The sequence below is a fragment of the Flavobacterium sp. AK-345 genome (assembly GCF_058310175.1).
In genome coordinates, this window is the sequence record NZ_JBZEER010000010.1 from 1 (window position 1) to 57,671 (window position 57,671).

Annotated in this window: 50 protein-coding genes (1 of these 50 running past the window's edge); 24 read left to right on the plus strand and 26 right to left on the minus strand. The window is 32.6% G+C overall.

Annotated elements, in window-relative coordinates; translation table 11 throughout:
- Both AC4FQ3_RS16970 and AC4FQ3_RS16975 read left to right on the plus strand, forming a co-directional pair.
- Window positions 1-699 (plus strand): site-specific integrase (locus tag AC4FQ3_RS16970; protein WP_491182618.1); only part of this gene is annotated, 699 nt, incomplete at its 5' end.
- Window positions 700-1,330: 631 nt separating this feature from the next.
- Window positions 1,331-2,524 carry a hypothetical protein gene (locus AC4FQ3_RS16975; RefSeq protein WP_491182619.1) on the plus strand — a complete coding sequence of 398 codons (1,194 nt, stop codon included), beginning with the start codon at window positions 1,331-1,333 and terminating at the stop codon, window positions 2,522-2,524.
- A 496-nt stretch (window positions 2,525-3,020) separates the two neighbouring features.
- Here the strand turns inward: AC4FQ3_RS16975 and AC4FQ3_RS16980 are convergent, their stop codons facing one another.
- The 4 genes from AC4FQ3_RS16980 to AC4FQ3_RS16995 form a co-directional block, all read right to left on the minus strand.
- Window positions 3,021-3,713, minus strand: coding sequence for a hypothetical protein (locus AC4FQ3_RS16980; protein ID WP_491182620.1), 693 nt, complete (start codon window positions 3,711-3,713; stop codon window positions 3,021-3,023).
- Entirely contained in the window at window positions 3,667-10,140 is a 6,474-nt protein-coding gene (locus AC4FQ3_RS16985; RefSeq protein ID WP_491182621.1) for an ATP-binding protein, read from the minus strand. The genes AC4FQ3_RS16980 and AC4FQ3_RS16985 overlap by 47 nt, the downstream gene beginning before the upstream one ends.
- Window positions 10,141-10,286: 146 nt before the next feature.
- Window positions 10,287-11,537, minus strand: coding sequence for a type II toxin-antitoxin system HipA family toxin (locus tag AC4FQ3_RS16990; RefSeq protein ID WP_491182622.1), 1,251 nt, complete (start codon window positions 11,535-11,537; stop codon window positions 10,287-10,289).
- Between the two features lie 58 nt (window positions 11,538-11,595).
- Complete coding sequence (locus tag AC4FQ3_RS16995) at window positions 11,596-11,832, minus strand: helix-turn-helix domain-containing protein (RefSeq protein ID WP_491182623.1); 237 nt, start codon at window positions 11,830-11,832, stop codon at window positions 11,596-11,598.
- 490 nt (window positions 11,833-12,322) lie between these two features.
- Here AC4FQ3_RS16995 and AC4FQ3_RS17000 point away from each other — a divergent pair, with 490 nt between their 5' ends.
- The 10 genes from AC4FQ3_RS17000 (at window position 12,323) to AC4FQ3_RS17045 (ending at window position 23,801) form a co-directional block, all read left to right on the plus strand.
- Complete coding sequence (locus AC4FQ3_RS17000; RefSeq protein ID WP_491182624.1) at window positions 12,323-12,559, plus strand: hypothetical protein; 237 nt, start codon at window positions 12,323-12,325, stop codon at window positions 12,557-12,559.
- Window positions 12,560-12,568: 9 nt separating this feature from the next.
- Window positions 12,569-13,042 carry a tyrosine-type recombinase/integrase gene (locus tag AC4FQ3_RS17005; protein WP_491182625.1) on the plus strand — a complete coding sequence of 158 codons (474 nt, stop codon included), beginning with the start codon at window positions 12,569-12,571 and terminating at the stop codon, window positions 13,040-13,042.
- On the plus strand, window positions 13,039-13,326 hold the full coding sequence (locus tag AC4FQ3_RS17010; protein ID WP_491182626.1) for a hypothetical protein: 288 nt from the start codon (window positions 13,039-13,041) through the stop codon (window positions 13,324-13,326). The genes AC4FQ3_RS17005 and AC4FQ3_RS17010 overlap by 4 nt, the downstream gene beginning before the upstream one ends.
- Window positions 13,327-13,752: 426 nt before the next feature.
- Window positions 13,753-15,462 (plus strand): hypothetical protein, encoded by a 1,710-nt coding sequence (locus tag AC4FQ3_RS17015; RefSeq protein ID WP_491182627.1) that lies wholly within the window; start codon window positions 13,753-13,755, stop codon window positions 15,460-15,462.
- Window positions 15,463-15,488: 26 nt separating this feature from the next.
- On the plus strand, window positions 15,489-16,328 hold the full coding sequence (locus AC4FQ3_RS17020) for a hypothetical protein (RefSeq protein WP_491182628.1): 840 nt from the start codon (window positions 15,489-15,491) through the stop codon (window positions 16,326-16,328).
- A gap of 189 nt (window positions 16,329-16,517) precedes the next feature.
- Window positions 16,518-18,275: a DUF4209 domain-containing protein gene (locus AC4FQ3_RS17025; protein ID WP_491182629.1), complete on the plus strand. Its 1,758-nt coding sequence runs from the start codon at window positions 16,518-16,520 to the stop codon at window positions 18,273-18,275.
- A gap of 333 nt (window positions 18,276-18,608) precedes the next feature.
- Window positions 18,609-19,370, plus strand: a complete 762-nt coding sequence (locus AC4FQ3_RS17030) for a hypothetical protein (protein WP_491182630.1) — start codon at window positions 18,609-18,611, stop codon at window positions 19,368-19,370.
- Window positions 19,371-19,581: 211 nt separating this feature from the next.
- Window positions 19,582-20,181, plus strand: a complete 600-nt coding sequence (locus tag AC4FQ3_RS17035) for an AbiU2 domain-containing protein (RefSeq protein ID WP_491182631.1) — start codon at window positions 19,582-19,584, stop codon at window positions 20,179-20,181.
- A gap of 166 nt (window positions 20,182-20,347) precedes the next feature.
- Window positions 20,348-21,028 (plus strand): aspartate/glutamate racemase family protein, encoded by a 681-nt coding sequence (locus tag AC4FQ3_RS17040; RefSeq protein ID WP_491182632.1) that lies wholly within the window; start codon window positions 20,348-20,350, stop codon window positions 21,026-21,028.
- Window positions 21,029-21,248: 220 nt separating this feature from the next.
- The gene (locus AC4FQ3_RS17045) at window positions 21,249-23,801 is read left to right on the plus strand and encodes a hypothetical protein (RefSeq protein WP_491182633.1); all 2,553 of its coding nucleotides are present in this window, start codon (window positions 21,249-21,251) and stop codon (window positions 23,799-23,801) included.
- An 868-nt stretch (window positions 23,802-24,669) separates the two neighbouring features.
- Here AC4FQ3_RS17045 and AC4FQ3_RS17050 read toward each other — a convergent pair.
- The 3 genes from AC4FQ3_RS17050 to AC4FQ3_RS17060 form a co-directional block, all read right to left on the minus strand.
- Window positions 24,670-25,566 (minus strand): helix-turn-helix domain-containing protein, encoded by an 897-nt coding sequence (locus tag AC4FQ3_RS17050; protein ID WP_491182634.1) that lies wholly within the window; start codon window positions 25,564-25,566, stop codon window positions 24,670-24,672.
- 50 nt (window positions 25,567-25,616) lie between these two features.
- Window positions 25,617-25,910 (minus strand): putative quinol monooxygenase, encoded by a 294-nt coding sequence (locus tag AC4FQ3_RS17055; protein WP_491182635.1) that lies wholly within the window; start codon window positions 25,908-25,910, stop codon window positions 25,617-25,619.
- A gap of 89 nt (window positions 25,911-25,999) precedes the next feature.
- Window positions 26,000-26,788: an SDR family oxidoreductase gene (locus AC4FQ3_RS17060; protein WP_491182636.1), complete on the minus strand. Its 789-nt coding sequence runs from the start codon at window positions 26,786-26,788 to the stop codon at window positions 26,000-26,002.
- Window positions 26,789-26,977: 189 nt separating this feature from the next.
- Here AC4FQ3_RS17060 and AC4FQ3_RS17065 point away from each other — a divergent pair, with 189 nt between their 5' ends.
- The 3 genes from AC4FQ3_RS17065 to AC4FQ3_RS17075 all read left to right on the plus strand — a co-directional run bounded on the left by AC4FQ3_RS17065 (window position 26,978) and on the right by AC4FQ3_RS17075 (window position 30,087).
- Window positions 26,978-27,961 (plus strand): helix-turn-helix domain-containing protein, encoded by a 984-nt coding sequence (locus AC4FQ3_RS17065; protein ID WP_491182637.1) that lies wholly within the window; start codon window positions 26,978-26,980, stop codon window positions 27,959-27,961.
- A gap of 123 nt (window positions 27,962-28,084) precedes the next feature.
- Window positions 28,085-29,158 (plus strand): alkene reductase, encoded by a 1,074-nt coding sequence (locus AC4FQ3_RS17070; protein ID WP_491182638.1) that lies wholly within the window; start codon window positions 28,085-28,087, stop codon window positions 29,156-29,158.
- Window positions 29,158-30,087, plus strand: a complete 930-nt coding sequence (locus AC4FQ3_RS17075; protein ID WP_491182639.1) for an NADP-dependent oxidoreductase — start codon at window positions 29,158-29,160, stop codon at window positions 30,085-30,087. The genes AC4FQ3_RS17070 and AC4FQ3_RS17075 overlap by 1 nt, the downstream gene beginning before the upstream one ends.
- A 91-nt stretch (window positions 30,088-30,178) precedes the next feature.
- Here AC4FQ3_RS17075 and AC4FQ3_RS17080 read toward each other — a convergent pair whose 3' ends face one another.
- The 3 genes from AC4FQ3_RS17080 to AC4FQ3_RS17090 form a co-directional block, all read right to left on the minus strand.
- Window positions 30,179-30,940, minus strand: a complete 762-nt coding sequence (locus tag AC4FQ3_RS17080) for a LytR/AlgR family response regulator transcription factor (protein WP_491182640.1) — start codon at window positions 30,938-30,940, stop codon at window positions 30,179-30,181.
- A gap of 8 nt (window positions 30,941-30,948) precedes the next feature.
- The gene (locus AC4FQ3_RS17085; protein ID WP_491182641.1) at window positions 30,949-31,743 is read right to left on the minus strand and encodes a sensor histidine kinase; all 795 of its coding nucleotides are present in this window, start codon (window positions 31,741-31,743) and stop codon (window positions 30,949-30,951) included.
- A 512-nt stretch (window positions 31,744-32,255) separates the two neighbouring features.
- Window positions 32,256-32,891 (minus strand): outer membrane beta-barrel protein, encoded by a 636-nt coding sequence (locus tag AC4FQ3_RS17090; protein WP_491182642.1) that lies wholly within the window; start codon window positions 32,889-32,891, stop codon window positions 32,256-32,258.
- A gap of 177 nt (window positions 32,892-33,068) precedes the next feature.
- Between AC4FQ3_RS17090 and AC4FQ3_RS17095 the strand changes: the two genes are divergently transcribed.
- The 3 genes from AC4FQ3_RS17095 (at window position 33,069) to AC4FQ3_RS17105 (ending at window position 35,080) form a co-directional block, all read left to right on the plus strand.
- Window positions 33,069-33,650 carry a Crp/Fnr family transcriptional regulator gene (locus tag AC4FQ3_RS17095; protein WP_073395143.1) on the plus strand — a complete coding sequence of 194 codons (582 nt, stop codon included), beginning with the start codon at window positions 33,069-33,071 and terminating at the stop codon, window positions 33,648-33,650.
- An 84-nt stretch (window positions 33,651-33,734) separates the two neighbouring features.
- Window positions 33,735-34,625 carry an MBL fold metallo-hydrolase gene (locus tag AC4FQ3_RS17100; RefSeq protein WP_491182643.1) on the plus strand — a complete coding sequence of 297 codons (891 nt, stop codon included), beginning with the start codon at window positions 33,735-33,737 and terminating at the stop codon, window positions 34,623-34,625.
- Window positions 34,619-35,080, plus strand: a complete 462-nt coding sequence (locus tag AC4FQ3_RS17105; protein WP_491182644.1) for a nuclear transport factor 2 family protein — start codon at window positions 34,619-34,621, stop codon at window positions 35,078-35,080. The genes AC4FQ3_RS17100 and AC4FQ3_RS17105 overlap by 7 nt, the downstream gene beginning before the upstream one ends.
- Window positions 35,081-35,134: 54 nt before the next feature.
- On the opposite strand, the gene AC4FQ3_RS17110 is transcribed toward AC4FQ3_RS17105, so the two are convergent.
- The 5 genes from AC4FQ3_RS17110 to AC4FQ3_RS17130 all read right to left on the minus strand — a co-directional run bounded on the left by AC4FQ3_RS17110 (window position 35,135) and on the right by AC4FQ3_RS17130 (window position 39,008).
- On the minus strand, window positions 35,135-35,824 hold the full coding sequence (locus AC4FQ3_RS17110) for a DUF4397 domain-containing protein (RefSeq protein ID WP_491182645.1): 690 nt from the start codon (window positions 35,822-35,824) through the stop codon (window positions 35,135-35,137).
- A gap of 36 nt (window positions 35,825-35,860) precedes the next feature.
- Complete coding sequence (locus tag AC4FQ3_RS17115) at window positions 35,861-36,304, minus strand: DUF2141 domain-containing protein (protein ID WP_491182646.1); 444 nt, start codon at window positions 36,302-36,304, stop codon at window positions 35,861-35,863.
- A 160-nt stretch (window positions 36,305-36,464) separates the two neighbouring features.
- Window positions 36,465-37,226 carry a LytR/AlgR family response regulator transcription factor gene (locus AC4FQ3_RS17120; RefSeq protein WP_491182647.1) on the minus strand — a complete coding sequence of 254 codons (762 nt, stop codon included), beginning with the start codon at window positions 37,224-37,226 and terminating at the stop codon, window positions 36,465-36,467.
- Window positions 37,207-38,265, minus strand: coding sequence for a sensor histidine kinase (locus AC4FQ3_RS17125; RefSeq protein ID WP_491182648.1), 1,059 nt, complete (start codon window positions 38,263-38,265; stop codon window positions 37,207-37,209). The genes AC4FQ3_RS17120 and AC4FQ3_RS17125 overlap by 20 nt, the downstream gene beginning before the upstream one ends.
- 167 nt (window positions 38,266-38,432) lie before the next feature.
- Window positions 38,433-39,008, minus strand: coding sequence for a porin family protein (locus tag AC4FQ3_RS17130; RefSeq protein WP_491182649.1), 576 nt, complete (start codon window positions 39,006-39,008; stop codon window positions 38,433-38,435).
- Between the two features lie 268 nt (window positions 39,009-39,276).
- Between AC4FQ3_RS17130 and AC4FQ3_RS17135 the strand changes: the two genes are divergently transcribed.
- The 3 genes from AC4FQ3_RS17135 to AC4FQ3_RS17145 all read left to right on the plus strand — a co-directional run bounded on the left by AC4FQ3_RS17135 (window position 39,277) and on the right by AC4FQ3_RS17145 (window position 41,814).
- Window positions 39,277-39,867, plus strand: a complete 591-nt coding sequence (locus AC4FQ3_RS17135; RefSeq protein WP_456314529.1) for a TetR/AcrR family transcriptional regulator — start codon at window positions 39,277-39,279, stop codon at window positions 39,865-39,867.
- Between the two features lie 155 nt (window positions 39,868-40,022).
- A complete protein-coding gene (locus AC4FQ3_RS17140; protein ID WP_491182650.1) occupies window positions 40,023-40,790 on the plus strand; it encodes an SDR family oxidoreductase in 768 nt (255 codons plus the stop codon).
- A gap of 22 nt (window positions 40,791-40,812) precedes the next feature.
- Complete coding sequence (locus AC4FQ3_RS17145; protein ID WP_491182651.1) at window positions 40,813-41,814, plus strand: NADP-dependent oxidoreductase; 1,002 nt, start codon at window positions 40,813-40,815, stop codon at window positions 41,812-41,814.
- Window positions 41,815-42,120: 306 nt separating this feature from the next.
- Here AC4FQ3_RS17145 and AC4FQ3_RS17150 read toward each other — a convergent pair whose 3' ends face one another.
- The 10 genes from AC4FQ3_RS17150 to AC4FQ3_RS17195 form a co-directional block, all read right to left on the minus strand.
- The gene (locus AC4FQ3_RS17150; RefSeq protein WP_491182652.1) at window positions 42,121-43,422 is read right to left on the minus strand and encodes a beta/gamma crystallin family protein; all 1,302 of its coding nucleotides are present in this window, start codon (window positions 43,420-43,422) and stop codon (window positions 42,121-42,123) included.
- A 514-nt stretch (window positions 43,423-43,936) separates the two neighbouring features.
- Window positions 43,937-44,338, minus strand: coding sequence for a hypothetical protein (locus tag AC4FQ3_RS17155; protein WP_491182653.1), 402 nt, complete (start codon window positions 44,336-44,338; stop codon window positions 43,937-43,939).
- A 132-nt stretch (window positions 44,339-44,470) separates the two neighbouring features.
- Window positions 44,471-45,016 carry a YceI family protein gene (locus tag AC4FQ3_RS17160; RefSeq protein ID WP_491182654.1) on the minus strand — a complete coding sequence of 182 codons (546 nt, stop codon included), beginning with the start codon at window positions 45,014-45,016 and terminating at the stop codon, window positions 44,471-44,473.
- Between the two features lie 11 nt (window positions 45,017-45,027).
- On the minus strand, window positions 45,028-45,378 hold the full coding sequence (locus tag AC4FQ3_RS17165) for a cytochrome c (RefSeq protein WP_463460378.1): 351 nt from the start codon (window positions 45,376-45,378) through the stop codon (window positions 45,028-45,030).
- Window positions 45,379-45,388: 10 nt separating this feature from the next.
- Window positions 45,389-46,231, minus strand: a complete 843-nt coding sequence (locus AC4FQ3_RS17170) for a DUF5777 family beta-barrel protein (protein WP_491182655.1) — start codon at window positions 46,229-46,231, stop codon at window positions 45,389-45,391.
- Window positions 46,232-46,233: 2 nt separating this feature from the next.
- Window positions 46,234-46,629, minus strand: coding sequence for an OB-fold protein (locus AC4FQ3_RS17175; protein ID WP_491182656.1), 396 nt, complete (start codon window positions 46,627-46,629; stop codon window positions 46,234-46,236).
- A gap of 80 nt (window positions 46,630-46,709) precedes the next feature.
- Window positions 46,710-47,591 (minus strand): COG4315 family predicted lipoprotein, encoded by an 882-nt coding sequence (locus AC4FQ3_RS17180; protein WP_491182657.1) that lies wholly within the window; start codon window positions 47,589-47,591, stop codon window positions 46,710-46,712.
- 295 nt (window positions 47,592-47,886) lie between these two features.
- Window positions 47,887-50,394: a TonB-dependent receptor gene (locus AC4FQ3_RS17185; protein WP_491182658.1), complete on the minus strand. Its 2,508-nt coding sequence runs from the start codon at window positions 50,392-50,394 to the stop codon at window positions 47,887-47,889.
- 27 nt (window positions 50,395-50,421) lie between these two features.
- Window positions 50,422-51,321 (minus strand): FecR family protein, encoded by a 900-nt coding sequence (locus tag AC4FQ3_RS17190; protein WP_491182659.1) that lies wholly within the window; start codon window positions 51,319-51,321, stop codon window positions 50,422-50,424.
- A 48-nt stretch (window positions 51,322-51,369) separates the two neighbouring features.
- Window positions 51,370-51,885 (minus strand): RNA polymerase sigma factor, encoded by a 516-nt coding sequence (locus AC4FQ3_RS17195; RefSeq protein WP_042565074.1) that lies wholly within the window; start codon window positions 51,883-51,885, stop codon window positions 51,370-51,372.
- Between the two features lie 200 nt (window positions 51,886-52,085).
- On the opposite strand from AC4FQ3_RS17195, the gene AC4FQ3_RS17200 reads away from it, so the two are divergent.
- The 3 genes from AC4FQ3_RS17200 to AC4FQ3_RS17210 all read left to right on the plus strand — a co-directional run bounded on the left by AC4FQ3_RS17200 (window position 52,086) and on the right by AC4FQ3_RS17210 (window position 57,267).
- Window positions 52,086-53,105, plus strand: coding sequence for a hypothetical protein (locus AC4FQ3_RS17200; protein WP_491182660.1), 1,020 nt, complete (start codon window positions 52,086-52,088; stop codon window positions 53,103-53,105).
- Between the two features lie 144 nt (window positions 53,106-53,249).
- Window positions 53,250-54,071, plus strand: a complete 822-nt coding sequence (locus AC4FQ3_RS17205) for a phospholipase A (protein WP_491182661.1) — start codon at window positions 53,250-53,252, stop codon at window positions 54,069-54,071.
- A gap of 922 nt (window positions 54,072-54,993) precedes the next feature.
- A complete protein-coding gene (locus AC4FQ3_RS17210) occupies window positions 54,994-57,267 on the plus strand; it encodes a lipocalin-like domain-containing protein (protein WP_491182662.1) in 2,274 nt (757 codons plus the stop codon).
- Window positions 57,268-57,437: 170 nt separating this feature from the next.
- Here AC4FQ3_RS17210 and AC4FQ3_RS17215 read toward each other — a convergent pair whose 3' ends face one another.
- A protein-coding gene (locus tag AC4FQ3_RS17215; protein ID WP_491182663.1) for a TonB-dependent receptor crosses the window boundary here: on the minus strand, window positions 57,438-57,671 show its end. Its footprint extends 2,139 nt past the window's final position; the window shows 234 of its 2,373 coding nt (coding positions 2,140-2,373); the start codon falls outside the window, past its right edge — the gene reads right to left on this strand; its stop codon occupies window positions 57,438-57,440.

The following is a 57,671-nucleotide window of genomic DNA, read 5'->3' on the forward strand; positions in this document are numbered from 1 at the left end:
GTCACAGATCCTTTTAAGCGTTTTAAATGCAGAAAGATAAAGGTACCGAAAAAACCTTTGGCAGGCTTTGAACTGGCACTGCTGGAAAAACATAAGTTTTCTACTGCGCGTCTCGGCGTAGTCAGAGATGTTTTTGTTTTTCAATGTTATACTGGTCTTGCGTATATTGATGTTTTTAATCTTAAACGTTCAGATATTAAAGAAGGTATTGACGGGGAACAATGGATTTTAACAGAGAGGCAAAAAACAGGAAGTCCAATTAATATTCCACTATTACCCAAGGCGGCTGAAATTCTAGAGCGATATAAAAATCATCCTATCTGCATTGAAAGAGATTCAGTACTTCCAGTGAATTCGAATCAAAAAATGAATGAGTATCTTAAAGAAATTGCTGATTTGTGCGGTATTACCAGTACTTTAAATACTCATAAAGCAAGAAGAACCTTCGGAAGTACGGTTACTTTAAATAATAATGTACCAATACACATTGTAAAAGAAATGCTGGGACATCAGTCGGTAAGCCAGACAGAAGAGTATGCTATAACGGAACAGATTTCTATAGGTCGTGAAATGAAGGGATTAAAACAAAGGCTAGCAGATAAGGAAGATGTTTCAGGTAAAGTGACTTTACAGACAATTGAGAGAATGGAAAAAGAGCTACGTGATATGAAGGAAAAGCTAGCATTATTAAAGTCATGATTATCTAAAAGAAAGGGTATTGTAAAAAAGTCGCTCTTTTAATTAATGGGCTTTTTATTATTGGCTGAACTGTGATACAATTAATATTAATTAATACATACAAAAAATAAAAGGTCTGTTATCTTTTTTTTGGCCCTGCATTCCAATCAACAAGTTTATATGTTTTAATTCTATATGTGGAGATTGTTATTTACGTATGTACCATGACTCTGTTGTGCAATTCTCGTATCGTATATAAGCGGAGCATTGAGAATTTTTATTATATTCGCATTATGAACATGTTAGAAAAAACAGGAGCTATATCTTCCGTTTTAGGAATTTTGTCGTTTTTTATAATCGGTGTAAATCTGGATAGATTTTTTAAAAATTATCTATCTTTTTGCAGACTACAAAAAAAATAATACGAGTAACATTTGTAACATTAGTAATACTTCCTTTTTCCAGTGCTTTAATATCTTTATAATTTCCTTGTTAAGATGGTGTTGTGGATTTGATGCTTGAAAAATTAATTAGTTAAAGGGGAATCCGTAAGTATAAAGCAGATCACGAAATCAGGCATGTTGAATCGCCGCTACTCTTTAACGGTGATGACAGAATATCAAGTGTGGAGCCATTAGAAAATTAAATCAATATGACAACCGCTGAGAGAATTTACAAAGAACTTCTGCATGAACCTGCATCGGTATGGTTTATAAACGATCAATTCGGAGCAAAAGTAATGGTCAAGCTTACCTCACCGATCATTAAAGCAATGGTTAAGGGCTGTAAAATTGAGTTCCTGTTTGGCAGGGACAGCTCAACGGAACCTGCGATATTTCATACTGGTCTTCGGGTTTATGACGATCCTGTACATTACGCTGCGGTTATCGGTACTGACTGTTTTGCAGACCAGCATACTTCTCTTGCTGCAATAATGCACAGAAGTTATACCTACATTCATTTTCATAATGAGCTTGGCATGTCTACGGCAACAGCCAAGCTCAGTTTTAAGATTGCTGACCAGATGAAGGTGTTGAATCTGCTGGGCAACACTGATAAACTGTACTGTGGGAAATTTGACCAAAGTGTTTCGCATTCTCTGGATTGTTTTGAGAAGATCATTAACAGGGAAAGCGGAGGTGCCGTTAATTTAAAATTTGAAACAATTATAGCCGAGGTAGCATTGGGGGAGTGGAATATCATGAAAAATTCCGTTATCGGTTTTAATGAAACCAGCCATCTTATGGTTTCGGATCAGGATGAAGGGGATATTCTTGAAAAGGAAGTGAATGTTGTACTTGATGCTCTTTTTAAAAGGAATCTATATCTAAACCCTCAAATTCCGAGGACTAAAGGCTATCGGGAATTAACAGATGTTTTTGCCTTTTACAGTCATGGCGTGTTTTTAATTGAGAGTAAGGCTTTAGGAGTTATAGACAGAGCGGCTGATAAATCGATGGAAAAAAAAGTCAAAGGACTGCAGAAACAGATATCGACCGGAATAGCACAGCTCGTAGGGGCAGTTAAAAAGATTAATTCAGGCGTACAAGTGTATGACAAAAATCTGAAAGAAATTAAATTTGAACGCAGGGAGTTTCCGCACTGTATTGTCCTAGTTTCGGAACTGCTGCCTTTCGGGGACTGGAAGCAGACTGAACTGGAGATGCTAAGCGCAATGTGTGAAACCAGAATTTATCTAAATGTAATGGATCTGCGCGAATTCATGCAGTACGTCGGCTACGCCAGGGGAAGTGCAGACAGCTTGAATCTAATGTTGATTGAAAGGGTAGAGGCTTTTGTGAAAAATGAGACGATCCATTTGAGGCTAAATGCAATAGAAAAATAGAAAAAAACTGCCGGATTTTCTTTTGTTAAATTTGAAGGCTGATTTTTTACCTTTGCTGTTTCAATTCAACAGGATTTCCATGAAAGAGTTCTGATTAATTCTTCATTGCTTATTTCAAAAAAGAAATGCACTGGGGAGCTTGAATGATTTTCATAAAAACGGATGAATAAAGACTGCTTCTCTGCCGGCAGAACCAAAGGACAAAATGTCGAATGAAGAAATACATGGTGAATTACACCTATACAAATCCTAGTTTTGTCATAAAGAACCTAGTAACAAATCAGCATAATTAGAAGGTGATGGGCTGTTTCAATTGAAATTTTTGACAGCTCATTTTTGACGACTCATTTTTAATAGCTAAATGAAAATAAGCCTTTCTTTCACAAGAAAAGTCCAGTTTCTTTTTTTAAGTTTGCAAAAAATTCTTTATAATAATTATAGTAGTGACTTATCGTAGACTTTACTGGATGTAAACTCATTGGGATTATTAATTGTTTCATCGAATCAAGATAGTATTTTTTAGCTTTTTAAGTTCTTGTTTTTGTTGCTCAATCAATTCCTCCATCTCATCAAAAATTAATTTATATTTTTCATCTACTGATAATTTTTCAATTTTAGATTCGTAGTTATTAAAGTCATACACTCCTGAATTATCATTTGACCAAGTTATCATTTCAAAATGTTGCAAAAAATCTTTTTCTTCATCACTAAGAAAATCTTTATTTTCTATAAACCAATCACTCGTTTTTGATAATAAATCTTTATTTAAATTTGTGCTAATTACGGTTAAGAATAGCTGTTCAGTATTGTTTTTTACCAAATCAATAAAAGTAGCCCATTCATTATTACTAGGTAAATGTCTATATTCAAGCCAATTTGGAAGAAATGAAAGTTCATCCTTTTTAAATACTTTTAATAATTCAATTATTGGTTTTAAATCCTCCAGTGGTTGTCGCATAGGTAGATTCTCTTTTTTTGACCATACTTTTAAAATTATATCACAACATTCTTTTTGTAATTTTTTCTTTTGTTGTTCAGATTTACATTTTTCTACGTTCTGAATTAATTCAGCCAGATAATGAACCATCCATCTAGCCAAAGTATTTACAGTATACTCAAGTTTTAATTCTTCTATTAGGCGTTTACCCAATTTTATAATTTCTTCCTCTGATTGTTTTAACTGTGCCATCTGGTGCTATTAAATATATTTTAGTATTTGTGTTTTTATCAAACAAAGATTCCTCTTCATCGACAGTATGTTGATTTCTATTTCGATATTTTTTTTCTTCGAGTTGTCTATTTATATGACATTCAATTATGAGGGAACTGTTAATGACAGACAAGTATTTGAGAAGAAAACTTATTTTTACTTGCAATGTTCCAGCATAAGTTTCTAGATGAGTATCATATCGGCGATATCTTTCTTCAGTTACATCGTACCAATTTTTATAAATGGAAACTTTTTGATTTTGATAATATCCTTCTTTGTTATTTTCTGAAAATGTAATATCAAATATTTTGCAAATCTCCTTGCCTAAAATTACATAATCTTTGCCAAATGCCGCTGTTTCAGGATCATGAGAATCTAAACCTTCAAAATGCGAACTTATTTGACGCAGCCATCCTTTATATTTAAAATCACCATAGTTTATTTGAGAGCGTCCATCATTTTCGAATGGTACATCATAATCGTATCTGTTTTTAGCAGTTTGAAATGCTAATAATAGTGCTTGGGCACCTTTTTGTGAAACTAATGCTGATTTTATTGATACAGTCTCACGGTTTTCACCCATGTACTTAGAAACATAAGAATATGGAGTAAGGTAACCTGTTTCTTGGAAATTAGTTAAGCCGACTTCAGTATCAAAATCTTCTTCGTTTATATTATCTCTCCATTTAGAATCAAATTCATCATACTTGTATAGCCAATATTTTTTTTCTAAAGGCAAAGAATCCCTCAAGTCAGATTGCCAGACATTACTCCAGATATTTCCTTCTGAATTTAACCATTCTTTCCATGATTCGTACATGTTTTTTTTAAGCAATGGCTTGGTTTCTAGCAAATCGTTTGCTGCACAAAACATAGCGTGGTATTCATAATATGTTTCGTGATCTTCTATTACACATTGACTGCCTTTTCTATTATCAAACAAGCCATAATCATTGTCATTTTTAAATTTTTCAAGGTGATTTTCATATAGATTATCAATAACTCCCCATTTCTCTACTATATATTTTTCAGCAATTATAGCTACCTCTTCGCCAGAAATATTAAAATGACTACCTACACCGCTGTACCAGTATGGTATTGTATCCATTCTATCGAAAGAGAAACGCCATTTGTAATTTTCAAGTTCAGATATCTTTTCATATTTAGGAAAGTATTTCTTTTGTTCGCCTTTCTTTTTTAATTTTGATTTAAGACTTTTTTTAATGGCTAAGTTTTCATCATCTGTATAAATTTTATTATCAAAAGAATAAAGATTAAGACATGTTCTTCTTATAAAATATTTGATTAGCAAGTGAGGTAAGTCTTTATTAAATAACTCGGTATAAAGTTGATCTTTAAAAATGATTAATTGTTGTGGTGCTTCTGAACTTAATCTTTCAATAGCTATCCACAAATATAATTTTGCCGACATCCAATAATGTGGGTAATTTTTATCTTGAAAAGGAATACAATCTTTATTGTTTTGATTTTGAAGTAAAATTTGCAAAATTTCTACGTTTCCAAAATTCACTAGTCTTCTTATACTGTGAATTGCTCGCCATCGCATTCGTTTGTCAGGATTGGCCAAAACAAACATTAAAACTCCTGCAATAATTTCATTATTGTTTATGGGAGGTAATAAATTATTGTTCCATGGGCCGTCTGCTATTTCAGGCTTAATTTTAGCATTCCATCTTTTCAGTATCCATGAAAGAACATTTTCATTTTCTTCGATAGTCAGTCTGTTTTTGATTAATTCAATAGTACCGTAAATCGATTCGTATGTCATTAAATCGATTTTCTCAGGTAATATACTTACTATATGTTCTGCAAGTGTAATGTCATCTACGGAAAACATATTAGCAAACTGTTGTACTTTCCAAAGGCTCAAACGATAACCATCGTCAAAATGTTCAAACCAGTTGAGCAATACGTATTTAAAATTAGCTTTTTTCCATTTTTTGACGCCAGGATGTATGTCCCATTCTTCGAGCCTTTCTTTTAATATATTCTCAAAGTAATCGGATTCTAAAAGTTGAGAACTAATATCAACCAAGGCATCTAAATGTGCGACATACTGAGATGGTGAACATTTGGCTTTTATGTCTTTAAATAAGTTTTCAATTTTCCATCTATTATGGTAGTCGTTTGAATTGATTAAAACTTGCTGTAAGGCAGATTCCAACTCGTTAGTTGATGTAAAGTCAAGATTGTCAATGCTTATATTATGTGGATAATCAGTAATTGAAAAGTTACTTATAGAATTTGATTCTTGCTTTTTCTCAGTGATGCTTTCTTGAAAATCCAGATATTCTTTAATTCTATTGATTATTTCAGGTTTTATAAATTTACCTGTTTTAATTTCATCATATATTACTTGAATTGCGCTATCACTTTTTGATAGTTCGTTATCCCTAAAAATTCTTTGCACAAATTGTGACTTGTTTTCAATATCTCGATTTTCATCAAACTTTGAAAGTACTAACTTATAGAGTTTTACCTGATTGTCATTGTAGTGGTAATAATTATCAAGAGGAATTAATGATCCGGCAACAATGTGATTGATAAAACCTTTTTCTAATGCATTTGTTATTATTTCTGGGATGAAGTCTTCAAGTTTTATAATACCTCGATCATGCCATCTACAAATAGTTGCAAAAGCCGATGGTATATCAATTTCTAAGATAGATTTTAAACCTTCTTTATATGGAAAATGATCAGTATCATAATAAGAAAGTTTAATGTGACAGAATTCAATAAACCGCGCCAAATAATAGGCTAATTCAGGATTATGATGTGTAATTCCGATTTCTGTAAAGCTGCTAATAGCCCTTATTTGTGACATAGCTTCATAATCTATATCAGAAACAGATTCTATTGCTTTGTTAAAATAATAAGTGCCCGTTTCAATATCTATTTTATTACCATATATACTGCATTTTATATAGCCATCTGTAATTTCTTTTGCACCACTATTACTATCAATAATTATAGAATCTATTTCGGATAATATTTTTAAAGAAAATTCATTGTAGCCATCTAATATTGTAATTATTCTAAGTGCATTAAATCGCTGAGTTAGATTTGAAGTAATGTTTTGAGTGTTTATAAATATCTTTTCAATTAATGAAATAGAATTAGGAAAATGAATAGCAATCCCAAGTAGTAAATCAGAGAAGTATTGGATTCTTTCAAAACTCCAGTGCCTATTATATCTTTTAAAATCATAATCATTTCCCAGATTTTTACAAATTTGAAAGAATTTTGCGAGACATTCCTCATCGGTTTTAAACTTGCCTAATTTATCAATTTTTAAATGGTGGATTTGTAATGCATACTTAAAAAAGCTCTCAAATTCATTCTTATCGTTTTCAACTGAATTTCGTTCTTTATAATCTTTAATTTTAGCTAAGTCAATAAATTTTTCAGGTAAAATTTCTTTTACGTTTTTAACTTTTCCATTTAAAGCAGCTGTCAGTGTTTCTATTCTTATAGCAAGCTCTACCGCTGATGAGCCTTCACCATCATAGTATTTACTAGTAAAATGAGGAACACGGTCAGGGAGTTTATACTTAATTAATGAGAGGATATTTAATATCTCTGCAATATCAAGGCTTTTATGATGGAGAAGTATGACACAATAGTCAACAACTAAGAGATTAAAATCTAGAGGGAGTTTAATATTTCTCTGTAAAATTCTTAACAAAATACAAGCTAATTCTGTTAAATCAAAGTCAATTTTCTTTTTAGAACTGAATAACCTACAAATAATGAAAATTTTTACATCGATTCGTAAGTTGCAATTTAGCCATTTTTCTAACTGTGTGTCAGTGCTCATGGATAGAATGTTATCTGCTAAATATCTACCTGCAGATAATAGTGTACTTTTTGGATTCCACCTATTAATCGAGTTAAAAGCTTTTTCAGCTCCATATATTCTTAATATAGCTTCTGTCTCATACGCAATATCTATATTTGAAATTCTGTAGTTTCCGTAATCTTCTTTTGCTACAGAGTTGTGCTTCCAATTCAACCATTTTTTTGCAGTATTTAAGTGCTTTATAGCAATTTTTCTTTGATCAGGTTGTCTTGAATATATACCGGCAAGCTTTAGATGAAATGATCCTGCCCATGTTTTCTCTTCTGATTTGAAGTTTAGTCTAGCTAATGATGATTCATTTCCAAACTGTGTAACCAAATCGGGATATTGGATTAAAAGTTCAGTTAATGCTTTGTCAGTATTAGATTCTTCAGCTGCAATCATAAGCAGTTTAAAATAAGTCAGATTATCATCATCTGAAGAACTAACTTTCATTGCTAGTTTAGTTCTATTTATATAAACCTCTTTGTTCCGGATAGGATCTAATGGTACAGATAAAAAACTTCTTTCTAAAACAATATTTTTTAATTTTTCTTTTTCTTCTGCAATGAATAAAATATTGCCTAATCCAATTGATGCGTAATCATCTTTTTCAGCTTTTTTGATAAATAATTGAGCAATAACTTTTAATTCATCTATACTTGCTGAATATTTATTACGAATATGGTTTTCAAAATCTTCATCTCGAAAATTAAAATGATTATTTTCACAAATCAGTCCATGCCAAATATCAGTAGCTAAATCACCTAAAAAACCTTCTGACATCGCAGATACCTCTTGTAAATAATTTATTGGAACTGGTCTAGGTAGGGTTATTAAATATTTAAAAAAATTATCAATTTTTTTCTTTCCATTTTTACCGATCCTTTTTGTTGCTTCAATTATTTTTTCTTCAATAATATCTTCTACTTTTTTTCCATTGGGTTTTAAATAATTGATTACTTCATTAATTCCTTTACTTTTTAAATCTATTGAATAGAATTGAACACGTGGAATACCACCAGTTAAGTTGTGAAAATCATTAATTTCAGTTTCAGTACTACTAGGATAATTATATTTTAAAAATTGTTCGGATTCTGATAAGATGAATGGTTGTAATTCTATATCTACATATTTATCCGGAAGTCCTAAAGTTTCTTTTCTATATGATCGTGTAGTTACAATTATATTGCAAGAACCCGGTATGTTTATATTTAGCAAATCCGAAACGAAACTTTTTTCATCATTTTTTTGAGCAGCTGTAATACTATTATCAGCTGCATCAATTATAATTGTTAGGAATGCTTTCTCATTTCTAGATTTTAAAATTCCGATTGCAGAAATTATTCTTTTTTTTAATTCTTTAATATAAACTTCATCGGATTCGTTATGAACGATTAAGAACTCTGTCCCTAATCTTTTAGCAATTTCATTTGATATATGTTGTAATGCATATTTATGTAAGTGTCTTTTATCATCGGCGTCTAGATATGCACCAGCACCATAACAATCGAAAACAACACACTCTGAATAATTAGGTAAAGTATTTTCTATTTGTTTCGTGATTGTAGACTTTCCGATTCCGGCTGCACCATGAATACATATCGGTATGGTAAGTTCATTTTGTTCTATTTTTTCTATTATTTCATTGAGCTGTACTCTTCTAATATTGTTTTTTAACTTTTCAAAATTTTGAGAAACTGGAAATAAATTTTCTACACTGCCATTGTTGAATCCCAGATTTGCAATGATATCTACATAGGTGATTTTAGTATTACCTTTTGAATCTGGCATCATTTTATTCCAAATCAATTTATACAAACTATTAAATTGATCTTTAGATGTAACACTTGTATTGCTTATCGCTATAATAAGCCCTTGTTCTAGCTCATTTCTAGAATCGACACCACATTCACTAAAATCAAGAAGCTTCAGGAAACCGAGAAACTCTTTCTTTGATAGGTGGGAAGATTTAAATATAGCATTAAAAGAGTTTCTATAACTTTTTAATGTTTTATTTAAGCTTTCAAAAGTTATCGACTTGTTTTTAGTTATTAATTTCTGAGAAGCTGTGATTAATTGTAGTTGTGATTTATTGAAAGACCTATTACTAATAAGTTTTATTTGTACTTTTTCCAAAACCAATTCTTCTCCAAATTCATCAATTAACGTTTTATAAATTGTTGAGAATCTATGAATTATTGATCCGTCCGTATTTCCACTTTTTTTGCCTTTATATAATTCAGAAAAATTAATATTTTGTTCTATTCTCCTTGTACTGTATTTTAGTTGAGAGATAATTATTTTTTCTGCCTCTATAAAGTTTTCCCCTCCATAGTATTCTAATAAATCTACTCCTAGTAATTTTTCACCTGTTGAATCAATTTTTGTAGCTAAATTTTGCTCAACTCCTTCAATATAAATAGCCTTTAGACCATTATCATCAAAATTTAATAAATTTAAAGATTTTTTTAAAGTCCATAACACATGGAAATCATCACCAGCATTAGATTCTGGTGCTTCTGAAATAGTCTTAACGTCTTTCATTAAATCGTTTTTTAAGTTCTTCTAAATGATTTAATAACTTCTCAAACTTCAATGGCTCTAAATATATCCTAAATTCTTTCATAGCTCGATAGTCTTTTTAGATTTTTTTAATATTTTCTTGAATCATAATTAGACTTGTTAAACTTCTAAATGTTGAACGCTTTTGCCATTAGTTCCTGTTCGGCTCTTGAAATCCCTATTTTTTTAGCAATAGTTTTCCAATTGCTTGTTGTCTTCAGTATGTCTTCTATAATGACTTCCATTTGTTGTTTGTTTAAACGAAAATATTCGCCAACGCTTTTTGCCAATTGAAAATCAAGAGCATTGTTATCAGTATCTATGTTTAAAGCTAAACCGTCTTTGTCAATAGATGGATTAAGGTCATATGCTGGTGATAGTATCCAACCTTCTTTTGTTAATATAAAACCGTGATTCCTTAAATGGTCGTCTGTATTGGAAATAGCAATATTGAAGATTATTCTACGCCATAGCTGGTGTAAATTTGCTTCTATGTTTACACCATAATTACTAATAAATTCAGCAATGTCCAAGTAACTTGCATGATTGTCACGAATTGTATCTTCATTATTAGCCGTCATTGTCATTGCAGAAGCAAAATGTATCCTTTCTCCGTTTTCCCGGTCAAAACGTTTTGTGAAAAATGTGTGGTAGTTACCCATTATTTTTTCTATTCGGCATGGTGCCATTTCTATTCCGGCATTTATTGCCAGTTGATAGGCCAGAAATTCCCACGCGGCTTTATCTGTTGTATCAGTTTTGGATGGGAATTTGGCAATCCAAAGACTTTTATCTGAATCTAAGACATTGGCTTTTGGTCTTGCTCCACCTAATGAGGAACCGGGTGCAATGAGTACTGACAGATATCTGTTTACATCTTCATTCTCAGTATCATTCTCAAAAATAGATGCTGCATTTTGTAGTTCACGAATGGATGCCCATGGCGGAGTAGAGGCAGTTTTATTATTATCTAAAAAGTCTCCATAAGGGTCCGTTTTGAAACGTAATGCTCCCATACGACTTTCATCGTATACTCCTAAAAGAAAATCAATATCGTAGAGTGTTTTTGGTTTTTCATTATTTTCTCTTGCTGACTGTGCTTCTCTACGTTTCATTAGTGTTCGTCCCCAAGTGTCGGGCATACTATCCAGGAATATGCCAAAGTTTTCTTTTTGATTTGGGTATTGTGGACCACCGTATAATTGAATATCTGGGTCGAGTATGAATTTTTGTTCTGATTTAAGCCACTCCTTATCATATTCAAAGCTGAATGCTTTTTTACCTTTGGCTTGTTGTGCCGATAGAATGCCAATGATTTTTGGCTCGAACATTTCTTTCCAGTGTGCGTAAACGTATATGTCAGTTTTGTTGGTGGACATTATAAATGGTTATCTTTTTTAATTATTTAGAGTTTGTTATGTTGATTATGTGGCACTATTATTTTAACAGTTCAAGATCCTGAAGTTTTCTTCCAAGTTCATCATCTGAAGCGAGTTTAAGAAAATCATCCTGAAGCCCTAATACTCTTAGTACATTAAAATAAGCACCAATAGCAACACTAGGATTACCTTTTTCTATTTGATATAAAGTAGTCCTAACAATATCTGCTCTTTCTGCTACCTGAACAGCAGTTAGCTTTCTTCTTTTTCTGGCTAGCTTTATGTTTTCACCCATTTGCTCTAATGTAATCTGGTGCTTAGGAAAAACGGATTGTTTTTTTCTGTTCATCTTGTTAAATGTTCATTATTATGAACAAAAATAACGTTTATGTTCATAATAACAAACATTATTATGTATTTTTATTTTTTAGAAGTTAAAGCTATATGATCTTTTAGTACTATTTATAGTAATTGTTTTCTTTAAGAATTATTGTTTTTACTATCTCCTAAATCCTCATTTTCTCTTATCATTAATTCCTTTTTCATATGCAATCAAATTAAATATTTCCCGTATTCTACTTCTACCATGATTTCCATAAACATTCTCAATCCACTTGCTGAGAGATTGTCGTTGTATGCATTTTAATTTTTTTACTTGTGAATATATCGTAACGACTTAATTAGAATTTCTGCGATTACATTGCACTCATTTTCGTAGTATTTTAGGTTATTGCAGTTCAATAAAGACTTTATTAACAAATTGAAATTTATAAAAAAGATTCGAAATGGATAAAGAATTTTTAACTGTAGATCCTTTTAAGCGTTTTAAAGGTAAAAAGACAAGAGTGCCGAAAAAGCCGCTGACAGGTCTTGAATTATCGCTTTTAGAGAAACGCAAATTTTCTACCGACCGCCTTAGAGTAGTAAGAGATGTTTTTGTCTTTCAGTGTTATACTGGTTTAGCCTATATTGATGTATTCAATTTGAAACAATCAGATATAAAAGAAGGGATTGACGGCTAACAATGGATTTTGACAGAAAGACAAAAAACAGGAAGTCCAATTAATATTCCTCTGCTTCCAAAGGCAGCGGAAATTGTAAATAGATATAAAAATCATTCTCTCTGCATTGAAAGAAATTCAGTGCTTCCTGTGAGTTCAAATCAAAAAAGGAATGAGTATCTTAAAGAAATAGCTGACTTATGCGGTATTTCAAGTTCTTTAAACACTCACAAGGCAAGAAGAACATTTGGAAGTACTATAACGTTAAATAATAATGTACCGATCCACGTAGTTAAAGAAATGCTGGGACATCAATCAGTCAGTCAGACAGAGGAGTATGCAATAACGGAACAGATTTCTATCGGCCGTGAAATGAAGGGGCTAAAACAAAGATTGGCAGATAAGGAAGATATTTCTGATAAAGTTACTTTACAGACAATTAAAAGGATGGAGATGGAATTAAGCGAAATGAAAAAGAAACTTATATTAATAAATAAGAAGTGAATGAATTAATTAATGAAAAGTATAGAATTATAACAATTCAATTATACAAGCCATTTTTTCCTGATTTAAAAAAAAACGCTTTAGCTTTTTATTGCAGATTTATCGCTACTCAAAAAGTGTATGATAAAGGTGTCAATTGTCTCCAATTGGCACCTTTAAACGTGTTGACCTCTGTAAAGGTTACTTTCGGTAACGGATTTATCATTTCGATTGGCTTACTACAAGTAGCTGCTGTCTTTCATTGGCTTTGTAAATTTGTTTTAGATGTACCGCTGGGGATCTAAAGAGACAGTTCTCGAACCATTTAAAAAAATATCTCTTAAAAAACATGTAGTTTTAATCTCTTGATTTGACAAATTTCTATATTTTTTTTAAACATTAAAAGATCTTAATTTGAGGTAGTGGTTGTCTTAGATTTGCCATATAAACTTGGTTTATATCTAAGGTAGATTAAATAAAAAATTTAAGATTTTTTTATTTATAGCACATTATTGTATTTTAATTGCATTCACTCTTGACTAGTTGAGTGCTACAAAATAAATATAAACAGGTGTTATTACGCATAAGTATTTAACTCTTTGTTTTTATTTTTGGTAATCAAACCATAAATTTTTGCTTTATTGCTATAGTGTTCAAAAATTTAAAAAATTTAGGAAACTAAAAATGGAAACTATTTTAGAAACATTAAAATTTTATTACTTAAATAAAATATGAGTTTAAAAGAGAAATCTGAAAAATTAAAAAACCTAGTATCAACTTATGATGCACAATGGTTTTTGGGAGATTTATCATCATTAATACATAGTGGAAGAGATAGGGCGAGAGATCAGCTAGGAAACCTTTCATCTCCAATGAGACAGCTTTACTACTTAGCAGGACTTTGTGTGTCAACTGATAAGGCTGATGGTAAAATTCAGCATTACAATAGAGAGAAATGGAATGAAATTGTAATTCTTTTAAATGAAATAGAAAACGAATATATAGAATCCTTAATAGAATTTGACGAAAATGAAGATGCTACTGAATGGAAGAAAGTTAGAGATGTAGCTATTCCCTCTTTTTTGTCCTATTTTAATCAAGGTCCTTTAAATTTTGAAGAACAAATAATTAATTGGGTAATTGATTTGTTTTCTAGTTTTGATAATATTTTAGTTGAAAAATTTGCATTACAGACTAATGACTTTATCTTATTCTATGAAAGTTTAGATAATGTTGTTCAAAACAACTTCCAAGGATTTAGTACTAATCCTGAACTGCTTAGAGAAAATTGGAATAAGTATACTAAAATAGAATCAGGAATGGATAATAGTCTGCCAGACTTTTTTAAAGAAAGTATACCAGTTCATTATCTAGTAATGTCAAAGTATATGATTGATCACGGTATGAAGGATCGTTTTTATCCTGAAGAACTTGTCACCAATGATTTATCATTGGACAAAGTCAATAAACTCCTTGAGCTCTTTTCATTAAAAAGAGAAGAGAGATCTTTTTTATTTTATACAGAAACAAACCCAGGAAATCCACTTTATGATTTTCCGATACTTAACCTTGAGGATGGAATGTATCAGGTTTTTGAGGTTAAACAGGTAATTCATTCATTTAATAATTGGATTGAAAAAAATGTTACTGACACACCTGAAACGTTAGATAAATATCTAAAGATTAAAGGGAAGTTATTAGAAAAAAATATAATAGAATTATTTAAAAAATTTCTCGGAGATGATATTAAAATTATAGATAATTATTATGTTAATGGATGCGAACAGGATATTTTGATTGTGTGGAAGGACAATGCATTTATAATTGAAGCAAAGGGATACAATATTAGAGAACCTTTTAGAAATCCAGAGAAGGCTTTTACAAGAATAAAAGATGATTTTAAAAAGAGTATTGGCTATGGTTATGAACAAACATTTCGTGTAGAATCGATTATACTAGAAGAAAAAGAATTGGTTATCCAAGATAAACAAGGTACAACTATAGAGACTATTGATAATTCAACTATAAAAAATTGTTTCTCTATTATAGTGAATTTAAACTCATTTGGATTAGTACAAAATGATTTATCGTATCTCTTAAATATCAAGGAGGATGATATATATCCTTGGGCGGTTAAGTATGATGATTTAGAAATTTTTATCCTAACGATGATAGCGCAGGGAACAAACCCTCAAAAATTTATAGATTTCCTTTTATTTAGGGAAGAAGTGCATGGCATGATAACCTGTTCAGATGAATTGGAAATCTGTGGTGGTTTTTTAACAAACCAATTCAATCGTAAAAAAATAAAGTATTCCAGTACATTAAAAAGTACTCCAGAATTTGGAGATATTTTTGACCAGCAGTATCAAAAGACGATGGGTTTCAAAAATGAGAAAAACCTTTATGAAAAGCAAAGTGGTAAATATATGTTTTACTGATAATTTTAAAATTTAATATTGGCAAAATGTCGAAAAAGAAAAACAAAGAGAAAAAGAAAAACAAAGAAAAAGAAAAAACGGACCTAAGAACAGATATTGCAAAGATTAAGCCTGGACAAATTGATGATGCTGGAAACAAAGTTGTTCATATTCTAGCTAAAGGAAATGAATACTGTATATATGAAATTGAACACAGTGATATTAATTATAGATTACGCGTTCTCATTGATGGCTACACTGACGAATCTGAGAAAGATTTAGTGAACCGATTTAATATAGTAAAGAATGGCTATATCATTGCAAAGGGATTACTATATCGTTCACAAAATTATGGTATGATGAAGAATAGAGTTTCTCACATTTTATCCGCTTGCTTACAGAATTCAGAAATTCCTACAGGAAGTGAATTTCAAGAACTAATTGATGAGATAAATAAAGAAATTGAACAAATTTCAAAAAATAGATTGTTTTATATTGGACCTTCCACAATTTTAACTGTAATCTGTGCGCTTGTTTGTGCATTTTCGTTACCGTTAAGAATTGAATCATATCAGACATGGCATATATTAGTAGTAGTTTTTTCTTCATTATTGGGAAATTCGATTTCTGTTCTTTCGGGGATATCAAAGATGAATTTTGAGGAGAGAACAAATTGGCATTATATACTTTTAGGATTAGAACGTGTTTTTCTTAGCTGTGTTGCAGGAGTGATTGCTTACTGCCTGATTAGATCCAAATTTATTTTTCCCCAAATTGGAGTTAAAGATTATTGGAAAGTTATGGTGATTGTTGTTGTGTCCGCATTTTCCGAAAAGTTAATACCAAATCTACTTGGCAAGGTTGAGGATAAGATGGTTGTAAAGTGATTAATTCTGTTTGCAAAGTCTAAGAAAAGCTATTTATTTTTAAATGTTTTCAGACAGATTAATAGGGTAAGTGTGTCAGCGTATTTGTAAGAATTCCAGAGATAATAGCCAAATAAAATTGTTCGGATATTGCTAAGAATTATGGCAGGATGTTTTTTTTAGATAAATTTATAATTTAATTTTTAAATAATGTTTCAAAGTTTAGATGAGTACTATATCTTTTTAGAATCGCAGTCGGATCTATTATGGGATCAGAACGTGTCAACAGGACTTAAAAAGCTGTTGGAGCAGAGTCAAGACGAAATTTTAAAAAAGGAAACTTCCTATGAATTGTATATTCAAGATTTTAATATCGTGAAAAATGAACTCAAAAAAAGGATGTCGTACCCCGATAACAATGGTATTTTTCAGGAGTATCCAAGTTTTAATCTTTTCAATGATGATCTTGAATATTTGAAGCTTAGGGCAAAACAGGTTTTGAATTTAAAGCTAAAAGCGAAGTATAATCATATCTTATGGTTGGCACCTGTTAAAAACAGAAATTTTGCAGTTAGTGCTGTTGATAATTATCTGGCTGTTTTGAAAGAAACTAATTTTGATCCTGATGATACAGCCAGATGTAAAGCATTTTCAAGATTATTTGAGAATTTATTTCTTTTATCACAGCAGGTATCTTACAATGAGGATACAGTTTTGGAATACATTATTAGCTTAATAGGAAATGGAAAAATTAATGTTTACGAGGAGTACTGCTTAATGTCTTTTATTGCTGAAAGCGGAAAAAAAATTAATTCTACACTTACCTTTTTCTCAGATTACTGTACTAATGTTATCGAGAATCCTAATTTTTCAGGATTAAAAAAAGAATTTTTAAAATTGCAAATATTTCTGACCCAGAAAATAGGAAGAAAGACTGCACCGTTTTACAATAAACTTGCAGAACTTTATTTAGATGAATCGGAGAAGCATAAAGAAGGTTTTGTACTGCAAAGTTTTTATTTAAAAGCTGTGAAAAATTATCAGAAGGCTGGCAATAAAATGAAGGTCGAGGAAACTACACTACTGATGGAGAAGGCAAAGAACAATCTCAATCTTAAGTCCGTTAAATTTGAATCCTCTAGTAAGGAAATTAATTTATATTGCGATGCTGTGGAAAGGAACATCGAGGATTTATTGTTAAACCATTCTACGGATGACATCTACAGATATCTGATTACTTCTCCCAATATTTTCCCCAAGGCAAAGGAACTGGAAAAAGATTCAGATTCGCAACTTATGAGATTAGTAAGCGTCACAAAATTTGATCAGAATCGGAATATCAGTGCGCAGTCCGGCGGTATTTTTAACAATTACGATTTCACTATCAAGGGGCTGAGCATTTTTCACCTGAAAGTATTTTTCCAAAAAGGCTTTTCAAGCGGTAAATTATCTTTTGAATCATTACATAATTATATACTAAATGAAACGTGGTATGGTGAGGACGCAGAACATGTAAAATCGGATGGGAGTGCCACGGGATTCAAATGGGCTAATCTTATTCTTCCAGCTCTACAAAGCTTTTTTGACCAGCTACATATTGATTCGAGCACCAACAAAATCCATAATCAGGCATATATGCAGTGCATTGATTCATTAGTTCTGAAGTTCGAAGGGCTTTTAAGAGAATTTTCAAGGAAGATTGGAGCACAGACGATCGAAGTTAAAGAGAATTCTACTGAGGAAAGAATAGCTTTTGACAAACTGCTGGATAATAAGAAATTAATTGAAGTTGTTCCTGACGATGATATCGCTTTGTTCAAATACATTTTTACCAGCAAAGGAATTAATTTGAGAAATAATGTGGCCCATTGCTTCTATAAGCCTATGGAATACAGAATACAGTGGATGTGGCTTCTTATTTCGTCAATACTTAAATTAGGAAATTATAAATTTACGGTTTCAAGCTAGCGGATATTAGAGCAAATTTTATAATCTTTTTATTAGTTGCCGAAGATTTTCTTTCCATACAATTTTTTATACTTGTATAATTCAAGCTTTTATTAATTTCTTGGTATAATTTGCATTAATGAATATTTAGTACTAACTCAACTTTTTGCGTCAGTCAAACTGCAATTAATAATTAAAGATATGAGCTTGAAAAATTCTGGTAATGATGAAATATTAAATCATTTTAAAATGAAATTTCATTAGTATTAAAATCAATTTTTTAATTAACTTTTTTGGTACATGAAAACACCGGAAGAATTATACAGAGAGCTACAATTAGCTAGTCTAGGTTCAATGAGAAGCTGCACCTGCATGCTTCTTACCGATACGTCTAATTATAAAATTCATGGGACAGGTGTATTTATTCAGATCCAAGACCACTATTTTCTTGTTTCTGCTGCTCATGTTTTTGATAGGTATAGGGATTTATTTATTTTTTTATCAGAAGACTATGAAATTATTAAGCCAGGAGGCACAACTTTTTACAATGATCCGGCAGATAGGGACAAGGATGGAGTAGATGTGGCTGTTTTGAAATTAGATGATTATTGTGTCTCGCATATTTTAAGAAGATACAGTTTTCTGCAGGCTGATGATTTAGAAATCAACCATACATTCAAAGATGGGGAGTGTTACACCTTATTGGGTTACCCCGCAACTAAATCTAAAGTTTTATACAAGACCGATATTTTTGATGCCACTACATTTTTTTATTTTACTTCTCCAGCAAAAATAGATGAATATTCTAAATTAAATCGAAATCCGGATGTTAATGCTGTGGCAACTTACAATAAAAAATCTGTCTACAATGTCAGGAATAATACTTTTGGAATGGGACCTTATCTTCATGGTATTAGCGGCTGTGGTTTATGGTATACAGATCCATCACATTTAATTTCGGGAATTATAAAACCTAAATTAACAGCAATTATGACTGATTGGCCGGTTAAGAACAGATCCTTAATTATCGGAACGCGTATTGATGTTATTACTGGAATTATAAGGAAATATCTTGATGTTGATTTTCCAGAATCTCAAATCGTAAGGGTGCATTAAATTTTACTCGTAGAAATTCTGTTCTTAAATTGAAATAATAAATAGAGGAATTAACAAATTTTTTGCCTAATTTGATTGCGGTTAGCTGGAATTTATGGAATTCGTAAATAAAAATTAAAGTGTTTATATTGATTTGTTATCCAAAGTTATTGTAGCATAAAGCCGTCTTAAGATAAAGGGCAGAAGTCCATTCGTATTAAAGGAACATTCAATGGAAAATAAACTTAAAATAGATTTAGAAGTAATTTCAAGGATTATTTTACTTGCAAAATCTTCATTTGATGTTGTGAAATTTTTAGAAACTGAATATCACGAAGAATCTCCGGCAATAAGGTGGGAGAAAAATTTCAGCTATTTTTTTCCTTTCGTTTCGGCTAACTTCTACAGAATTGGTATAATCGAACTTTCAAAATTATACAACCACAATGAGCGATACAGTTTAAAGAAGCTGCTTCAGAAGTTCAATGCCACTCAGGAATTTGATGGTTTAATTGATAAAGAAAATCTTAAAATATGTAACGAACAGTTAAAGTCAAGTAGGAAATTAGTAAAAGAGCTTATAGATCTTAGAAACAAACATTATGCTCATCAAGATGAAGACTATAAAAACTTTATCAGTTTAGAACTTTCTAAAATGGAAGATCTGCTCTCACTTTCAAAATATATTTTTAATAAGATCTATGAAGAAGTCTTTGAAAAATCATTTTTTTTTGATTTTCCATTAGGCAAACCTTTAGACAGCCTTGAACAGCTGATGGTAAAAGTTCAATTCTACGACGATTACTTTAAAGATTTGGAAGATACAATTTAAATCTCGCCATAACAGCTGCTGCCTCGAATTTGCTCGCTTTAGGGGAAGATGCTTTAATGGCTGCGAGATTTGGCAGATTGGAATAATGGGATTAATTTAGCACTAAACGTGCCGTCTGAACAACATGTTTGCCGTGGCTGCTGAATTATTACATCACGAGAAAAAAATGAATAAAATAGGATTGGTTGGAGGAATAAGCTGGACATCTACATTAGACTATTACAAGTTTATAAATGAAGGAGTGAATGCAAAGTTAGGGGGATTAAATTTTGCGGAGTGTATTATCTATTCATTAAACTTTGGAGATATCCAGGCTCGAAGCTGGGAAAAATCATATGATCTGCTGCTAAATGCCTGTGAAAGTTTAAGAAAAAGTGGAGCCGACGGAATTGCATTGTTTGCCAACACGGCACATCTCTACGCTGAACGACTTCAGAAGGAGATTAATCTGCCGGTAATCGACATAGTTGCAGAGACGGCCAGAGCGATAAATAAAAATGGGTGTAAAAAAATTGGACTTTTAGGTACAAAGTTTACAATGGAAATGGATTTTTACAGAAGCAAGTTTGAATTGTCCGGACTTGAGGTTTTAATACCAGAAAAACCTGAAACAAGGGAATATATACAATATACGTTAAAGGAAGAACTGGGTGCAGGGGTTATAAACCCTGAAACAAAGAAAAAGTATATAGAAATTGTAAAAGACATTGTGGAAGATGGAGCGCAATGTATTGTACTGGGCTGTACAGAAATCCCAATGCTGCTTAGCCAGGATGATTTTGAAATTCCTGTGTTTGACACTACAAAAATCCATTCACAGGCGATCGTAGATTTTATAACCTGCTGAAACATTTAAGACTGCTACAGCTGCACAATTTTTATAAAAACGGCACAGGCATGCTGATTTGCAGAGTTTATATGTGATATATCTATACAAGTAAGCTTATTATCTTAATTTTAGAAACTAAATTAAAAACCTACAGATGAAGAATCTTTCAAATTTTCAATTTTTTCCAATTGTAAATGACCGAATATTTGAAGAATTTGTCTGCGACATTTTTAATGATATGGAAAAGACCAATACGTATGATCTATTTGGGCGTAAAGGACAGAATCAGTACGGGATCGACATCTATTCTTCATTAAAAGCTACTGTTATCCAATGCAAGCATAAAATTATAACCAGGGCAGACCAAAAAATCAGAGAGGAACTTTTAACGGACTTTAAAAATGAGCTGGACCGTTTTAAAAGTTTTAATGAAGCTATGGGCGGCCACTTTAAAAAGTTTATAGTTGCATCCACGTACAAAAATGATACTCATCTGGCCGCAGAGTGCATAAAACTATCTATCGAGCATAATATTGCTGTGGAATACTGGAGCTGGGACAGATTAACCAGGTACATTAAAGGCGATATTTTTGACAATTATTATGAATTTTTGAGAAATTCTCTGGAACTGTACTATGGAAATACCAAGTCACTCACCACTTTAATTCCTATAAACAGGCAAGATCCCTTTGTAAAGCAGGTTTATGATTTCTTATCGGTAAGATTCAGAGATATCAGAATACTGCATTCCCGGATGTTTTTAAATCAGAATGTTTTGGAACGCGGATTAAATGATTATTCCCGCAGAAGCGTTTTTACCTACAGGAGCTACAACGAGAATTTTTATAAGCTTTTTGCCGATCTTGAATTTAAAGACGATAGGCTTGTCGATAATTTTTCCCAGGACAGGACGCAGTTCCATATGCTGGATTTTATTACAAGAACCTTCAGTGAAAATGGCATACGAACCATTTTAGGAACAAAGTATGGAGAAGTAAAGACAATAATCAATAGAGTGCAGGAACCTGTTGATTATGTCGATCATTTTGAAAAATTCAAATTTATTGAAGTTTTTAGCAAGCTTCCAATTGTATCGGATGAAAGCCCCCTTGAAGAAATTCAGAGGCAGGGATATTTTTATTATAAAATAGGAGATTATCTTCGGGCAAAAGATCTATTTCAGATGGCCAGCGTTAGGGCATTGGAACAAGATAGAAAAATAAGTTATCTCATCGCGCAGCATAATTTACTTCATCTGGGAAAATTTATTGAATGGGGCTATTATGGGCTTGCACAAAAAAATGAGATAGTCCAAGAACTGAAAAGCATTTCTCTTGATGAGATAGAAGTGGACGGTATAGACCAGGAATTAAAAGATACCATTGTGCGCAGTTCTTTTTTTACTTCGGCAAAGGAAATAATCCAGTCTTATACTGATAAAATTGAGGAATTTTATTACAGTCATCTCAGAGGCATCCAGAACTCTGTTAATTTTGAGAATGAACTGGACTATGAATATTCAACACTTCACAGCTTTATTTCAAAAAATTATATAGTTTATGATGAATACTCAGATTACAAACAGATAATACATAATTTATTTAAAGCTTTATTGGCTTCCTACAGTATTGAAGGCGGGCGCAATAAAATTAAAAGCTTAAACGATTTTCATCTCTACCATCTTGTTGAATATGGTGATAAAAACCAGTTTGAAAAGTATTTAAAGCGCTACAATTTATATGAAATTGAGTATGAAAAGTATGAGGATCAGGACTATCAGTTTGTCAGGCTGTTTTCAAATTTTGCGGCTAATTCTACTTCGGAACTAAATGTATTTTTGGAGGAAAATGATCAAAATTTTGTTTCCAATTTTAAAGAAAGATATAAGAATATTTTCCTGAATTTTGTCTTTTTTTCCGGTGTGCTGAAATTGGAATGCGAAGATTTGTCGATTCTTACCGGGAATATATTTAAGGTAATAGAGAGCAGTATAATTTCCGAAAGGTTTGCTTATAAAAGTGTCTACGATTTTTTTATTAGGAAATGCACCGGTATATGCCAAAGCGATCTTATTAGATTTGTATTTTATGCCGTTGCAAGAGAAGAGCTTTACGACCTGAGTAAATTAATTGCTTTTTTAGACGAACTACATTACAATAAAATAATTTTAGATTTAAGCGATGAGCAGTTTAAAATTATAACAGGCCGTTTAGAAAGTGCTTCCAATGATACCTATAATGAGCATCACCTGCAAGTCACTTTGGCTGCTGTGCTGGCTCCGCTGCAAAAGAAGTTTTTAAGTGAACTGCTAGAAGAGAAACTTAATAAAGAGTATGATTCCGATCTATGCCATATGATGCTGATTTACGAATTATTTGACTGTAGATTTAAAGAGTACTTTGATATGTATGCGGCCGCTATAAGCATTCCGCACAATAATAAAGATGCGCGTGCAGCTGACAGTCCAAATGATCCGGATTTTAATAGGAATGATATTCTGGATGGATTTTTTAATATTGCATTTAAATATGAGCTGAGCTTTCCAGATGATTGTTTAACCAGATTAGCCGGCATTTCAAATTACTATGACTGGCTTCTGGATATCGATTCATTTGACTATTCCAAATTTAATCCCTACTGGATAGATGGATATGGGTCCATGTACTATTACAGGCATATGAAAAAACATGATGTTCTACTCAAAAGAGAAGTTCAGAAGCATATCGTTAAAAATCAGGATGAGAGGTTAAAGAGGATATTTTACAATATATTCTGCAGTGACAACCTATAAATGGATATGGAGCTTTTTTTGATATTTGGCTTAGATTATTCCTTTCTGGAAACATTTTTTTCTGAAAACATTCTTTGGATCAAGAACAAAACCTGGGGAGAAATATCAAAATAAAATCAGAAATTTGCAGTCTAAGAATTATACATGACTCCAATAGAGCTTTTAAAATTTATGCTTCTTGATTTTTTAGTAGATCACTTGATGTGGTTTCCACCACCAACACAGAGGAAGTATTGCATCTGTATTTTGAAGTAAAAATAAAACCTCCAAAAGAATTCAATGCTTTCGAATTGGTTTCCAAAGGTTTTCTCGATGAGATTACCATTCAGGATTTTCCTTTAAGAGGCAGATTTGTATAGAAATAAATCAATTCATAGCCTCAGTTCAACAACAATCAAATAAGAACAGATAAAGAATGAGTTTTCTCAAAAAAATCAATTAAAATGTAAAAATAAAAACAAGAGTTTCAGAGAAATTTGAAGCTCTTGTTTTGTATTAGAGATTCGAACCTTCTGGTTTAAACCCAGTAATTTCAAGCCTTTCAAAAATTCACATTTCAAATTGCCACGATTTTGCCCTTAAAATTTGAGCTGTTTTGAAAATGATTAATTAATCTTTTGATTTTTAGCGTGTTGTAAAATAGAAAAGTAAATTGAAGCATATTACTCGAATATCCTTTCTTTACTGGTGTTAAGAGTATATTAACGCTGATTTTTAGATACTTATGTTTTATAATTAATATTTCAAATTTGTAAAATAATTATGTCTTTTCTTATAAAGGATCGCGGGTTCGAAAACTTCTGGGATCACATCAAAAGCCACTCGTTTGAGTGGCTTTTTTGTTTATAATAAATCAAAGATTCCTCTATTAATTCAAAAACTGTTCACGATATTCTGTTGGCGTTAATCCAACTTCTTTTTTAAATAATCTGGAAAAATAAGGAGGATTCTCAAAACCTAGTTGATAGGCTGTTTCAGCTACTGTATTGTTTGTACTCAACAAGAGATTTTTGGCTTCTGTAACCAAAGAAATATGGATGTGCTCCAAAGCTGTTTTACCAGTTTCCTGTTTCAATAAATCGCTTAAATATCTTGCAGATAATGATAGTTGTGTTGCCATATATTTTACGGTTGGCAATCCTTCCTTTTGAAGTTTTCCACTTTCGAAATAAAACTTAAGAATCTCCGTAAACCTGGTAATTATTGTTCCGGATATTGAGGTTCTGTTTAAGAATTGTCGTTTGTAATAGCGTTGCGAATATTTTAGGATAGAGTCAATATGAGTCAGCATAATATCTTTACTAAAATCATCCTGGTTATTGTAATATTCCAGTCTTATTTTATGAAACAAATCCCAAATGGTTTCTTCTTCCTTGGGTGATAAGTGCAAAGCTTCGTTTACTTCATAATCAAAAAAGCCATATTTTTTTATTTCTGAATAAAGATTGGTATTCATTAAAAAATCTTCATCAATATAAATCATAAAGCCTTTTTCTGTTAACTCAATATCGCTCATTGTAATTTTCTGACCCGGTTTTACAAATGCCATCGAACCGTTATCATGATCGTACTTGGTTTTTCCGTATAAAATGGTTCCTGATTTTACTTTCTTTAAAGCTATTTTATAAAAATTCATTGTGAATTCTGTTTCAGTAAACGTGCAGTTTTTTAGTTCTTCAAACGTCACCAAACCAAGCAAAGGATTTTCAGGTGGTGGAAATCCATTGGAAATATAGAGTTCACTTATCGTTTTGTAATTTTTCATTCTTTACAGTTTTATACATTATAAATCTACGCTTTAAAATTTATCACTATTCAAATTTCTTCAAGATAAGTTACTTCTGGGGCATCCGTCAGTTTTCCATTCAAAAAAGCAAAAAAACTTTTCACATAATCTTGCTCAAGATGCCAGTCATAAGTTTGTTTTGAGGTATAAACAGCAAAAATTACGAGTGTATTAGGTTCATCTGTTTTTCTCATCAATATGAAACTTTCGCATCCTTCTTCAAGTAAAATATGATTCCTGGTTTCGATTGCAAATGGAAGTACTTCATTGATAAATTGAGGATCTATTTTAAGTACGGCGTTTGTTATAATTTCATTTTTCATTTTTCTTGTTTTAAATATAAAATTGGAATGCTAAACAATCTTAAAACATTCCAACTATACATTTATTAATTTGTGTTTGTCAGGTTATTTTATTTAATACTTTTTAGTATCGAGTTTTCAAACATTTTTGGTGCATAATGCTGCAGAAAAACAATCATTCCCGACATTTTACCAACCGGATTACTAAACTTAGGTTCTTTTGTGCCAATTAGTTTAGTGATAATTTTAGCAACGGCATCTGGAGATTCTGCTTCGTCTAAACCTTTTTGAGTAGCTGTATTGACAAGTTTTCTGTAGGTATTATAATCCCCGATATTTCCTGTTGAAGAAATGGCATTATGCCCTAAATTTGTTTTAAACCATACAGGCTCTACAACACTAACTTTAATGTTAAACTGATTCAACTCAAAACGTAATGATTTAAAATATCCTTCTACAGCATGTTTCGAAGCAGAATAGTACGATAAATTTGGAGGTCCAATCAATCCAACAATCGAGCTAACAGTAATAATTTGTCCAAATTTTTGTTTTCTAAAATAAGGTATAATTGCATTTGTTACTTTAACGGTTCCCCAAAAGTTGGTTTCAAATTGTTTTCTGGCTACATCAATAGGCGTTTCTTCTGCAATACCCGTTATCATAAAACCGGCATTGTTTACTAAAACATCCAGTTGTTTGGTTTCTTTAGAGAGTCTTTCTTTAAATTCATTAATAGAATTATCGTCGTCAATATCCAAACGCATTAATTTAAACGGAACTTTGTATTTTTCTGGTTCGCGGCTTGTTCCAATTATGTTAAACCCTTTTTTGTGAAGGTCATTAGCCAGCATCAATCCAAAACCTGAAGATGCTCCTGTAATTAAAATTGTTTTGCTCATTTTATTCTTTATATGATTAATAATGAGGCAAATTTAGAACACGGGTCATCGTTAGTACTTATACAAAAGTCGGAAGACGTGATACATTTTTACAATTTGTTTTTTGGCAATCACTTCAATTATAAAATGAGTTTATAAAGAGTAAAATATAATTATTTGCAGTAATTTAGTATTCTCTATAGCTTCCTAATGATTTTTGAATTTACAGCAGCACCGGGTTTTGACTTTATAACTTTGTTTTCAAAACAAATAAATGTTCCTGTGCGAGATAATGTATTGCAAATTCCTGCAAGCCTGGGTGAAGGTTATGTGCGTAAAGTTGGTTTTGGGGATGATTTTAAATTAACGATTCATCGGTATATATTAAAGGAAGATTTAATTCTTAAACGTAATCCGGCAGTAAAGGCGAATAATGTGCGAACTATTTTCTTTTATAATAATAAAGAAGATCTTGAAGTTAAATGTAATAACGAGGAAAATATCCCCTTTTTTCAAAAGAATGATTCTTCTATCATTCTTTCTACAAATGATTTGCGAACAGAAATTCGTTTTCCTGCCGGAAGCAATATTCAGTATGTTGTAGTGGGTATTACTGCCAGCAGATTGCATTCGGTTTTATCTATAGAAAAGCCTAACACTACAATACAAACTATTACTGCTGAAGACGCTTCTTTTCTTTTTTTCGAAAATTTGGATCCTGAAATGCAGTTGCTTCTTAAAAATATTGTATCAGTCGACATGAATAATTCTATGAATAATTTTTATGTACAAATTAAAGTACAGGAATTAATGTATTTGCTTTTTAGTAAATTATCACTTCGGGAGAACACGACTTTTAAGAATATAAATAGTAACGATGCACAAAAACTTCTAGTCATTCGCAACGAAATACTGAATGATCTTAGTACTCCGCCGGTTCTAAATGAATTAGCTATTATTGCTTCAATGAGCGAAACGAAACTCAAGCAGCTCTTCAAACAGACATTTGGAGATACCATCTATAATTATTATCAAAAGGCAAGGATGGAAGAAGCGGCTTTTCTGTTAAAACAAGCCAAACATTCTGTTTCTGAAGTGGGTTACGAGTTGGGATTTTCGAATTTGAGTCATTTCAGCAGATTATTTGAGAAGCAGTACGGCATCACACCCAAAAAGTTTTCTTATACTATATAAGTATCATTTTTCATCTTCGATATTAAAAATGTAACTGTCGGATAGGACTATTCTTGTGTCTTTTTTGGTTATTTTACCCATATATTAACTTCTAAATTTGTTCCTATAATTAAATAGAACAAAATGAAAAAGTTACTTACGCCTTTTGAGAAAGGCACTATAAAATTTAAAAATCATCTGGTAATGGCGCCGATGACCCGAAGCAGAGCTATAGACAATCTTCCAAATGAACTCATGGCAAACTATTATGCACAACGCTCTGGTGCTGGTTTAATTATTACCGAAGGTACCTCGCCAAGTCCCGAAGGATTAGGATATCCGCGTATTCCCGTAATTTATTCTGAAGCGCAGGTTGCAGGCTGGAAAAAAGTTACAGATGCTGTACATCAAAATGGATCAAAAATTTTTCTGCAGTTAATGCATACCGGGCGTATCGCTCATGTTGCCAATTTGCCAAACGGAATTCTGCCCGTAGGACCTTCGGATATCAAGGCGGCAGGTGAAATTTTTACTGATTCTCTGGGCATGCAGGAACATTCCGTTCCGTTGGCGCTTAGTTTAGATGGGATAACGCGTGTTATTGAAGATTTTGTAAATGCTTCTAAAAATGCAATTCTTGCCGGTTTTGACGGTGTAGAACTTCATGGTGCCAATGGATATTTACTGGAACAATTCTTAAATCCAAATGTAAATAACAGGACAGATCCTTACGGTGGCAATCTTATCAACAGAAGCCGACTTATTTTAGAGATTTCAGAAGCAATTGCAGCAGCTATCGGTTCGGATAAAGTCGGAATTCGTTTTTCTCCGTTTTCTCAATTAAGTGATCAGGCTGCGTATGATTCAGAAGAAGTGCATCAAACCTATACTTATCTAAGCAGTGAACTGGATAAATTAGGAATCGCCTATATTCATCTTTCGACCAATCCTGAAATTCCGGAAAAAACATATAAGGCAATCCGTGCCGTATTTACCAATACAATCATAATTTGTAATGGACTTACAGCAGAAACAGCCGAAGAAAAACTGTTAGACAATTCTGCAGATCTTGTTGCCTTTGGTCGAGGATTTCTCGCTAATCCCGATTTTGTAAAACGCATTGAAAAAAATCTTTCCCTCAACGATGTAGATTTCAGCACATTGTATTCTCCGGGTGAAACAGGTTATATAGATTATCCACTTTATACTTCAAAATAATGAAAGCAATTCAATACAAAGATTACGGAAGTTCAGCTGTGATTGAACTGGTTGAGGTTTCGATACCATCAATTCAAAATGAAAATGATGTTTTAATTCAGGTTAAAGCAGTAGGTGTGAATCCAATAGATATGAAAATACGAATGGGATTAATGAAGGAAATCCGTCCTGTAGAAATGCCGTTTATACCCGGTGGTGAAGCTTCAGGAATAATTGTTGCCGTTGGCGGAGGTGTATCAAAATTTAAAGTTGGAGATGAGGTTATTGCTCTTACCTGGAAAAATGCTTACGCAGAATATGCGACTGCAAACGAAAATTTTGTTTTGCTGAAACCCGAAGGTTTGTCTTTTGAAGAAGGAGCTTCGATAGTTGTTAATATCGGTACTTCTCAATCTGTTTTATTTACAGAAGGAAAATTAGAAAAAGGTCAAAAAGTTTTAATTCAGGGCGGTGCCGGTGCGGTTGGTGGTGCAATGGTGCAAATGGCAAAAGCAGCCGGCGCATACGTTATTGCAACAGCCTCTGGAAACGGTGTGGCATTAGCCAAAAGCCTTGGTGCTGAGGAAGTGATTGATTATAAACTACAGGACGTTTCAGGTATTGCAAAAGATGTTGATTTAGTTGCAGATACAGCCGGAGGCGAAGCTCAGGCAAAGCTTTTTCAAGTTTTAAAACATGGTGGGAAACTTTTGAGTATCGCTATGCCGCCATCGCAAGAGCTTGCAGAACAATACAATGTAAAAGCTTCTTTTGTGGTTTCTGACATTTCTGCCAGGACTTTACAAAACGGAATTGATTTGATAAAAGCGGGGAAATTCAAAACAATTGTTTCCAAAACATTTAAGCTTGAAGAAGCCGCAATAGCTCAGGATTTCTTAACAGCTGGCGGCGTAAACGGCAAAGTTGTGCTTGTTGCAGATCAGGAATAAAAATAAATAATTTTGAGATTAAAGCCATTCTAACGAGTGGCTTTTTTGTTTTATATCAGATTGTTTATTCTAATTAATTGAAACCCCAAAATCATTTGCTGTCAAGCCAGTTTTTAAAAGAAATGCCGCGCTCTCTGCTTATCAGTATTATTTCACTAATTGCCGGAGTGAGCTCCAGTTTTAGTTTATAATCAAAAGATTGGGATAGTTTATGGATTGATTTTAAAGAAACGATATAGTTTCTGCTCACTTTGAAAAAATCATTGGGATTTAATTCTTGTATTAATTCATCGAGCGTTTGCTTGATGACATATCTTTGGTTGGAATGTGTGGTAAGAGATACTATTTTATTTTCAGAACTAAAATAGGCAATATCAGTACTGGGGATTGTAATGAATAAATCTTTATAGTTAATTAAAAATCGTGATCTGTAAATCTCTTTATGTAAGCGCATTTTTTTTAAAATATCCACAACAATGTTGTCAGGCTCAGGAGCTATAAAACTTTTAATTCTTTTGATACTCGAATTCAATTTTTTTTGTTCGATAGGTTTTAAAAGATAATCTATTCCGTTTACTTCGAATGCCTGCAAGGCATATTCATCATAAGCAGTTGTAAAAATAACATACGACTTAATATTCACCTGATTGAAGATTTCAAAACTAAGACCATCTGTAAGGCGAATATCCATAAAAATAATGTCAGGACTTTTTTCTTTTTCAAGCCATGCAATACTCTCGCGCACTGTTTGTAAAACTGCTGTAACTACAATTTCTTCTTCTGACTGTAAAAGCATTTTTTGCAGTCTTGCAGCATTGGCAGCTTCATCTTCTATAATTAGAACTGTTATCATAAAGTACTTTAATTGGTAAGTAAAGGTATTCGAACTTCAAATATTGTGTCAAAATCATTGACCACAGGAAGCGTGCTGCCTATTATTTTATAACTATGGTAAATATGTGCCAGACCAATTCCTTCGCTGGGTTCTTTGGTAAATTTAGCCGACTTGTTATTCTGTATTATTATCCATTGATCTTCATAACTAATGCTGATAAGAAGCGGCGTCGTTGAGGAAAAAGAGTTGTGCTTTATTGCGTTTTCAATCAAAAGCTGTAAAGTTAAAGGCGGTATAAATTTACTTAAATTAGAATTATTTTCCTCGATATGAATATCGATAGAAGATCCATACCTGATTTGATACAGAAACAAATATTCGGTTATAAAATCCAATTCCGTTTTTAGAACAACCAGATTTTTATTTCTGTTGGACAAAACATACCGATAAACTGCAGAAAGATTGGTGACATATAACACAGCAGTAGCTTGGTTTTCCTCAATCAATGAAGTAAGTGTACTTAGGTTGTTAAATAAAAAATGCGGATCTAATTGAAGTTTTAAAGCATTAAGTTCTGATTGTAATGCCTGTTTTTTGTTTTCTATAGCTTCAAGTTTGCTTTCATTCCATTTAAAAAAAAGTTGTTCGGCGGTTAAACCTGTAGTTATTAATATAGAAAATATACTGCCAATGATTAATACTCGTCTTAAAAGAAGGTCGTCATAGCCATATTTTTGAGGAAGATCAATATTAAAAAACAGAACGGCGAGAATACTTACAATAACGATGTGAAGCAGCAGCTGAAAAATAAATCTTGACAAATTATATTTTTTCGAAACTGATTTTTTAGTAAAAATTTGCGATATCCAAAGACCGGTTTCAAATAATACTACTGTAAAGATCAAACAAAATAATCCTTCAATAATAAAATCCATTAGAGTATAAAACTTCCATCCCTGAAGATTACTCTCGTCAGAATTAAGGAGTATTAGTATTAGATACAGGATTACAGTAAAAACTATATACCCATATAAACGTAAATATTTATAGCGCCTTACATACATAATATTAATAATAAAAGTGTACTACTATGACCTGGTTATTACATCTAAAATAATTCTTCACAGTGTATTCCAACTTTATAAAGTTCTGTTATTAAAAATTCAGAGCAGCTTTTGTTACTCTCAACTCTTAAAATTTTGTCACAATCTTCTAAATCAAAATTCCATTTAGAATCCAAAAGTACTTTATTAAGAACAGGTTTTGCTTTTCTTAATTTAGATTTTGTGTTAACGTTTGTTTTATAGACAGAAATTATCATGCACATACATTATTAAAAACTAAAAAGATATGATTTTAACCCGAGCTGCATACTCATACCGCTTAAATGTGTATCAGAACCCGAAGGCGCCGTTGGGAGTGTAGAGGCTTGTCCTTCAAGAGAAACAATAAAATACCTGTTGAATACATAATTAACACCAACACTTCCTGAGATGTAGAGATAATTACCGGTTTTAGTAGTGTAGCTTATCGTATTTTCATTTATCAGCGATGTTTTAGGAGAGTCGATAAAAGAGGTACCTGACCCTAGCATTACAAAAGGCTGCCAATGTTTGATTTTATATTGATATCCAAGATTGATGCCTATCGTAGTGCTGTTTGCTTTTGAATCTATGATGGAATTAAAACCATTAGAGTTTTGAATAGATTTATAAGACACCGCTGTTTGTCCGAACTGTAATTTAGCAAAATAATGCTCTTTATAGTTTAGCTGAAGGAAAGTTACACCATTAGAGCCAAGCTGGTTTTTATCATTAGGAAAACCTTTGCTGGATCCTTTGAAAGGGGCGAAAACACCAAACGAACCTCCAAAATCAACGGAGAATTTTTCAGATAATGAATCTGATTCGGTTTGTGCCATTAATAACGTTACGCAAAATAATAAAAAGGTAGTCAGTAACTTTGTCATTAGTATAAATTTTAAGATTAATGACGAAGATAGTTTCAGGTTAATTATTGGTATTGAAATAATTTACCCAACCCGTTAAATTGGCTGCTGAATTTAAAAATACCTGAACTCAATTTTTTTGTTTTTATTTAAAGAAGATGGAAAAACAGTTTGTAACTTTATCAGATATTAAATGAGATGACAGAACTTCTTCAAAAAAATATTGCAGCACATATTTCTCTTTCAAATCCTGAAACAGAAGCATTTTGCAATTTATTTCAACATGAAATAATCAAAAAAAGAAGTTTTTTACTTCGGGAGGGTGAAGTATGCAAATTTGAAGGATTTGTTATAAAAGGACTTTTTCGGGTTTATCATATCGACAAGGATGGCTTTGAGCAAATACTGTATTTTGCAATTGAAAATTGGTGGATTACAGATATTGACAGTTTTACTAACGAAACACCATCACAGCTTTTTATAGAAGCTCTTGAAGATAGTGAGGTGCTTTTAATATCTAAAAAAGATAAAGAATTTGCCTATTCTAATATGCCGGAAATTGAGAAGCTATTTCGGGTTATGACGCAAAAAACACATGTCGCCCTGCAACGCAGAATGATCGATAATCTGAGCAAAACAGCAGAGTCCAGATATATTGAGTTTTCAGAAAAATATCCACAGCTTATTCAGCGTCTTTCCAATATTCAAGTTGCTGCTTATTTGGGTATTACCAATGTTTTTTTGAGTAATATTCGAAAGAAAATTGCGCTGAAAAAATAAGTTTTCATTGCTTTATTAAACTAGTTTAATGTTTTGAGATTGCATAAGGTTTCATCTTTGCAGGGTTAATTTAAACCAAACAAAATGAAACAGAATATCACAATACTACTTACAACAATTTTAATCTTATTTAATATGGAAACACAAGCACAAAGTTTCAAAATTATTGAAACTAAAAATCTCAAACTTCAGGTTTACAACGCATCAGAAAATAGTTTTGGTGTAGCATCAGTAATTGTGTCCGGAAAAACTGATGCCGTTTTGATCGATGCGCAGTTTACTTTGGCTGAAGCCGAAAAAGTAGCACAGGAAATTAAGGCAGGCGGCAAAAAACTAACGACAATTTATGTATCTCACGGCGATCCTGATTTTTATTTCGGATTGGAAGTATTCAAAAAATATTTCCCGGAAGTAACTGTTTATGCATCTCCTTCAACGGTAGAACACATTAAAGCCACATCTCAAAAGAAATTAGAAGTATGGGGCGAGAGACTTGGTAAAAACATTACTTCGAATGTAATTTTACCTCAGGTTTTAAAAGGAAACAGCATCGAATTAGAAGGTCAGAAACTAGAAATTGTAGGTTTGGAAGAATTTCCGGCTGAGACTTTTGTTTGGATTCCTTCTATCAAAGCCGTTGTTGGCGGAATTAATGTTTTCGGAACTACTTTTCATCTTTGGATGGCAGATGCACAAAACCCAGAAAAACGTAAAAGCTGGATTTCGATTTTAGATAAAATTACGGCTTTGCATCCTGAAATTGTAATTCCGGCGCATGCCAATTCAAATTCTCCATTTGATATTGCTGCTGTAAATCATACCAAAAGTTATATTCAGTTTTACGAAGAAGCTTTAAAAACCAATAAAACCTCTGAAGCTTTAATCACGGCTTTAAAAACAAAATATCCTGCACTTACTTTTGAAACTGCTTTGATGATTGGAGCAAAAGTAAATACCGGAGAAATGAAATGGTAAAACTAATAAGCTCTGGCCTGATGATAGTTTTGGCATTGTCAGGCTGTTCTTTAAATAAAAAAGCAATGACAAATCTTGAAATCATAAAAAGTACTTACGAAGGAAAAACTTCAGAAGAAAACGGAAAAAATTTAGCTGAATATGCTGCAGATGATATTTCCTGGACAGAAGCCAAAGGTTTTCCGTATGCAGGAACTTATATAGGTCTGGAAAGCATTACCAAAAATGTTTTTAGCAGATTAGGAAGTGAGTGGATTGACTACAAATTTACTCCGGAAGATTATGTTGCAAACGAGGATAGAGTAGTGGCTTTTGGAACTTATACGGGTACTTATAAAAAAACAAATAAGTTGTTTGCAGCCAGAGTAGCACACATTTGGAAATTGAAAGAGGGGAAAATAGTAAGCTTTGAGCAATTTGTAGACAGTCAGACTGTTAACGATGCAATGAAGTAATTTATAATTTTTGAAAAAAAAGAGCTGTCGATAAACAGCTCTTTTTTTTATGATTTAATTCTGCGAAAGCTGGGTCACTGTATATCCTGATGCTACAGATCCTGATATAAAAACAGTATAAACTTTTCCGGCCGCAAAATCAGTTGCTGATAATGTCGCCAGATTTTCGGATCCTCCTGTACCGCGAACCTGAATGCTTACAGATCCGGCATTAATTTCTGAATAACCGCTTTGGCTGTATCTTACAAGGTTTGATACAAGACTGTTGCCTTGTCCGTCCAGAAAATCAATATTACTTGGCGCTCCCGAACTTAAATGGATAAATTTTATCTTTGCTTTTCCACTAGATGGCGCGCTGACGTTATCTTCATAAAGTCTCACCTCTGCGTCGTCTCTTGATTCTCCCGTTAAATATACGGTATATCTTTTATCGTCATCCAGATCAAGTTCTTCTGAGGCATACAAATCGTTATCATTTTCATCCCTGAACTGACTTACTAAATTATTGCCCACCGCTACATCGTGATACGATACAGAATGTTCTAAATAGCTCAGATTGCCTATGTAAGGAATATTTGCCATAACAAATTTTTGAGAACCCGCATTAGGAGCTGCATTTACGACTTTAAGCCTTGCAGAACCAAACGGATCCACTTCGTTATTATCACATGATGACACTACAATCAGGGCTGTAATAGCCATTATTTTTACAGCAATTGTGGTAAGGTTTTTTTTAATTTTCATAATTTTTAATTTTAGTTTGACTTCGTTTTTAATTGATTACATGTATTTTACTCTGATGCTAATTTTGTTGTTTTGATTTTTTACATTGACTTTAAAATCATCAAAAGCGGGTTTTTTCATTTTTTCCATGAAGAAATCAGAAAAACCAAAACCTTCTTTTGGTATTCCTAACATGTTTTTGTTAAGTTCTCCGCTTTTATTTTCATCATCAATAAGAGTAATGCCGTATGTTCCGGGTTCCAGCGTACAATTAATAATCATGGAGCCGTTTTCAATTTTCTTTTCGAATACCAGTTTTTTAGAAACTTTTTCTTCCTGATAATCTTCGTTATTTTTGAAAACGTTGAGTATAATTTGTCCTTTTCCGGATCGAATTTCCGAAACTCTAATCTGGGTATTTTGCCCGTACGAACTGCTGAAGCACAAAATCGCGATCAGCGTTATAAGCCGCGCTGCATTGGGAATTTTGATTTTAATCATCACATTTTAATTTAAGATTGCTCTGCGAAAGTAACAGGGCAATTGCTTTAAAAGCCTAAAAAATAAGTTCAAACGGACAATATTACGGCTGAGGCGTTATGCCTGAAATAATGTGTGATAATAGATGGAAAAGTGGGGGAATTTTATTTGAATTTGAAGATTAACTTGCCAGCCAGGCCAATACTTTTGATCTTTTTTCTCTGCTGACAAAAACATCTTTATGAAAAGGAAATACAAGGTTTACTTTTAATTTTCTGGGAAAATAATCTGTTACGTCAATTATGGCGTTTCGGTTAACGAGTTGTTGCCTGTTCATTCTAAAGAAGAATTTATTGGTTCTTTTTTCCAGATCTTCCAGGCTTTCGGTCAAAATATAACTTTTACCATTGTGAGCATGCATGACCGTCGTTTCTGCTTCGACATAAAAAAGTGCAATTTTATCCAGCGTAAAAGGAAGCAGGCGATCTCTGTATTTTACCATTATAGTTTCACTAACAGGTTGTTGCAGGTTTGAGATCGTTTCCATTGCCTTTTGGTATTGTTGCGCAAGCTGGCCGCTCATTAATTTTTGCATGTTCTGAAATTTGCCCAAAGCGGCTTCCAGTTCGTTTCCACTAAAGGGTTTCAGGATATATTCAATACCATTTGCTTTAAAAGCATCAAGTGCATATTCGTTAAAAGCCGTACAAAATATAACGGGAACATGAAGAGGTACCGCTTTTATGATTTCAAAACTCAAACCGTCGCCCAATTGTATGTCGCTAAAAATAAGATCTGGCTGAGGATTGTTTTTGAAATAAGCAATAGCTTCTTTTACAGATCCCAAAAAGGCTGTAATTTCAATTTCGGCATTGCAGTTTTTCAGGCTGTTGGCAAGATCTTCGGCTACAAGCGATTCATCTTCAATAATTATGATTTTCATCGGTATTTACTTTAAAGCTTACAGAAAAGGTAATGCCATCGTTATTAATTATAATTTCATTTCCGGACCAAATCAGGCATCGTTCTGCGAGATTTGCCAAACCGCTTTTTAAAGATGTTTCACCAGCTTCTTTTGTGTTTATGGTGTTAGATACTGATATATAATCCCCTTTTTGTTCTATTTTAATATGCAAAGGCTGTTGTTTGGTAAAACGATTGTGTTTGATCGCATTTTCTGCCAATGGCTGAAGTGAAAAAGTAGGAACGGTGCTTTTTAGCATTTCCGGATCATTGATTTTAATATCCCATTCTAAGGCTTCACCAAAACGCATTTTCTGCATTTCCAGATAGTTTTGGCAAAAATCCAATTCTTCTTCAAGCGTCGTAACCATACTGTCGTTAAGCGATACGGCAGCGCGCAGAAAGCCGGCAAGCTGTATTAAATAATGTTCTCCAAGTGTAAGGTCTTTTTTGTAAAGTGCTTTTAAAGTGTTGAGCGAATTGAATAAAAAATGCGGATGAATCTGCTGTTTTAAAAGCAAATTTTCTGCTTCGGCCGTACGAAGCTGTAGTTTCGAATTTTCCATTTCGGCTTTTGTTTTGGCCAATCTTAAAATAGCAAAATCCTGCAGCAGCAATACTAATGTAGCAACAAATAGTGCCTCGGTTAAAAAAGTGGCAATAAGTTCTAAATCATCATGACGCCATGAAATATCTGCCATATAAGCAAAAAAAGGCCACAAAAGCATTTCCAATATAATCGAACTACAAAAACTCGCACCGTAACGCCAGAGCCTAAATTTAGAAATGTCGTTGGGAAATTTTATAACACATAATTCTAAAATAGCAGAAAGTGAAAAAGTAACCAGAAGAATGTAAAAAAAACTTTTTAAGGTCATTACCACAACAAGAAGAGCTGAATTTTTAAATATAACCAGAAAAAATAAAGCAATAAACGATATTAAGAACGTTAGAAATAAGTTCATTTTATAAATTTCCCTCAAAATTAAAGGAGAGAAAGATTTTGATATATTGTTCATTTATATGGTTTTACATTTTTATTCAGCATTAGTTTTTCTTTATTCAAATGGAGGAAAAGTACAAAAAATAATAGCCGTTATAAGATTTTTGATAAACAAATAATACTTCCTGTTAAAGTCAGGAAGTATTATTTACTATTTGAATATAAAAAGGAAATCTTCTAAATTTAAAAAATGTAAAAAAGACTGACCTGCGACATATTGTTTTGAAAATCAGTATTTATAGTAGTCGATTTTATTTTACTGATATCTGTTAAGCCATAATAATAACGCGCGCCAATACCAAGCCCATTTGGAAATTGATAACCAATTCCGCCAACCATTCCTGCATCAATTTTTTCTGCAAAATCGTCGTTGGTCAATTCCTTAAAATCTTCTGAGGCCAATATACCAACTTGAGGACCAGCTTCAAAATAAAGACCGAAACTGGTTTTGTATTTTAAAACAATAGGTACAGAGATATACGATAACTTCAGATCTTTTCCATCAGAGAAGCCTCCTTTTATTTTGGCACCTTGGGTAGAAAATAAAAAGTCTTCCTGAACAGACCATTTTTCATTAATGTCAAAGGCGATAATAGCACCGGCATGAAATCCGGGAAGCCCTTCTGTATCAAAATTAGCATTCGAAAAATCGCTGTAATTACCTCCGGCTTTTACTCCAAAATGAAGCCTGTCAAAAATACTTTGACTAAAAACGCTTGAGGATACCAGAACAATGCAGAGCAAAAATAAATTTTTCATGATTTATATATTTTAATGTTATGAGGCTTTATGCCTTTTATTAATTTGATGATGCAAACATAAAAGGCAATAAATTCTGAACAGTTAAAAAATTGGCTCAAACGGACAAAATGTGCCGGGAAACGTTATTGTCATTTCTTTTTTTCACGATGGTTGAATTTTTCTATTTTGTATCAGGAATAAAAATTAATAAAAGGCTAAATTTTTAATATTTTTGTGTTTTAAAATATACTTTTTAGTATATTTGTAATCTAATTTAAAAAGTGCAATGCTTACAAAGGCAGAAAGAACAAAACAATTTATACTTGAAACTGCAATACCTCTTTATAATGAGAAAGGTATTTCGGGAGTTAATATTGATGATATCCTTGAAGCTACAAAACTTACAAAAGGATGTCTTTATGGACATTTTGAAAACAAAGAAGATTTGTCTGCACAAGTAATTGACTTATCGCTTAAGATGGTTTCTGATAAAATCAGGGCTGCAGTTTACAAAGGAAAAACAATAAAAGGTAAAATATTTGCATTTTTAGATTTTTATAAAAACCCTATTGAAACGTATGTTTCCGGTGGATGCCCGATATTTAACACCGCTGTAGAAGCAGATGATAATTATCCTTTTATAAAAGAAAAAGTGGCTAAGGTAATTAGAATCGGTCAACAGGAATTGACAGCATTGCTTCAGGAAGGAATTAATAATGGCGAATTTTCCAAATCTCTTGATCCTGTTGTTTTCGCTTTCAAATTAGTAGCTTCTGTAGAAGGCGGAATTGTAATGTGCCGAGTTATGGATACAGCAAAACCAATGCAAGGCCTTATTAAAAGCCTAAAGTCTGAATTGGAACAATACGTCATCTAATTTTTTTTATTTTAAAATAAACTAAAAAGTATATTTTAAAATAGACTAAAAAGTCTAAAAAAGGTGATTTTAAAGAAAAACAACAGAAAATATATATAAATGAAAACAACAGAAAACACACTATTCATAATTAAATTCTTTAAATAAATCGAGCAATGAATATAAAAGGTAAAACGATATTAATTACCGGCGGAGGTTCTGGAATTGGTTTAGAATCTGCAAAGCAATTTTTAGATGAAGGTGCCAAAGTCATCATTACGGGTAGAAATCAGGCAAAATTAGAGGCTGCAAAAAAGCTGCTTCCGTCAATAACCATTATAAAAAGCGATGTCGAAAATCAGGAAGATGCCATTGCACTTTTTGATCAGGTGGTTTCTTTGGGTGGGATCGATATTTTATATAATAATGCAGGGGTTGGAAGTCCTGCACTTAATCTGGGAATTGCAAATGACCAAATTTTGAACAATGCGATTTACGAAATGAATGTTAATTATTTTGGTGTTATAAGGTTAAACAACCTTTTTATAGAAATGCTGAAATCAAGAAAAGAAGCTGCTATAATAAATACAACCTCTATTTTGAGCATAGTTCCCGCTTTAGAAGAACCAACTTATGCAGCAACAAAAACAGCTTTAAGCTTTTATACCAGAACGCTTAGAAAAAATTTAGAAATTTTGGGCAGCAATGTAAAAGTATTTGAACTGCTTCCGCCTCTTGTGGCAACAGAAATGACAGCGAACAGAAATGATAAAAAAATGACTCCGGAACAGTTGGTGAAAACGCTTATTTTGGGAATCAAAAAAGATAAATTCACGATTAGGGTAGGCGATGCAAAATTACTTTATATGGTAAACAGGTTTTTTCCACAACTGGCTTTCAATTTAGTAAATCCTAAAAAGATTTATGCAAGCCTGAAACAATAACTAAAATTCTAAAGTTTATAAAATGAAAGCATTTGTAATTAATAAATACAGTAAAAACGGAAGTCTACAGCTTACAGAAATGTCTGTTCCGGAAGTAAAAGACCAGGATATTTTGGTTGATATACACGCAGCCGGGGTCAATCTTTTGGATTCTAAAATAAAAACGGGAGAATTTAAACTCATTTTGCCTTATAAGCTTCCGTTAATTCTGGGACATGATGTTGCGGGAGTTATTAGCAAAGTCGGAAAAAATGTAACAAAGTTTAAAGTTGGCGATGAAGTATATGCAAGAGTAAGAGATCAACGCATTGGTACGTTTGCCGAATTTATTGCTATAAATGAAACTGATGCTGCGCTTAAACCTAAAAATCTTTCTATGGAAGAAGCAGCATCTATTCCGTTAGTGGCGCTAACGGCCTGGCAGGTTTTGGTGGAAAAAGCAAAAATCAAAAAAGGGCAAAAAGTATTTATTCAGGCTGGTTCCGGAGGTGTTGGAACAATTGCAATTCAGCTGGCAAAACATTTGGGAGCCACAGTTGCTACAACTGCAAGCGCTAAAAGTTTTGATTTACTCGAAAAACTCGGAGCTGATATCGTTATTGATTATAAGAATAGTGATTTTGAAAACAGGTTAAGTAATTATGATGTTGTGCTAAATAGTCAGGACAAAGAAACACTCGAAAAATCGTTAAGAATATTAAAATCAGGCGGAAAACTAATTTCTATTTCCGGGCCGCCAACTCCGGATTTTGCTAAAGAAATCAAAGCGCCCTGGTTTGTAAAAATAATTCTTTCCCTAATAAGTTCTGGCATTCGTAAAAAAGCAAAGGCTAAAAATGTTGACTATTCTTTTTTATTTATGAAAGCTGATGGCGATCAGCTAAATGAAATTACCAAACTTATTGAGGCCGGAATAATTGAACCGGTTATGGATAAAGTTTTTCCTTTCGATAAAACAAACGAAGCATTGTCTTACGTAGAAAGCGGACGTGCAAAAGGAAAGGTTGTTATTAAAATAAAATAATCTTTTTATAAAATGATCACTATTTTCAATTTGAAATGAGCATCTAACTTACAGAATAGTTATAAATGAAATTTTTTTGATTTCATTCATTGTGGCCCTGTAATGTAATTTAAACGAGAATCAATTATGATTTAAATTCGGGAATGGGATTTAACTGATTTAAACCAAAACCGAATGCTTATTTTGAATTGGAAGTATGTGATTTGTTCTAAACTTAAAAATTTTTGATTTTTTCTATAAGTTCTGCATAAAAAAGCCACTCAAATCGAGTGGCTCTATTTAATATTCAAAAAATGTAAAAACAGTTTATAGAACGCTAATCTTCACAGAACTTGCTTTATCATTAAAATTTCCTAAACAACCATTATTTCCTGTTATTACGACAGATTCTCCTCCAAAATTGTCGTTTTGGTACATTGTAATTTTGTATCCATTTTCTAAGCGAACAGAAGACAAATCATCATTTACAATACCATACGATTTTAGCTGATCTAATGTGTAATTACCAACAGGCAAAGCAATGGCATAACCGGTATAATTACAATTTTGGTAAACTGTTACAATACCACCAGCTGAAGTATTGTATTTATTATCAACATATGTGCGGGATAAATTGCCTACACCATCAAAATAATTATCTGCTAATTTTGCAGGATCGGTTGCAAATTCACCTCCTTGTACAATTCCATCATTTCCGTCATTCCATGCCCATGGAGCGTTTGCGCCACCAGTTTTAAAATCGTTTCCTTTAAATCCTCCAGCCGGGCTTGAAAATAATTCGGTGTTAAATCTTTGGTCCCATAATCCTCCGCTTTCAAAAATATCAACAAGTTTATATTCTACATAATTGTCATAATTATCAGCTGGTATTTGTGCAGTTCCGCTTGCAGAAGGGTAGTAAATAATTCCGTCTCCATCTATATCATGTTGAGGCCAGGCTTTAAGACTGTGTCCCTTAGCATCTTGTGCTGTTATAGGATGCAATTCGCCGTTATAGTCTCTCATTTGTAATGTTCCGTCAACGCTTTCCAATCCGCTTACAAAAGAACTGCCGGATGGCACGTAAGAAAAGAAATCGGAATGGCTTACTGTAACAGCTCCTTTTAAGGAACCATAAGTTGATCCATCTTTCTGTACAATCATTAATACTCCTTCCAAATCATTTTCATGTTGGTCTAATGAGTATAAAAGTGGGTTATCTGTCCAATCTCTTGGAGAAAAGAATGCGTAAGTAATGAACCAATGTGTATTTGATTCTACTATCGAATAGTAACAATGAGCAGCTAAAGAATTGGCGTAAGCAGGAAGGTTATTCCAGTTATTTTCGGCATTCCAGTCATTGTCATAATTAATTGCAGTAAGATAATCTGATTTTCCTCCTTCGGCATAAGTTCCAGTTGCATCTACATCTTTATAATGTATAGGCGCCCATCTTCTTGCCAAATCAGAAATAGCTGCTGCACTGATTTTGCTGGTGTTTTGTTGTTTTTTTGTCACACTGGTTTCTTGTACTTCATCCAATGTTGTGTCCTGACAGGAGAATGTAACGGCACCTAATATAATAATAAATACTTTACTTAAAACCTTTTTTCGATTCTGTTTTTTCATAATTCTAGTTTTTAATGTTAATAACCTAATTTGAAATTCCTTGATTTTGATGCAATTATTAATAGCTATAACCAACTGAGAAATAAAAAATACTCATCAGCAGTAGAAACTTTGTTTTTTGAAAATCTTGTCGACAGATTTCTTTTGAATTATAATTCTTACTTGCATATAAGTACTTAAAAGGAGAAATCGTACTATCTGAAAATATTATGATACTGTTAACAAAAGGTTATTGTGCAGGAGTTTAATTCCATGCTTTTAAAGACTATTTAAAAGTAACTGTGAAAGTTTGGAATCATTTAAAATGTTTTTATTGATTTTAAGATGAAAGCATAGCAGAATTAAGGGCAATTATTTCTAATAATGCCCAATGTAAAAAAGAGAAATAATAAAGAGGAAAATAGGAGATGTAGAATAAAACAAAGAAAATATCTGCAAAGAGCAGATTCAGAATCTACTTTGGAGTAAGTATAAAATAGAACATGGTCAATAAAATAAGACCATGATTCCTGGCTTAAGATCTGATATTTGAATTAAAATGCTGTAGAATTTGTTTAGGTGCTGCTATAACTTCTCTTCGAATAGGATCGAACCATTCCATTTCTTTGGTAACCTCTGCACAGCATTCTTTTTTTGAGTTGAAGAAAGAACTTTTAATGTTGATTTTGTCTTCTATAGAACAATGTTTCATCTCAACAAAAAAAGGTTCGGTAAACATTAGATTTTTATAACAGACTAAAACATGATTTCCCTCTTGCAAACCCAGATGTAAAGCGTTGAGTTTCTCTTTTGAGAATCCATTATTAAACAAAAAATGATGTAATAATCTAAGCGTGTATGAAATGTAGGCATTGCTTTCCATCACCATAACATCATTTACATCTTCTCCGGCGACAACATAATTTTTGCAGATCATTTAAATTTAGTTGAGGTTATTAAAAAAGAGGTCAGCCTGAATGAAACTGACCTCAAATAGTAGTCATGTTTAATGATTTCTAAAGATGAAATCAGAATTTTTTATTGTAGTATGAAGTGGTTGTATTTCTAATTATAATTTGGCTAGCAAAAGATTGAAACTTACCTTGATTTTATTAGATACTTTATTGCTAACCAGTTTTGGAATTTCGATATCAAAGTCTTGTGCTTTTATATCAAAATTTCCTGTAACCGTAATTTTATCACCAGATTTTGAAATTTTGGCGTTTGCAGTTACTTTTTGTGTTTTTCCGTGTAAGGTTAAATCTCCGGAAATCTTAAATGCTTTTGCCGTAGCGGAAAGCTTTGATGCGTCAAAATCTTCTACTTTTCCTTTGAATGTTGCTTTTGGAAATTTATCCGATTCTACATAATTTTCATTAAAATGTTCCTCCATTAAGGCAACCTTAAAACGAAATCCTTTCATAAGCGTTAAAACCGCAATATCTCCTGTTGATGATTCTAAAATAGCCGATGTATTTTTGTTTTCAGCTGCAATTTCTTCGACAGCATCAACAGTTGCTTCAAATTTTAAACTACCTGTTTTTGTTGCATATTTTTGAGCCGAAACCTGTAATATTCCAACAAATAAAAATAGCACTACAATTATTTTTTTCATTTCAATTTGATTTAATTTTCTAATAATCCATCCGTATTCCATTGCAAAATGGTGTTGATTTTATCCTGTGGCATTCTTCCTGATCTTGGCATTATACCTGCAGCTCCGTTTTGTCTTTGAATTCTGTCTAACAATTCACCATTTAAAAGAGCATCTTTTACCTGGTCATAAGTTTCTAAAGGTATAAGCTGACCCGAAGAAGGATGACAGCCAATGCAATTTTGATCAATAATAGATTTGACATTTTTAGTATAAGTAGCTTTGTCAACTATCACAGTTGGTTCTTCCAGACTTTCATAAGTATTAGATTCACAACCGTATAAGGATAGAATGATGATCGATAAATAAATATATTTTTTCATGTTTATATTTTTAAAAAACTCTATATAAATTAAACCCAAAGAAGAAATCGCCTTTGCCCCAATCGCCGGCAGCACTTGTTAAGTAACCGCTTTCGGTCATTGACTGCGAATTTGTAAAAATCAATTGAAAAATATGACCTCCCGTTTCTATGTCAAGTCCTACTGATAGCGGATTATTATAGAAGTCCGGTTTATTAAAATTCTCGCCGTATTCTAAATTAAGAGAAAGTCTTTTGGTTAATTTTAAGCGTCCGCCTGCACCCAAAGTGAATTGATTATCATTTTCAATAGCAGGATTGTATAGGTTTTTATGGATATAAGAAGGAGCCAATTCTAAAGATAATCTATCAGAGAATTTTCTTGAAATCAGCACTTGATTTATATACGTTAACCGATCAGAAAATTCAATTTTAGGATAATCGTCTTTTTTTAATCCACTATTAAAATCTATTGTACTGTAGCCAACAATATCCAAAGGAAATTTATCACTTTGTCTTATTAGTCTGTATTTTAAAGATGCTTCATTCATTTTCAGCAAAGTATGGTGTGATGCACTTACAGCAAGCCAATCGGTAACTCCGTAAATTCCACCAATTTTTGTAGTGGCATCATCAAAACCAAAAAACTCCGAAATCCCGCCTTTTACAGTACCAAATCGATGAGAAATTACCATGTAAAACTCTTTTTTTGCAGGTAATTTTGTTGACTGCAAGGTTATAATCTGCAAAGCTTTAAATGTTGCTGTTACGTTTTTGTCAACCACTTGTGTTGAGTCCAGGCCGGAGAGTAAATCTTCCTGCGCATTACTATAAAGACAGATTAAGAAACTGACTATTAAGAATATTTTTTTCATATTTAATGTTGTTGAATACTGCATTGATCAAATTTTACTACTTCGAATAAATCATCAAAACCAATGCATCTGCCTTTTATATTGATCTTTTTATTCATTAAAGTCTTTTCAGCCTTTTTGTCTATTTTACAAAATATCTTATTGTCGATTACCATTGACGAATCAGTAACTTCAGACACGATTCCTTCAACTTCAATTGTTTTATTTAAATATTTTGCATCTCCTTTTGCAGGATCTAAAGCATATTCGTTTTCTAAATCTGTGGCAGAAATCGTAAGTATTGATTTTTCACTATTGATGTCTCTGGCATCTTTGTATAAAATATTTTTATAGATATAATAAGAGCCCAAACTAATTACCAGTAGAAGTACCAGTACTTTAATTATTGTTTTAGTCATTTGGATTTTCTGATTTAAATTTTACTGTAGTAGAGTAGAACTTTCTTTTTTTAAATAGTATGATTTACAAAAACTATTGTTTATATAGCAAGTGGCAAATCTTTTACCGGTACCGGCCAAACTCCAGGGCTTGGGAAACTAATTCCTTTATTAGCGCCTCTTACGCTTGCATCTTGTCCAAAATAGTATAAAGGCCAGCCATTGTAAGTCAATTGAGATTTACCAAATACAGTTATAACACCAAATTTAGTTTTGTCAAGTGTCGAAGGCACAACAATTTTATCGGTTTCATATATTGGCCAAACAGGATTGTTTGAAAAATCAGATTTGGTAAAATTGTTTTTATTGAAATTATCGTTTTTAAAAACATACAACGTTAATCCTTTAGCATCAGTAAAATAAGTGGTCTGGCCATCTCCAACAGTATAATCTGATTTGTAGTTTTTACCATCATGTCCTACAAGCTGGCTTCTTACGATCATAATCGAATAATCCGGTTTTGCTATAAACCAAACACCACCAACTCCGTCGCCCGTTGTTGCACCGGCAGCTTCTGCTGTGTTAGTTCCGTTTACACTTGGTGCATAATAATATAAAGGCCATCCTTTATAGGTTACTTGTTTTTTACCAGAGGCAGTAGTTACAGTACCAAAATCAGAGAATGTTAATCCTGTACCTATTTTATCTGCAGTTAAATTATCTACTGTAAAAGCAGGCCATACAGCTTCACAACCTCCTGTACAAGAAACTTGTCCATTAGCATCTGTTGAAAAAAAGTATAAAGATCTTCCATCCTTATCAGAAAGATAAGAGCCTAATGTTGTACTTGTAGAAAGTTTAACTTCAATCTTTACTTCCGGAGTTGTAGGAGTCTCATCGTTGTTATTATCACTACTACAGCTTAGGAAAAATGTTGTTGCTGCAAAAGCAACTAAAGCGAATTTAATTTGTTTTAATTTCATTGTTTTTTGTATTTGATTAATTATAAAAAGGGGGAAAAGCTACTTTACAGAACCAGTAAAGCATTTTTAGTTTGATTATAGTCCACGAGCATTTCGTTCAATAATCAGATTTGCTTATTGTTACGAACTGTCATTAAAATCAAGTATTACGTTTTGTATGGGAGCCATTTTCTTCTTCTGATAGATTCAGAAGTAAAACAGCTTTAATGCAGATTACCCTACCAAAGAATTGTTATTTTATAAAAAAATAAAAAAAAGAGACAGAAACTGGTTACAAATCTTGAAGGAAATAGGGCTAGAGTGAAACTCTAAAGCTCACATTTGGAGTTCTTTGCAATGCGAATGTTTCAACTTCTTCTATAGAATTTGTTAATGAACTTATTCTATAATATTCGCTGATTTCATTTTTTCGGTTTAGGATATTTAAGATAGAAATTCCTAATTTGTACTGAATTCCGTTTGCAGTTTCCCACTTGTAAGTAGAAGAAATATTAACCTGCGAAAAAATATGCAGATTGGTATTATTAGGTTTGTTGTAAACCAATTGGGGATTTGAAAGGTCAATTTGAGAAAAATCAGGCGAAGTTTTTGGCCTGCCCGAAGACCATTTTGTACCCAAAGCAATTTTAAAATTGTTTTTCTCATAAATTCCCGCCCACGAAACCGTATGCATTAACTGAAAATTGTTAGGGAAAGTTGGGTACTCATAATTAGAAAAATGGTAATTATTATGATTATACGTATAGCTTAACCAAGTCAGAAAATGATTCATTTTTTTCTGAACTAGCATTTCTGCTCCCCAAATTTCATAATCGCCAGTCGTTCTAATAAACTCTAACTGGTTTTGAAAACCCTGACTGGAAGTTGTGATTCCGCTTACTTTTTTATAAAAATTTTCTATATCCAACAGCCAGTCATTTTTTTTGTAGAATAAATTTAAAGAGACTTGTTTGCTCTTTTGAATAGGAATAGTGGTATTATTCGATATAATCCAACGTCTTTTCTCAATACCAAAATAATCTTTTTGCAAATCAATGATTTGTTGCGAATTTTGACTTTTTAGTTCGCCCAGCAATTCTAAATTTAAATTTTTATTGATGCTGTAACCAAATTGCATTCTCGGTTCAATAATAAATTTTTTAAATTTTTCGATATAATTAATTCGGGTTCCCGCCTTAAAATATATTCTGGCGAGCGTATCGTTGTATTTTCCTTCCAAAATCAGGGCGTGAGTTCTCAGAACGTCTTTTACATTACGATAAAAATCAGGATTTGTCACCTTTTCTAAATTAGAAATACCTACTTCGTTAAACTGATAGCCATCATTAAAACTAAATCTGGAAGTAATAATATGATTGCTTTCTAAATTAATTCCATTATTGTTTACCGTATTTTCCTGAATAACGATTTGGTTTCCAATAGTAGTTCTTTGATTGGCCAAAAGTTCATAAGCAGAGTTATAAACATTCACTTTGGTAGTATTGAAACGGTTCCAGTTTCTTTTCCAGGACAAATTTCCACCGTAATTTTGTTGACGCAAAATATTGTTTTCAGATCTGTTTATATCATACACCATAGCACTTTGAAAAACCTCCAGATTGTCCTTAATGGTAATTAAATCTAATATAATCTGATCCTTGCTTCCGATTTTTTGAGCATATTTGAGCGTAGCATCATAAAAGCCAAATTTTTTGTCACTGCGATAATCTATATTTTGGTTTTGTGAAAAATCAGTGATTGTTGTGTTTTGAAATACTTTATTGAAATATTCCTTATAAGTAGGTGTTTCTACAAAATCGGTAATAGATTTGCGGGCTGAAATTTCGATAGAACTCTTTTTCGAAAGATTGTACTTTGCATAAACATCGGCATTAATCATATTTATTCCTGCGCTAAAAGCATTTTTTTCTGCTGTTTCGGGAGTAGAAGAAATCGCTACGACACTCGAAACACTTTCTCCAAAAAATGCCGAACTTCCATTTTTATAAATCGAAATCGTATGTGCCAAATTGGGATTGAAAACCGATATTAAACCAAAAAAATGTCCCGTTTGGTACATTCGTATTCCGTTCCACAAAAATAAATTCTGATCGTGTGTGCCGCCGCGAACATTGATGCTTGATACACTCTCGTCGATGCTGTTTACACCGGGAATTTGCTGCATGGTCTGCAAGGCATCCGGTTCGATAAGCCCTGGCAAAATTCCAAATTTCTTGGGTTTAATTTCAAACGATCCATCGTTGTTTTTTGAAATTCCCGAAGCTAAAATAGCATTCGCTTTAATTTCTGCCAGTTCTGTAATTTCAGGGTCTAACAGTATTTGAAGGCAATTTTTAGAATCGGAATTAGTCAACACAATTCTTTTGGCTATAAAGCCGATGTGACTAATCAGGACTGCGTTTTTATCCTCCCCGTTAAATTCAAAATAACCGTTTGAATCAGTTGTGATTTGATTGTTGTTGGCTAAACTGATATTGGCATTTTCAATGGGTTTTTTATCTGTTTTAGAAAAAATATAGCCGCAAATTAGTTGTAATTCAATCTCTTTTTTATAAATATTAATGAATTTGTTTCCAATGTTTTCAAAAGATAAATTGGTGTTTTTGGCTAAATAATGCAATTTTTGATCTAAGGAAAGTGATTTTTTTGGTGGAACTAATTTCAGGTCGGCAATATTGTCTTCAGTATAATTAAAGCTAACCTGATGCTGTTTTTCAATATCAATTATGATTTTTTTAAAAGGCATAAGTTTTCCTTTGTCCTGAGCAAAAAGATTCAGGACAAGGAAAAAAAGAAAAAACAAAAAATGAAATTGTTTGGGGAAGAACATTTATTTTTCGTCAAAAATTATTTTATTTTTCGAGACTTTTTTAGCCTCCAAATGATACGTTGTACTAATAATCTGTAAAGCTATATCAAGGTTTTTGGCGGGTAATTTTCCCGTAAATAAGGAAACTGTATCTTTTGTGTTTAATTCGATCTTAATATTATATTGCCTTTCAACTTCGTCTAGCAGCGTTCGGATATTTTCTTTATAAAAACATATTTGATTTTCTGTCCATTCCGGTTTTAAGGAACGTACTTTCATTTTAGTTTGTTTTCCGTTTTCAAAACTAACGCTTTGCCCGTGTGTCAATAAAATTTGAAAGTTTGCGTAATTTACTTTTACACGACCTTCATAGCACACTACATCAAACCTGTTTTTTCTGGCTTTTACGTTAAACTGAGTTCCCAAAACCGATACTTTCCCCAGACTGGTCTGTACTTCAAAACGTCGGCCTTTGGCTACCCTGAAATAAGCTTCACCTTTTAGTTCAAGACGCCTGTTATCGTCCCAGTTCCATTTTTTATAATTTATTTCAGAACCTGAATTTAGTACAACTTCAGAATTATCAGGTAATGAAAAAGTTGTTTTTTCTCCAAAACTTGCCGTTTCCGTTTGTGGTACAAAAAATTTCAGCAAAAAGGTTATTCCAAGTGCCAGAACAAATATAGCGGCTGCTCTAAATATCCAGTTATTGTGTAAAGGAATCTCTTTTGGAGTTTCTTTTTTCTGATTAAGAATGTTTGACAGCATAGCGTTATCATCAAAATCACCTATCTCCAAATGTTCTGTATAATTTTTTATTTTTTGGTATTTTTCAAAATCGGCACTTGCTTTAAATTCAGCTAATTCATCTTCCGACAAATCATTGTTGAGCCATTTTGCTAATAAGCGATTCTTTTTCATTGTACTACTATTATATATTAAAACAATTGGAACTAAATTTACCCTACTTTATAAATCAATTTCTTTACGAAGACTCAATAATGCCAAGTGAATGCGTTTTTCGACAGCTTTTACGCTAATGTTTAATTCCAGGGCAATTTCGCTGTATTTTTTTCCATCAATTCGATGCATCAAAAAGGCAACACGCTGTTTTTCGTTTAAGTTCTCGATAGCTTTCAAAAGTTTAGACTGAAATTGTTTTTCCTCTAAAAGATATTCCGGGTTTTCATTTGTTTTGTCTAAGCCTGTGAAGTTTTTTTCATATTTCAGCACCACTTTCTGGTGTGCAATTTCATTAAGACTGCTATTGTTTGCAATCGTATAGATGTACGATTTTGCTTTTTCCAAAGGCACCGAAGCGCAGTTTTGCCAAAGTTTTACAAATGCTTCCTGTGCTATATCTTCTGCCTGATCTAAATTGCCAAATTTGTAAAAAAGGAAATTGCGAAGTGCTTTTATGTGACTTTTAAAAAAAGACGAAAAGACTATTTCATCACAAGTATTTGATTCGGTTTTATTTGGCATTTGGATTTTTCAATTTGTAGTAGCAAAAGTATTTGTTTTTACTTTAAGTAGGGTAAAAGTAAAGCTGATTGTTTTATAAGAGTAAAAAATAAATTTTCTTATGATAATTAACAATTTAAAAAAGTGAAACAGAAACCCTTAATACCAGATTTATTAAAAAGCAGTTTCTTAAATTTTATTACCTTTGTAAAAATATAAGTATGTTCCCTTTCAAAAAATATTTATCAATAGCATTCCTTTTAGTCTTATTGTCTTGTCAAAACGACAGAGATGAGCAGGGAAATAATGCGCAGGGAACAATTACAAGTGTTTCTCCTCTTACTACTTATCTGCAAAGAGTGGCAATGGTACCAACAGTGCAGGATAATGTAATCGACGGATCTACTTACTGTACAATAAAACTTCCTTATACTGTTACTGTTAATAATGAACAAATTGCCGTTAATACAACTGCTGATTATCAAAAAGTAGTAGATAATATCAATGCAAGTACTTACGATGACGATATTGTAAAAATAGATTTTCCGGTAACGATGGTTTACTACAATTACGTACAAAAACTAATTGAGAATGAAAATGATTTTAATGATTTAATTGATTATTGGAATCTTTACCCTGATCTTTTATCCAAAATTAATGGGTTAAATATTAATTATCCTATCACGATTAATATCTATAACAGCGCCAGTCAATTTGCAAGTTCTCAATCGATTATAAGCGATGAGGCTTTTTTTAATTTTATAAAAAACCTGAATGGCAGTCAGTATATTTCATTAAATTATCCAATTTCTGTATTAGATTATCATAATCAGGTAAAGGCGATTACGAATAATTTGGAGTTCGAAAATGCTATAAAATATGCTATTGATTACTGTCCGGAAAATAACATTGCAACACTTGATTTTACAGAGACACTAACAAATGGCTCTTGGAAAATAGCTTATTATTTTGATGATTCAGAAAAAACGCTTTCTTATAGTGATTATTGGTTTATATTTAAAAGTGACAAATCGGTAATTGCTAAAAAAGGAGCAATTGCAGAAACTGGAACATGGGAAAGTACGGTGGTGAATAATGTTAGGGAATTAAAAATAAATTTCAGTTCAGAATTACTTGGTAAATTAAGTTGTAATTGGAAATTGTTTGAATTTAATAATTCCCAAATCAGGTTACGTGATGTAACTGATAGCACCAATTATCTTTATTTTGAAAAATTATAAGTTCTTTATCCCTGAAAGAATTTTAAATAAAATATTCCTCTTGCATTTTTTGAGTTAACTCTACTTTTTATTGAGTTAACAAGGTTTATTAAAATCATGGATATTTATATAAATTAATAAATTATCTCAATTTAATCCATATAAATGCATTTCAAATACCTATTGATCTTTTTCATTTTGTTTTCACTCAACGCAAATTCACAAATTGTAGAAGATAAAAAAAATTTTCGCGCAGCAGATTCCTTATTGAAGGAAAATAGTTTTTCTGTTCACAGGGATAATTATTTTTTAACGGGTGTGCCAATAAATGCTCCAATTACTAAAAACTCTGCCGATGTAAAATATCAGGTTAGTTTTAAGTTACGATTGTACTCAAAGCCTATATTCGCAGGTTTTTATCCCTATTTACTATACACTCAAAAAGCTTTTTGGGATATTTATGCCAATTCAAAACCATTTTCCGAAATTAATTTTAATCCCGGTGTGGCTATTGTTCGTCCATTTTATTTAAAAGGAGGAAGGCTAACTTACGGAACAGTTTCATTTGAACACGAATCAAACGGAAGGGATTCTATTTATTCCAGAACATGGAATATGCTTGCGTTTTCATTAAAATCGCAGATTTCCCCACGATGGACAGTTGGTTTGAGGGGATGGATTCCGCTTGTCGATAAGGAAGATAATCCCGGACTTACCAAATATGTAGGTTATGGCGAAGCGAGTGCAACTTACCAGATACAACCGGGACGATGGAGTGCAGATGTTCTTTTTAGAAAAGGAAGCGGCCTTATCAATTATGGATCGCTGCAGACACAGGTAAACTGGAGACCCTACAAAAATGAAAATTATTATCTCACATTACAATGGTTTGTGGGCTACACAGAAAGTTTGATTGATTACCAGGAACACAAAAGCATGATTCGTTTGGGATTTACAATCAAGCCTGAAAATATGGGCATTTTTTAAATTACTTTATTTTCATTGTACTTTTTACTTTAACTAAAGAAGTAAAAAAAGATATTCTTAGTCTTGCAATGAAACCATTTTCGGTACTACCCAGTTTTTTTTATCTTACAAAAACGACAAACATAAAACATCTTTTTTTGCTGATTTGTAATTACTTTAGTTTATAAGTAATTATAAGTCAGTTAAATATACTGTGTGTTATTTGGCTGATAAAATAATTTTAGTATCTTTATTCTTATAAAATTCACTTTTTATATAATCCTGATTTTTCAGGAATTTGTATACTACAGAAACAGATAACGAATAATAAGGTTAAAGTTATCTTACAAATAAAGAGCGCTGGCGGTTTGGTCCCGTCAGATAATATGGAGTAATACAAAAACCTGTGGAGAAAGAAAAATTTATCACGGAGAACGCAAAGTTTTTTTAAATATACTAGTTTAGTAAAAATATCCCGAAGCCTCGGGACACAAAGCTTTGCGGACTTAGATTGTGTAAACACAACTTAAATCTTAGTGAACTCTGAGAATCCCGATAGCTATGCGGGATTGCGTTCTCTGCATTAAAAATAATTAGGAGATATAAAATTTTTAATATTTCTCCACAACTAGCTTTGATCCGATAATATCCAAAGAAGGCATATCTGCCTTTGGATTACAAGCCATATTTTATAGAGTTAGACTCATTTACAGTATTAGAGATTTATGAGGGAAGATAGAAATGTTACGTATTTACATAACAAAATGATTGATTTATACCTCTGCAATTGTATTAATTTCTGAATTCATTATTCCTGTTTTCAGTTTTAGACTGTATTGAGCTGCACAACATTTAATTTCTAATACTATTTTCGCTATCGAGAAGAGACTTTGGAGAGCGGAGGTAAATATATTATTTAATAATAACTAATATGTCTAAAACTATGAAACAAGAAACCGACGCTCAACAAACAGATTTAAAAATTATTTTATCTGATTATGATTCCACATGGCCCGCTGATGGCCCGATCGATTTAGATATTCATGACCTTCCACACGATGCATCCGGAATCGAATGGTGGTATCAAAATTGTCATTTGACTTCTAAAGATGGTAAACGGCTTTCTTTATTCGCTTCCTTTTTCAGGGCGGCAAAAAGAGACGAGCATACAGGAAATTTAAACCATACACATTCTGTAATCTGGTCCTTATCAGACATCGACGGGAAAAAGTATTATACGGACTCTCTTGTAGATAGAAGTTTACCAAGTGAAGCATTAAAAATGATTAAGAAATACGACGAAAAAAATGTGGGAACCAAATGGATTCGCCGTGCATTAAAAGAGGTGTATGAGAAAGGAAATGTGCCGCTGCCTGACAGATTTCTTAAAAAAACTGTTACTGTAGGGACGAAGAATCTTTCACTTGAATATGATGAGAATTCTTTTAAGAAAGAGGAACAGGGCAACTATCATTTAAATCTGGAAAACCCATCGAAAGGAATCGCTTGCAGACTTGATTTTGTCCCCTTAACAAATCCGGTAAGACATGGAAACAATGGAGTGGGGAGCAGTATAGGAAGAGAAGATCTGTTTTATTATTTTATTCCAAAATGTGACGTAAGCGGGGAGATCCTGATCGATAATACAGTTTACAATGTAGAGGGCAGTGGTTGGTATGATCATGAATTCGGCAGGTCTGTAGATGAAAACCCAAACTTTGACCTTGAGCATGATCTGGCCTGGAACTGGATAGCACTCCAGCTGGATAATGGCTGCCAGATATCCGGATATAATCTTTTTGATAATAAAATTAATGGTGCACATGCTGGAGGTATAGTAATTATGATAGCTCCGGATGGTGAAATAAACAGAACAGAAGATTTTTCATTTACTCCTGAAGATTACTGGACAAGCGTTCAAACTTTTATTTCGTATCCCGTTTCCTGGAGATTGGAAATCCCAGAATTTAATATTTCTCTTTCTGTTAAAGCTGAATTTCCGGAACAAGAGTTTATTACGATTCTCTCTGCGCCGGCAATTTGGGAAGGATGTGTAAATGCTACAGGAAGTTTTATGGCAGCAGAAGTTTCCGGCCCTGGATATATTGAAATAAACGGATTTAATACTACTATAAATATTGAAAATTTCTTAAAAAATGTTGGTAAGGCAACGCAAAAGGCGATAGAATCATTACTGCCTTTAGACCCTACTGACGATGAGTTTTACAGATTGGTAAACAGTTCGCTGGGAACTTCTTTTTTTAGCACTGCTGATAAAGAACAATATGTTTCGACTGTTATCAAACCAATCAGGGAAGTTGTTGATCGTAATAAAAAATCCTGGCGGTCTTATGTGTTTTTAGCTTGTATAGACGTTGTTGGCGGAAACTCCCAGCCGTTTGTCGACTGGCTCGCCATGCTAGAGATCATACATACAGGATCATTAATTGTAGATGACGTGCAGGACAAGTCTGATACACGCAGAGGAGGCACCGCTTTGCATTTGATGTACGGAGAAGCACTTGCAATTAATGCGGGCAATGCCTGTTATTTTATTGGAGAATTGATGATGCATAGTCCGAAGCTTCCAGAACATATCCGGCTGCAGGTATATGAATTTTATTTTGGAATGATGCGTGCTGGGCATGCAGGCCAGGCAATGGATATTAGCGGGCTTCATTATCTCATGCCAGATGCAGTAAATAGTGGGGATAACACATTACTGGAAAAGAGGATTTATACGATACACCGGTTAAAAACAGCAGCCTCTTCATGTACATTGGCCAAAATGGGAGCACTGTTAGGAGGGGGCAAACCGGAAGAAATAAATGCGCTTGGTGTTTTTTTTGAAGCCATTGGTGTCGCCTATCAAATAATGGATGATGTATTGAATTTGCAGGGGTACGACAATAACAGAGATAAAGGAGAAGATATTACAGCGGGAAAAATAACCATGCCTGTTGCCAAAGCAATGGGTTTATTGCCTTTGGATAAACGTGAATATGTTTGGGAAATAATTCAAACAATGCCTACAGACAGAGCGATTATAGAATCTGTAATTGTTACATTGCAAAATTGTGGTGCCATTGCCGCCTGTAGGCAGGAAGCAGAAGAGCTTGTAGAGGAGGCCTGGAAAAAAGTAGATGAAGTAGTAGAAGATTCATTTTTTAAAATAAGAATCCGGGCCTTTGGCTGGTTTGCATTGAAAAAAGGATAATGTGATATGAAGAGTATATTTTCTTCTGAAAAACCACTCGGACTTCATTTGATTAAATAGCAGCTTAAATTTAATAGATAAACACGAATTTTCACTAATATTCTATAGTTGGTTTAGTTTGCGAAATTAAATTTCACAAACTAATTAGTTCAAATTAGTGAAATTCGTGTTTAATTACGATTAGCACTATTGGCTTGTCTGATCACTTTTGGATCGGTTAGGTTAAAACGATAAACAAAACTCAGTCGGTATCGGGCGGCGTTAGGTATGCTTACTTCTTTAAATAAATAATCGGTGCCAGTTGTGGTGTTTTTGTTTTGGCGTAAATTAAAAGCGTTGCTTACATCAAATACAATTGTTGCTTTGTCTTTTAATAAATTTTTGCTCAAACCAAAATCGATTGA

What these genes read in the sequence shown, in the direction of transcription:
- AC4FQ3_RS16975 (WP_491182619.1), top strand. Translation starts at nt 1,331, where the DNA reads ATGACAACCGCTGAGAGAATTTACAAAGAACTTCTGCATGAACCTGCA.
- AC4FQ3_RS16980 (WP_491182620.1), bottom strand. Translation starts at nt 3,713, where the DNA reads ATGGCACAGTTAAAACAATCAGAGGAAGAAATTATAAAATTGGGTAAA.
- AC4FQ3_RS16985 (WP_491182621.1), bottom strand. Translation starts at nt 10,140, where the DNA reads ATGAAAGACGTTAAGACTATTTCAGAAGCACCAGAATCTAATGCTGGT.
- AC4FQ3_RS16990 (WP_491182622.1), bottom strand. Translation starts at nt 11,537, where the DNA reads ATGTCCACCAACAAAACTGACATATACGTTTACGCACACTGGAAAGAA.
- AC4FQ3_RS16995 (WP_491182623.1), bottom strand. Translation starts at nt 11,832, where the DNA reads ATGGGTGAAAACATAAAGCTAGCCAGAAAAAGAAGAAAGCTAACTGCT.
- AC4FQ3_RS17000 (WP_491182624.1), top strand. Translation starts at nt 12,323, where the DNA reads ATGGATAAAGAATTTTTAACTGTAGATCCTTTTAAGCGTTTTAAAGGT.
- AC4FQ3_RS17015 (WP_491182627.1), top strand. Translation starts at nt 13,753, where the DNA reads ATGAGTTTAAAAGAGAAATCTGAAAAATTAAAAAACCTAGTATCAACT.
- AC4FQ3_RS17020 (WP_491182628.1), top strand. Translation starts at nt 15,489, where the DNA reads ATGTCGAAAAAGAAAAACAAAGAGAAAAAGAAAAACAAAGAAAAAGAA.
- AC4FQ3_RS17025 (WP_491182629.1), top strand. Translation starts at nt 16,518, where the DNA reads ATGTTTCAAAGTTTAGATGAGTACTATATCTTTTTAGAATCGCAGTCG.
- AC4FQ3_RS17030 (WP_491182630.1), top strand. Translation starts at nt 18,609, where the DNA reads ATGAGAAGCTGCACCTGCATGCTTCTTACCGATACGTCTAATTATAAA.
- AC4FQ3_RS17035 (WP_491182631.1), top strand. Translation starts at nt 19,582, where the DNA reads ATGGAAAATAAACTTAAAATAGATTTAGAAGTAATTTCAAGGATTATT.
- AC4FQ3_RS17040 (WP_491182632.1), top strand. Translation starts at nt 20,348, where the DNA reads ATGAATAAAATAGGATTGGTTGGAGGAATAAGCTGGACATCTACATTA.
- AC4FQ3_RS17045 (WP_491182633.1), top strand. Translation starts at nt 21,249, where the DNA reads ATGGAAAAGACCAATACGTATGATCTATTTGGGCGTAAAGGACAGAAT.
- AC4FQ3_RS17050 (WP_491182634.1), bottom strand. Translation starts at nt 25,566, where the DNA reads ATGAAAAATTACAAAACGATAAGTGAACTCTATATTTCCAATGGATTT.
- AC4FQ3_RS17055 (WP_491182635.1), bottom strand. Translation starts at nt 25,910, where the DNA reads ATGAAAAATGAAATTATAACAAACGCCGTACTTAAAATAGATCCTCAA.
- AC4FQ3_RS17060 (WP_491182636.1), bottom strand. Translation starts at nt 26,788, where the DNA reads ATGAGCAAAACAATTTTAATTACAGGAGCATCTTCAGGTTTTGGATTG.
- AC4FQ3_RS17065 (WP_491182637.1), top strand. Translation starts at nt 26,978, where the DNA reads ATGATTTTTGAATTTACAGCAGCACCGGGTTTTGACTTTATAACTTTG.
- AC4FQ3_RS17070 (WP_491182638.1), top strand. Translation starts at nt 28,085, where the DNA reads ATGAAAAAGTTACTTACGCCTTTTGAGAAAGGCACTATAAAATTTAAA.
- AC4FQ3_RS17075 (WP_491182639.1), top strand. Translation starts at nt 29,158, where the DNA reads ATGAAAGCAATTCAATACAAAGATTACGGAAGTTCAGCTGTGATTGAA.
- AC4FQ3_RS17080 (WP_491182640.1), bottom strand. Translation starts at nt 30,940, where the DNA reads ATGATAACAGTTCTAATTATAGAAGATGAAGCTGCCAATGCTGCAAGA.
- AC4FQ3_RS17090 (WP_491182642.1), bottom strand. Translation starts at nt 32,891, where the DNA reads ATGACAAAGTTACTGACTACCTTTTTATTATTTTGCGTAACGTTATTA.
- AC4FQ3_RS17095 (WP_073395143.1), top strand. Translation starts at nt 33,069, where the DNA reads ATGACAGAACTTCTTCAAAAAAATATTGCAGCACATATTTCTCTTTCA.
- AC4FQ3_RS17100 (WP_491182643.1), top strand. Translation starts at nt 33,735, where the DNA reads ATGAAACAGAATATCACAATACTACTTACAACAATTTTAATCTTATTT.
- AC4FQ3_RS17105 (WP_491182644.1), top strand. Translation starts at nt 34,619, where the DNA reads ATGGTAAAACTAATAAGCTCTGGCCTGATGATAGTTTTGGCATTGTCA.
- AC4FQ3_RS17110 (WP_491182645.1), bottom strand. Translation starts at nt 35,824, where the DNA reads ATGAAAATTAAAAAAAACCTTACCACAATTGCTGTAAAAATAATGGCT.
- AC4FQ3_RS17115 (WP_491182646.1), bottom strand. Translation starts at nt 36,304, where the DNA reads ATGATTAAAATCAAAATTCCCAATGCAGCGCGGCTTATAACGCTGATC.
- AC4FQ3_RS17120 (WP_491182647.1), bottom strand. Translation starts at nt 37,226, where the DNA reads ATGAAAATCATAATTATTGAAGATGAATCGCTTGTAGCCGAAGATCTT.
- AC4FQ3_RS17125 (WP_491182648.1), bottom strand. Translation starts at nt 38,265, where the DNA reads ATGAACAATATATCAAAATCTTTCTCTCCTTTAATTTTGAGGGAAATT.
- AC4FQ3_RS17130 (WP_491182649.1), bottom strand. Translation starts at nt 39,008, where the DNA reads ATGAAAAATTTATTTTTGCTCTGCATTGTTCTGGTATCCTCAAGCGTT.
- AC4FQ3_RS17135 (WP_456314529.1), top strand. Translation starts at nt 39,277, where the DNA reads ATGCTTACAAAGGCAGAAAGAACAAAACAATTTATACTTGAAACTGCA.
- AC4FQ3_RS17140 (WP_491182650.1), top strand. Translation starts at nt 40,023, where the DNA reads ATGAATATAAAAGGTAAAACGATATTAATTACCGGCGGAGGTTCTGGA.
- AC4FQ3_RS17145 (WP_491182651.1), top strand. Translation starts at nt 40,813, where the DNA reads ATGAAAGCATTTGTAATTAATAAATACAGTAAAAACGGAAGTCTACAG.
- AC4FQ3_RS17150 (WP_491182652.1), bottom strand. Translation starts at nt 43,422, where the DNA reads ATGAAAAAACAGAATCGAAAAAAGGTTTTAAGTAAAGTATTTATTATT.
- AC4FQ3_RS17155 (WP_491182653.1), bottom strand. Translation starts at nt 44,338, where the DNA reads ATGATCTGCAAAAATTATGTTGTCGCCGGAGAAGATGTAAATGATGTT.
- AC4FQ3_RS17160 (WP_491182654.1), bottom strand. Translation starts at nt 45,016, where the DNA reads ATGAAAAAAATAATTGTAGTGCTATTTTTATTTGTTGGAATATTACAG.
- AC4FQ3_RS17165 (WP_463460378.1), bottom strand. Translation starts at nt 45,378, where the DNA reads ATGAAAAAATATATTTATTTATCGATCATCATTCTATCCTTATACGGT.
- AC4FQ3_RS17170 (WP_491182655.1), bottom strand. Translation starts at nt 46,231, where the DNA reads ATGAAAAAAATATTCTTAATAGTCAGTTTCTTAATCTGTCTTTATAGT.
- AC4FQ3_RS17175 (WP_491182656.1), bottom strand. Translation starts at nt 46,629, where the DNA reads ATGACTAAAACAATAATTAAAGTACTGGTACTTCTACTGGTAATTAGT.
- AC4FQ3_RS17180 (WP_491182657.1), bottom strand. Translation starts at nt 47,591, where the DNA reads ATGAAATTAAAACAAATTAAATTCGCTTTAGTTGCTTTTGCAGCAACA.
- AC4FQ3_RS17190 (WP_491182659.1), bottom strand. Translation starts at nt 51,321, where the DNA reads ATGAAAAAGAATCGCTTATTAGCAAAATGGCTCAACAATGATTTGTCG.
- AC4FQ3_RS17195 (WP_042565074.1), bottom strand. Translation starts at nt 51,885, where the DNA reads ATGCCAAATAAAACCGAATCAAATACTTGTGATGAAATAGTCTTTTCG.
- AC4FQ3_RS17200 (WP_491182660.1), top strand. Translation starts at nt 52,086, where the DNA reads ATGTTCCCTTTCAAAAAATATTTATCAATAGCATTCCTTTTAGTCTTA.
- AC4FQ3_RS17205 (WP_491182661.1), top strand. Translation starts at nt 53,250, where the DNA reads ATGCATTTCAAATACCTATTGATCTTTTTCATTTTGTTTTCACTCAAC.
- AC4FQ3_RS17210 (WP_491182662.1), top strand. Translation starts at nt 54,994, where the DNA reads ATGAAACAAGAAACCGACGCTCAACAAACAGATTTAAAAATTATTTTA.